Source organism: Kitasatospora cinereorecta (assembly GCF_024172095.1).
GTDB classification, from domain to species: domain Bacteria; phylum Actinomycetota; class Actinomycetes; order Streptomycetales; family Streptomycetaceae; genus Kitasatospora; species Kitasatospora cinereorecta.
Map to the genome: position 1 here is coordinate 627,373 of NZ_JAMZDX010000005.1, position 56,171 is coordinate 683,543.

A 56,171-nucleotide genomic window follows, 5' to 3' on the forward strand; every position below is an offset into this window, starting at 1 on the left:
CTCAAGATGGCCGGCGTGGAGAACGTCATCGGCTCCTCCACCAACCCCACCCTGCCGTTCGGCCGGGACGCGCTCGGCGAGCACTTCGGCATGATCGTCTCCGCGCACGACCTCAAGGTCGACCTGCCCGGCGACGCCGCCATGGCCCGCGACCGGATCCGGGCCGGCACCATGGGTGCCGAGGACGTGCTGCACGACCTCGGGGTCATCGGCATCACCTCCTCCGACGCCCAGGGCATGGGCCGGGCCGGCGAGACCGTCCGTCGCACCTTCGCCATGGCCGGCAAGATGAAGGCCGAACTCGGCCCGATGGACGGCACCGGCTCGTACGGCACCGCCGAGAGCGGCGACGACAACGAGCGCGTCCTGCGCTACATCGCCAAGCTCACCATCAACCCGGCCATCGCCCACGGCCTCGCCCACGAGGTCGGCTCCATCGAGGTCGGCAAGCTCGCCGACATCGTGCTCTGGCGCCCCGACCACTTCGGCGCCAAGCCGCAGCTCGTCCTCAAGGCCGGCTTCCCCGCGTACGGCGTCACCGGCGACCCCAACGCCTCCACCGACCGCTGCGAACCGCTCGTCCTCGGACCGCAGTTCGGCGCGCACGGCGCCACCGCCGCGGACATCTCGGTCGCCTTCGTCTCCCAGGCCGCCGCCGAGGCCTCCTATCTGGACGTCGCCGCCGACCAACTCCCCACCCGCCGCCGCCGGGTGGGCGTCCGCGGCACCCGCGGCATCGGCCCGCGTTCCATGGTACGCAACGCCCGGGTCGGCCACGTCGACGTCTCCGAGACCGGACTGGTCTCCCTCGACGGCTCCCCGCTGCGCTCCGACCCGGCCGACAGCGTCTCGCTCAGCCGCCTCTACTTCCTCTGAACCCTCCCCCACCGCTTAGGACCCGTGACCGCGATGACCACCACCCCCGCCGAGCTCGGCTTCCGCATGCCCGCCGAATGGCACCCGCACGAGCGCACCTGGATGGCGTTCCCCACCGAGAACCCCACCTTCGACAGCCCCGAGCATCTCGACGCCGGCCGCCGGGCCTGGGCCGCCGTGGCCAACACCATCGTGCGGTACGAGCCCGTCGCCCTGGTCGTCAACACCGGCGAGACCGGGACCGCCCGCGGCTACGTCTCCCCCGAGGTCGAGATCGTCGAACGGCCGCTGGACGACGCCTGGATGCGCGACATCGGCCCCACCTTCCTGATCGACGGCAACGGCGCGGTGGCCGCCACCGACTGGATCTTCAACGGCTGGGGCGCCCAGTCCTGGGCCCGCTGGGACAAGGACCAGCACGTCGCCGAGCACATCACCGAACTCACCGGCGTCCGGCGCTTCGCCTCCCGCCTGATCAACGAGGGCGGCGGCATCCACGTCGACGGCGAGGGCACCGTCCTGGTCACCGACACCGTGCAGCTCGGTGAGGGCCGCAACTCCGACTGGACCCGCGAGCAGGTCGAGGCCGAGCTCAACGCCTTCCTCGGCACCACCAAGGTGATCTGGGTGCCGCGCGGACTCACCCGCGACTACGACGAGTTCGGCACCCGCGGCCACATCGACATCGTCGCCTCCTTCGTCCGGCCCGGCACCGTCGTCGCCCACGTCCAGCCCGACCCCGCCCACCCCGACCACGAGGTCTGCCGCGAGATCGTCGACCTCCTGCGCGCCTCCACCGACGCCCGGGGCCGCACCCTCGAGGTGATCGAACTCCCCGCCCCCACCGTCCTCCTCGACGAGGACGGCGAGCCGGTCGACTACTCCTACATCAACCACTACGTCGCCAACGGCGCGGTCGTCCTGTGCGCCTTCAACGACCCGCGCGACGACGAGGCCAAGGCCATCCTGGAGAAGGCCTACCCCGGCCGCACCGTCGAACTCGTGGACGCCACCGAGATCTTCGCCAACGGGGGCGGCATCCACTGCATCACCCAGCAGCAGCCGCGCGCCTGACCCGCCGTCCGGCCGGCCGAGCCGCCCCGCGGAGGTTCCGCGGGGCGGCTGTGGCGTGTGCGTACGATGGGGCCGAGCGGCCGTCAGGGTCGCACACATGAACGAGGGGGATGCGGAAATGCGTGCAGGCGTGCGGGCGATGACGGCCGTGGCGGCGGGGGCGGTGCTGGCCCTGGGGGCGGCCGCGCCGCAGGCGTCGGCAGGGACGCGAGGGCTCGAGGTCGCGGTGCCGGCGTACGTGTACCCGGGGGACGCGATGGTCACGGGGCTGCAGGCGGCGACGCCGGCGGCGTCGATCGTGGTGCTGAACCCGAACAACGGCGACAACCCGTTCGACGCGTCCTGGCAGGCCCAGGCCGACGCGCTGCGGGCCCGGACCACGGCCACCGGGGGGCACACCAAGGTGCTGGGCTACGTGCACACCGAGTGGGCGACCCGCTCGCCCGCCGCGGTGAAGGCGTCGATCGACAACTACCTGAAGACCGCGGACGGCAAGCTGCACGTCGACGGCATCTTCGTCGACACGGTCAGCCGCGACTGCGGCACCGGCAACAGCGCCCGCGACTACTACCTGGACCTGCGCCAGTACGTGCAGGAGACGGTGTCCGCGATCGACCCGTCCGTGCAGGAGCTGGTGGTGGACAACCCGGGCACCGCGATCGCGGACTGCTTCCTGGAGCCGGGCCACCGCACCGCCGACACCTTCGTGACGTTCGAGAACACCTACGCCCAGTACACCGGGGGCGGTTGGCTCGGCGGGAACGTGTTCAACTCGACCGCCGGCTACTACTCGGGCGCCTCGCTGGACCCGAGCGGCACCGCGTTCTGGCACCTGGTGCACGGCGTCCCGGGCGCCACCGAGATGCACACCGCGCTGAACACCGCCTTCACCCGCGGCGCCGGCTACGTGTACGCCACCGACGACACCCTGCCCAACCCGTGGGACAAGGCCCCGAGCTGGGGCTTCTCGGCCGAGACGGGCTACGCCGCCCAGATCGGCTGACAGCGGCCGTACGACTACGTGGTGACGCCCTCGGCCTCGGCTCCGGTGAGCCAGCCGAGGGCGGCCACCTGGATGCCGGCCTGGAAGCGGCTGCGGGCGTCCATCCGCACCATCAGGTCGGCCATCATCCGCCGGACGGTGCGCAGCGAGACGCCGAGCCGCTGCCCGGCGCGTTCGTCGGTGAGGCCCTCGGCGAGCAGGCGTCAAATCGGGATCTGTAGAACACCTTTGGGCGCAGTTCCGTCCGGCGGAGTGGGCGAAATCTGGAGAGCATCGCGGCGCGTGTCATCTTCCTGCCAGGCGTCGATCTGCCACCGGAGCCCGCGTACAGGCGATCTGTCGATCCGTCAGGCTTGAGGAATGTACGCGATCCGGTTGGAGCTCGCAGCACCGGACGGGACGCCTCCGGGCGAGCCCGCGGTGCCGGCCGTCCGGGCCGCGCTGACGGCGCTGCTGCGCGCCCTGGGGGCCCGGCTGGACCATGCGCGGATCCGCACCGACCCGGGGGCGCTCGCCGGGATCTGCTATGTAGAGGCGGACGGCCTGCTGACGGCGGAGCGCCGCCTCGCCGACGCCTGCCGGGCGCTGACCGGCCCGGGCGGCCTGCTGTCCGGCTGGATGCTGCGCCGCTGCGAGGCCGATCCGTGGATCGCACTGGCCCTCTACGAGGCTCCGGCCGAGAGCTGACCTGTACACGGGTGGGTGTCGGCGGGGCCGTCCCTGCTGATGATCGCCGCCTGGCTGGCCGCCACCGCGGTGCTCTCCCGCCGCCTGCTCCGCTGGGAACCCCGGCGCGGCTGAGCCGCCACCGCGTGACCGGGCATGCCGACATCCGGCCGAGCCCGGCGCGCCCCGGCTCCCCGGTCGGGGTGTCATGGGGGCATGACGACACACTGGCTGATCGAGTTCACCGACGAGCTGATGCGGATCACCGACGACCTCGACCAGGAGCGCGCCGCCGCGTTCGTCCGCAAGGTCTACGAGGCGGGCCGCGAGGCCGGCCACCAGGAGACCGAGCAGGGCCGCGACCACAGCGGCTGGTGAGACCCGCCGGGGAGCCGCGGCCGTACGCCGTATCGTGGGGACTTCGTGCGATCGGCGCGATCGGCCACGAGGACCGTCGGCCACGAGAACCGGAGGAAGTGCAGATGGCGCAGGTGCGGGCGCGACGTCCGGCCCGACCGCGCGAGGAGGTGTTCGCGGCCGCGCGGGCGGCGATCGCGGAACACGGCCTCGCCAAGCTGACCATGGCCGGCCTCGGCAAGCAGCTCCAGATGAGCGCCGGGCACCTCCTCTACTACTTCGGAAGCAAGGACCAGCTGCTGCTGGAGACCCTGCGCTGGAGCGAGGAGCAGCTCGGCGAGCGCCGCCGCGAGGCGCTCCGCCGACCCGGCTCCGGCGTCCGGGAGCGGCTCGCCGCGTACATCGGCCTCTACCTGCCGGAGGGCCCCGGCGATCCGCGCTGGATCCTCTGGCTCGAAGTGTGGGGACGCTCCCCGGCCAGCGCGGAGATCCGGCAGGGCCAGCTGGAGATCGAGGCGCCCTGGCAGGCCGACCTGGTCGGACTGATCGAGGAGGGCGTCGCGTCCGGCGTCTTCACGGAGGGCGGCGGTGGGCCGGTCGGCGGCGGTGACCGAGGCGACCTGGGCGGCGGCACGAGCGCGCAGCACCGGGCCACCCAGCTCCGTGCACTGCTCGACGGCTTCGCCGTCCCGGTCGCCATCGGCCTGCCCGGCGCCGACCGCGCCACCGCCACCGCCCAGGTCGCCTCGGTCACCGCCGTCCTGCTCGGTGCCTGAACCGGGACCGCGTCCTCACTCCGTCCAGAGCGCGGCGGCGGTCCGGTCGTCCGCGTAGCCCTTGGCCCGGACCTGGACCTGCCGGAGGAAGTCCACCGTGCCCGGCGGATGCGGGTGGGCCCAGTGGCTGGAGAGGAAGTGCGCCACGGCCGGTTCCTCGGAGACCGGCGTGGCCAGGCCCGGGGTGCACAGCAGCAGGATGTCGCCCGGGGTCGCGGGCACCAGCCGGAACCGGAACGGCCGCGGCACCTGCGCCGACTCCGCCGTCAACGCCGGCTGCCCGTCCGGGTGGTGCAGCAGCCGCGCACCGTACGCGTCGATCCAGTGGCCCGACCTGAGCAGGTAGAGGCCGCCCGGACCGGTGCCGAACGCGGCGCGGTGGGAGGCCGCCGGGTCGAGCGACACCATCAGGCAGTGCAGCGACGCCTGCTCGGCGTCCGGCGACTCGGGGTGGCCGCTGCGGAGCACCACGGCGGCCTGGGTGGCCAGCCGCTGCAGCCCGTACCGCAGCCGGTCCCGGGCGCCCGCCCGCAGATCGGCGGCCAGCTCGGCCCGGCTGCGGCCCACCGCACCGGCCAGCTGGCGCACCGCCTCCGCCGCGGCGGCGGAACCCCAGTGCGCCTCCGCCTCCCGCGCGGGGGCCGCCAGCACCGCGAGCAGCAGCCCGTCCTCGCCGCTGCCGAAGCGCACCGTCAGCAGCGCGTCCCGCCGCGGCTCGCCCCGGAAGCGGGCCGAGTCGCCGCGGACCGACGCCGCCCGCAGGACGGCGTTGCCGTACTGCGCGCCGTCCAGGACCGTGTCCGCCACCGCCGCCGCCAGCCGCTCCGGATCGGCGGCCGGCATCGCCGTCGGCTCCGGCCCGTACGTGGGCGGCCGCTCACCGACGTGCGGCACCGCCTCCTCCACCCGCGAACGCAACAGCTCCGACGGCGGCGCCACCCGGGGCACCGCCGAGGTGTCACCGTCGGCGGGATCCACCGGCGCCTCGGGTACGACGGCCGCCGGGGCGGCGGCTGCTCCGGCGGAAGCCTTGTCGAGCTGGGGCCCGTCCGGCGCACCGGCCCAGCGACCGGCGTGCGAGGCGTCCGGACTCCCCGGGACGGGGTCGGGCTCGGGGTGGGCCGGGGTGACGGGCCAGCGCGGATCGGCGGGGGTGTCGGCGGTCGGCACCCAGGGCCGGGGCACGCGGGTCTCGCCACCCGCGCTCGACGCGGTGTCGGCGGGCTCGTCCGCAGTCGGGGCGGGCGGGGCGGGCGGTACTGGGTCGGCTGCACCGGCCGCCGGATCGGACCATGCCTCGGCGGCCCGGGCCGACCGACCGCTGCGAGCACCGGCGTCGGCCTCCGGGTGCGGGCGGGGCGCAGCGCTCGCCCCGTCGGCCGGGGGACGCGGCGGGCCGATGAGCCCGACGGCGGATTCGAACCGGTCGTCGACGGTGGCGGTGTCCGCGGTGCCCGGCGGGGTCTCGGGGAGGGTGTCGGCGGGGCCCGCGTAGACCGCCTGCCACCAGCCGTCCTCGGGCCGCTGCTGCTGCGGGGGTGCGCCCTGGTCGCTCAACTGGCCGCTCCTCGTCCCTGGGTACCGTGTGCGTGCCGTCCGCCGAGCGGTCGGATTCTTGCCGGACTCGACGTCATTGTCCCCAACGACGAGAGCACTGTCCGGGAATCGCCCACATCACGGAAAGCGGTGGGCACGTGGTTCCGGCCACGGTCACAATCGGCACTCCAGTCCCTCCGAAACCGCCCCGAACAGGGACTTAAGACGTCCGAACATCCCATGGGCAACGGGAAAATGAAGTCCTGTGCGGGGCATCGCATCACCCGTTCGGCTGATTAATATGTGCGCATGACCGCGCCAGGATCGTTCGAGCCCATCCGGGGAAGGTCCGTTGTCGCGGACCGCCGCCCGGCCGTGGTGCTCTGGTCCCTGGTGCTGATCGGCCTGCTGACCGTGCTGCCGTGCGCCGGGACGGCGCGGGCGCTGTCCGGACCGCACCCCACGCCGGCCGCCCACACCGCCGGTCCCGCGGCAGCCACCGCCCACCACCGCACCACCGCCGTGACGGTCGAGAGCCGGGACGGCATCCCGTACGTCTGGTGCGCCGCCGAGGGCGAGCGCCCGATGCCGGGCAACGGCTGTTCCAGTCACGCGTTCTGCGCGCCCGAGTCGCAGCTCCCCAACGCCCCGCCGCAGCCGGCCGCAGCCGTGCTGCCCCGGCTGGTGGCGCCGGCCGCGCTGCCGCAGTGCACGCCGCCGGGCGCGCTCGTCGGCACCGATCACGCCCCGGACATCCACGTCCTGCAGGTCCATCGCTCCTGAGCGGAACCCACCGCCGGGTCCGGCCGTCACGGCCTCCCGCCCGGCGGCTCCGCTGCCCCCGCCACCCCCTCATACCGCCGTGCCAGCCGCACGGCGGGGACAAGGAATGACTCCATGGGTTCCGCCTCGAAGCAGTCCAACAAGGCGTCGAACAAGCCCAACGGCAAGGCCGCCCAGGCCGAGCGCCGGGCCAGGATCGCCGAGCTGCGCGCCGCCGAGGAGCGCCGCGAGAAGCGCAACCGGGCCGTCACCATCGCCGTGGCCTCCGCGGTCGTCGCCGCCATGATCGGCGGTGTCACCTGGATCACCCTCGGCGCCAAGCACAAGCAGGACCAGAAGGACGCCTCCGCCAAGGCCGCCGCGCAGGCGAAGAAGGACGCCGCCAACGTCCCGATCGACGGCGTGCAGACCTTCGACAACCTCTCCCGCAACCACGTCACCACGCCGGTCACCTACCCGCAGACCCCGCCGGTCGGCGGCGACCACAACCCGGTCTGGCTCGGCTGCATGGGCAACGTCTACGACCAGCCGGTGAAGAACGAGAACGCCGTCCACTCCCTGGAGCACGGCGCCGTCTGGGTGACGTACAACGGCAAGGCCACCCCGGAGGACATCAAGGCCCTCTCGGACAAGGTCAAGGCGACCCCGTACTCGCTGATGAGCCCCTACCCGGACGAGAAGGGCACCATCACCCTCTCCGCCTGGGGCACCCAGCTGGTCGTCGACAAGGCGGACGACCCGCGGGTCGAGAAGTTCTTCACCAAGTACGTCCAGGGTCCGCAGACCCAGGAGCCGGGCGCCTCCTGCAGCACGGGCTCGATGTGACCGGCGCCGAGGACGGCGCCGCGGCCGCCGAGCAGGACGTCCAGGACGTCCAGGACGGGACCCCGGCCGCACGGGGCCGGCGGCGGGCGCTGTGGTGGCCGGCCGCCCTGGCGGCCGTGGTCGCGCTGGCGCTCGGCGTACCGGCGCTGGTCGCCGGGGGCGGCAGCGCCTCCGGTACGGCTCCGGCGGCGGCCGCGGTGCCCGCGACGGACTCGGCCGACGCCGGCTTCGCCCGGGACATGGCCGCGCACCACCAGCAGGCGATCGACATGTCGTTCATCGTCCGCGACCGGACCCAGGACCAGGCGGTCCGCACCCTGGCGTTCGACATCATCAACACCCAGGCCAACCAGCGCGGCATGCTGATGGGCTGGCTCGACCAGTGGGGGCTGACCCAGTCCTCGCCGGCCAAGCCGATGGCGTGGATGGGGCACACCTACGAGGCCCACGACGGGTCGCTGATGCCCGGCATGGCGACCAACGCCGACCTCGACAAGCTGCGCGGGCTCAGCGGCCGCGACGCCGAGGTGTTCTACCTGCAGCTGATGATCGAGCACCACAAGGGCGGCGTGGCGATGGCCCAGGGCTACGTCGACGCCGGCTCCAACGCGGTCGAGAAGCACCTCGCCCAGACCATGGTCAACGGGCAGCTCGCCGAGATCGACCTGATCACCGGCATGCTCGCGGAGCGCGGCGCCAAGCCGCTCTCCTGACCGGGCGCCCGTCCGAAGGGCGCCGCCGGACCACTGCGGTCCGGCGGCGCCCTTCGCGCTGCTGCGCTGCTGCGCTGGACATTGGCCGGGACCGATCCCCCGGCTCAGGCCCGGCGGCGTATCCCGACCCCGGTGAGCGCGGCCGCCAGCACCGCCGTACCGGCGAGCAGCACCAGGACGGCGCGCCCGCCGGTGGCGTGCCCGGCCAAGTGCACCGCGAGGACCGGCAGCGCGGTGCCCAGCGCCGTACCGAGGCCGCGCACCATGCTGACCAGCCCGCCGCCGACCGCCGAGCTCTCCGCCGGGACGGCCCGCATCACCAGGGCGTTGTTGGCGGGCAGCAGCAGGCCGAGGCCGTAGCCGACCGCGAGCAGCGGGAGCGCGACGGTCAGCGGACCGACCGGGAGCGCGGCGAGCGCGAGCAGGCCGCCGCCGGCGGTCAGGGCGCCCCAGCGGCAGCGGGTGGCGTCCGCGCAGTCGCCGGGCAGCAGGCCGCCGCCGACCGTGGCGGCGAGGGCGAACGCCCCGGGCAGGGCGGTGATCACCAGTCCGGCGGTGGCGGCGGACACGCCCGCACCGGCCAGCATCACCGGGCCGAGCACCAGCGGACAGAACAGCAGCAGGTAGCCGACCAGGGCGATCAGCAGGCCGGCCCGGATGCCGGGGGTGTTGACCAGGCCGGGCGGGATGATCGGACGGTCCGCGCGCTGCTCCTGCCGGGTCAGCGCGACGCCGAGGCCGGCCGCGGCGAGCAGCAGGCCGGCGACGGCCCAGCCGGGCAGCGGCAGGCCGGAGGCGGCCGAGAGGGCGAGCAGCAGCGCGGTCGAGCAGCCGGCGAGCAGCAGCAGTCCCGGCAGGTCGAAGCGGGCCTCGCGCTCGGCGGGGCGGCGGTCCGGGCGGCCCTCCGGGTGGGTGCGGGGCAGCAGGTACCAGCCGGCCGCGATGCCCAGCACGCCGATCGGTACATTGACCCAGAACGCCCACCGCCACGAGGCGTGGGTGACCAGCAGCCCGCCGAGGGTCGGCCCGAGGGCGAGGCCGAGCGCCTGCGCGGCGGCCTGGATGCCGAGCGCGGTGCGCATCGCCCGCTCCGGTACGCCGCGGGCCACCAGGGCGACGCTGTTGGCCTGCATCATCGCGCCGCCGACCGCCTGGACGGCCCGGCAGGCGATGAGCAGGCCGAGGCTGCCGGACATGCCCGCGCCGAGCGAGGCGAGGGCGAAGACGGCGAAGCCGCCGATGTACATGGTCTTGCGACCGACCAGGTCGGAGAGCCGGCCGACCGGGGCGAGCAGGGCGACGAGGACGAGCAGGTAGGCCAGCGAGACCCACTCGACGGCGGCGAAGTTGGTGTCGAAGCGCTGCTGGAGGGCGGGGAAGACGAGCGAGGTGACGCTCGCCGTCAGCTGGCCGAGGAACGCGCCGAGGCAGACGGTGGCGACCGCCAGCCAGTGGGCGTGGCGCCAGCGCGCCACCACGCGGGGTCGGGGGTGCTCGGCGAGCAGCCGCTCGGCGAGCGAACGGGCGGGGCGGGCGGCTGAGGTGGACACAGGAAGAATATATCTGCTGCCGAGATAATCGCCCAAGGAGCATGTCGCCGAGCGATCATATCGCTCGGGGACAGGTCAGGGAGTCGCAGGCCCGGGCGGAGGCGACGCCCGACCGTTCACTCCCTGGTCAGCGCGTCGCCCACCGGCCGACGCCCGATACGCTGTCGGCCATGCCACCGCAGTCCGACGCCCCGTCCAGCCCGCCCGCGCCGTCCTCGCCCTCGGCGACCGCGCCGGCCTCCCCGGAGTCCGCGGCGGCGAAGTCCCCGGCAGCGGGGCCCGGGGCCGCGGAGTCCGTCCTGGAGGAGAGCGCGGCGATCGCCCGCGCCCAGCACCTGACCGACGTGATCACCCGTCTGCGGCGGGCCCTGCGCAGCAGCATCCGCACCGACTACCCGTGGGAGTCGCTGCCGATGGCCCAGGTCGAGCTGTTGCAGACGCTGGCGGCCGAACCGCTGCGGGTGGGCGAGCTCGCGGCCCGCCAGCGGCTGGCGCCGAACACCGTCAGCGGGCTGATCGGCAAGCTGCTGGACGCCGGCTTCGTCGACCGCCAGCCCGACCCCGGCGACCGCCGGACCGCCCGGATCGCCCTCACCGACGCGGGCCACCAGCAGCTGCGCGACTGGCAGCGCGCCCACGAGCGGCGGCTCGCGGACGCTCTGGAGAGCCTGGCCCCCGGCGACCGGGACGCCGTGATGCGCGCCCTCCCCGGCCTGGAACAGCTCGCCCGGGCGCTGTCCGCCCCGAGCCCCGCTCCGGCGCCGGCCCCGGCTGCGGCCCCGCGCGGCGACCGTCCGGCCTGAACTCCCCCGCCCTCCCGTCCTGCTGACCGCGCTCCTGCCGACCGCGCTCAGAACAGCGCGGCGCCGCTCTCGTGCGCCAGCAGCCAGCGCTTGGCGTCCACCCCGGCGGCGAAGCCGGTCAGCGCGCCGTTCGCACCCAGCACCCGGTGGCAGGGCCGGACGATCAGCAGCGGGTTGGCCCCGACCGCCCCGCCGACCGCCCGCACGGCCCGCGGCGACTGGCCGGCGGCCTCGCCGAGCTCGCCGTAGGTGACGGTGGCGCCGTACGGGATGTCGTCGAGCGCGGACCAGATCCGCTGCCGGAACTCGGTGCCGACCGGCGCCAGCGGCAGGTCGAAGCTCTTGAGGTCGCCGGCGAAGTAGGCGGTCAGCTGCTCGACCGCCGGGGCGAGCGCCTCCGGGTCGTGGACCCAGCCGTCGGCGGGCTCGGCGAGCGCGCCCTTCTGGCCGGGTGCGGTGACCGCGCTCAGGGCGAGCGGGCCGTCGCCTTCGTACACGCCGCTCAGCAGCAGCCGGCCGAGCGGACTGTCGAGGTGGGTGAACGCGGTTGTCATGCCGTCTCCTGCACACGGGTGTCAACGGGGGGAGTCACGAGGGAAGCCTGGGAGGTCACCGGGGTGGCGGCGGCCGCCGTCCAGAGGCGGTGGACGGCGTAGGAGCGCCAGGGCGCCCAGGCCGTTCCGGCCGCCGCGGCGGCCTTGGCGTCGCCCGGCAGGCCGAGCCTGCGCAGGCCATCGCGGACACCGATGTCACCGGGGAGGAACACGTCCGGGTCGGCGAGGGCCCGCATCCGAAGGTAGCCGACCGTCCACGGGCCGATGCCCGGAAGAGCGAGCAGCTCGGCGGCGGCCTCCTCGCGGTCGACGCCGGGGTCGAGCCGGACGGCGCCCTCGGCGAGCGCCGCGCACAGGCCGGTCAGCGCCCGCTTGCGGGCGGCGGGCATGGCCAGGTCGGCCGGGTCGGCGCCGGCCAGCGCGGCGGCGGTGGGGAACAGCAGCCGCAGTCCACCGCTGGGCTCCGGCAGCGCGGCGCCGTACGTCGCGGCGAGCCGGCCGGCCAGCGTCCGCGCGGCGGCCACGGTGACCTGCTGCCCGAGCACGGCGCGGACCGCCAGCTCGTGCGGGTCGACATGGCCCGGCGAGCGCAGCCCGGGGCGGGTGAGCACCTGCGCCGCGAACACCGGGTCGGCGCCGAGCCGGCCGTCCACCGCGTCCGGGTCCGCGTCCAGGTCGAACAGGGCGCGCAGCCGGTGGACGGCGGTGGTCAGGTCGCGCAGGTCGGCGAGGACCAGTCGGCAGTCCAGCCAGCCCCGGGTCGGCCGGTCGGCCGCCCCGAGCCCGTCGACCTCGGCGATGCCGCGGCCGTACGGGAGGGCCAGCGTGCGGCGGTAGGTGCGCACGCCCGGCCGGGTGCCGGGGACGACCTCCTCCACGCCGGGAACGGCACGCAGGGCCAGGAAGTCCAGCAGGTGGTCGCTGTCCAGCGCACCCCGGTAGGCGAGCCGCAGGCTCAGCCCGCCGGCGGGCGCCGCGGGGCGGCGGCCGACGGTGCGCTCGGTCCGCAGCCCGCTCGGCGTGCGGTCGTACACCTCGCGCACGGTGTCGTTGAACTGCCGGACGGAGGCGAAGCCGGCCGCGAAGGCCACCTCGGTGACCGGCAGTTCGGTGGTCTGCAGCAGCAGCCGGGCGGTCTGGGCGCGCTGGGCCCGGGCGAGCGCGAGCGGCCCCGCGCCCAGCTCGGCGGTCAGCTGGCGCTGCAGTTGGCGGGAGCTGTAGCCGAGCCGGGTGGCGAGGCCCGCGACGCCCTCGCGGTCCACCACACCGTCGCCGATCAGCCGCATCGCGCGGCCGACCAGGTCGGCACGGTGGTTCCACTCCGGCGAACCGGGCACCGAGTCCGGTCGGCAGCGCCGGCAGGCGCGGTAGCCGGCGCCCTGGGCAGCGGCGGCGGTCGGGTAGAAGGTGCAGTTGACCCGCTTCGGGGTCACCGCGGGGCAGCTCGGTCGGCAGTAGATGCCGGTGGTGCGGACGGCCGTGAAGAAGACCCCGTCGAAGCGGGCGTCCCGGCTGTCCACCGCCCGGTACCTGGTCTCGTCGTCGATCACGCCCTCCAGTCTGCGTCACCCGGAGAGCATCGACTGGCGGGAATCGGACATGGGCGTCGGGGAGGTGCCGGGGAGGTCCGCCGCCGACGGTTCCCGAACGAAGCGTGAGCCCCCGGCTTGGGCCGAGTTGCTCAGAGAGCGCTCTCATCAGGGCGGACGACCCGATAGGCTCTGGGGCGTGGAGCAGAGTCCGCGCCTGACCGCAGGCCGGCCGAATCGAGGAGAGGAGCCCACGGTGGCCGATCACACCGCGCGACCCGCGCACACCGCGCAGCCCGCCGCCGAACCCGGGGCCGCCCTCCCGCGCCCCACCCTGGAATCGGTCGCCGAACGCGCCGGGGTCTCCCGGGCCACCGCGTCCCGGGTGGTCAACGGCGGCGCCGGCGTCCGCGCGGAACTGCGCGAGAAGGTCCGGCTCGCCGTCGACGAACTCGGCTACGTCCCCAACCTCGCCGCCCGCACCCTGGTCACCCGCCGCAACGGCGCCGTCGCCGTGGTCGTCGCCGAACCCGAGAGCCGCCTGTTCTCCGACCCGTTCTTCGCCCAGCACCTGCGCGGCATCAGCCGCGAACTGTCCGCCGCCGACAACCAGATGCTCCTGCTGCTGATCGAGGACCAACGCGACTACGACCGCGTCGGCCGGTACCTCGCGGGCGGACACGTCGACGGCGTCCTGCTGTTCTCGCTCCACCACGCCGACCCCATGCCGGAGACCGCCCGCCGGGTCGGCCTGCCCTTCGTCGTCGGCGGCCGCCCCGGCTGGCCCGGCGCCGAGTCCGAACGCGACCTGGTCTACGTCGACAGCGACAACCGCGGCGGCGCCCGCCTCGCCGTCCAGCACCTCAGATCGCTCGGCCGCCGCCGGATCGCCACCATCACCGGCCCGCTCGACCAGACCTCCTCGCTCGACCGCCTCGACGGCTACCGCGACCTGCTGCCCGACGGCGACCCCGACCTGATCGCCGAAGGCGACTTCACCCCCGACGGCGGCGGCCGCGCCATGGCCGAACTCCTCGCCCGCTGCCCCGACCTGGACGCGGTCTTCGCCGGCTCCGACGCGATGGCCTCCGGCGCGCTCAAGGTGCTCCGCGAGGCCGGCCGCCGCGTCCCCGAGGACGTCGCCGTGGTCGGCTTCGACGACGTCGAGTCCATCGCCGCCTGGACCGACCCGCCGCTCACCACCGTCCGCCAGGACATCGAGGAGATGGGCCGCCTGATGGCCCGCCTCCTCCTGCGCCGCCTCGCCGACCCCACCACCTCCGCCACCCGCGTCGCCGCCCCCACCTCCGTCATCACCCCCACCCACCTGGTCATCCGCGCCTCCGCCTGACCGGCGGGGAAAGCAGGTACGCATGCGCGACGGCGACCGCAACGGCGTCGACGCGGGACCGGCCGCCGAGAGCGCCCACCGGCTGCCGCAGGCCGCCCGACTCGCGGCCGCGCGGTCGGTCGCCGCCTCGCTCGCCGCCGAGGGCGTCAGCGTCGGCCCGGCCGCGGCCGCCGACACCGAGGCGTACGTGCGTGTCGCCATCGACGCCGACGAACTCGTGGCCCGGGCCGTCGCCCGCCACCGGCGCCGCCCGGAGCCGCACACGACCTGAGCGCGCGGCAGCGGCGGCACGACGGGCTGCCACAGCAAACCCCGCCGGACCCGGAACGCGGGCCGGCCTCCGGGCCCGCCGGGTGGGCGGGGTCGGAGGCCGGCGGTGTCCGGGTGGGGTCAGTCGAAGGGGATGCGGAGGACGGAGGCGTTGCCCTGGGCCTGGGTGGCGCCGGCGCGGAGTTGGGTCGGCCCGGTGCCGATGGCGGACCAGACTTCGAGGCGGACGGTGCCGTTGGTGAGGTTGCTGAGGGCGCCGGTGGCGCTCTGGAGGCCCGCGGTGGCGGCGGAGTAGCGCTCCCAGCCGGTCACCGGGTCGGTGGCGAAGTAGCGGTAGGTCTCGACGCGGTCGAAGACGCCGTCGCCGTTGAGGTCGTAGGAGACCCTGGCCTGCTGGCCGAGGCCGACGGCGCTGCCGGCGTCGACGTAGAGGTCGAAGTCGGTGGTGGCGCCGGCCCGCAGGGTGCCGTTGACGTTGCGGATCTCGTAGACGGTCGGCTGGTAGGGGGTGCCGTCGTGGTTGGTGCCGCCGGCGGAGGCGAGGGTGTCGGCGGTGGCGCCGGTGCCGTACGCGGTGCTGAGGCCGCCGCCGGGCTGGAGGAGGAAGGTGTTGCCGGTGGCGGGCGGCACGGTCGGGGTCGGACTCGGGGTGGGACTCGGCGTGGGCGTCGGGGTCGGGGTGGGCGACGGGTTCGTCCCGCCGGTGCCGCCGTCCTGGAAGGTGCCGCGTTCGCTGGCGGTGGAGCGGGCCGGGACGGTGAGCGTGTAGCCGTCGGAGAACCGGACGGCGCGTGCGGCGGTGGTGTAGTTGTGCGCCACGTGGGTGCGGGTCGTGCCGCTCACGAAGACGGCGGCGGTCGGGGTGTCGGCGGTGGTGGCGGGGTCGAGGGTGCCGAGGGCGGCGAGGTTCTGGATCCAGTGGTAGGTGTGGGCCCTGGACTCACCCTCCTCGGGGGTGTACCCGGCGTTGCCGGCGTCCCAGTCGGCCTTGGCGGCGGCCGGGTCGGTGAGGGCTTCGGCCTCCCAGAGCAGGTCGCGCCAGTCGGTGAAGGCGCCGCCGTTGTCGGCGCGCAGTTCGGCGAGGTTGGCGGCGAGGTCGTCCCGCCGCCGGGCGAGGTAGAGCGAGGCACCGGTGACGGGGAGGAAGTTGATGCCGTGGATCATGCCGGGGGCAGCCGTCCACCAGGTGGAGTAGGCGGCGCCGCTGCCCCAGACCATGCCGGCGGTGCCGTGGTGGAAGCCGGCGGGGAAGACCTGGTGGTCGGCGTCGAACCAGTACTGCTGCACCGCGTTGGCCTCGGTGGTGTACAGGTAGATGCCGAGGTCGCGCAGGGCGGTGTCGCCGGTGGCGGAGCCGAAGAGGATCAGGCCGGAGCTGAAGTTCAGCGACTCGGAGGAGGACTCCTCGTTGTTGCCGGCGGCGAAGCCGGCGTGCCCGGAGGCCCAGCCGTGGCCGGCGTAGGGGTCGAAGTTGCGCAGCAGCGGGAAGCGGTCGTCGGCGCGGTCGGCGTTGGCGGCGTCCTTGGCGAGCAGCTTGACCATGCCGCCCCAGGCGGAGTCGGCGGCCCAGGCGGAGTCGTAGCGGGCGACGGTGGCGGCGGCCTGGACGAAGTAGCCGTAGTGGAAGTGGTGGTCGTTGAGTTCGGCGTCGGTGCCGTAGGAGGCGGGGTAGCCGATCAGGGTCTTCCACACCTGGTCGTAGGCGAAGCCGGGTGAGCCGGTGCCGCGGAACCAGGTCTCCAGCTTGCCCTTGATCAGTCCGAGCAGCTTGTCGCGGACCGCGGTGTCGCCCACCTGGTCGGCGATCGGGACGAGTTGGGCGAGGCGGCCGAGGGCCTTGCCGGTCCAGTAGGTGTCGGTGGCGCCGCTGTACGGGTCGGCGGCGTCGGCGGCCTGGTGGAGGTAGCCGTCGAGGGCGGCGCGGTCGGCGGCGCCGGTGTCGGGGAGCGAGGGGAGCACGCCGGTGACGCTCTGGACGGTGCTGAACGCGGTGCCCTCGCGGACCTTCATGGCGCCGCGCGGGGAGGTGTAGGTCAGCGCGGTCAGCGGGTCGCCGGTGGCCTGCCACTGGTGCGGGTAGAGGGCGAGCAGGGTGCCGGTCTGCGTGCCCTCCTGGGGCGTGGTGGTGGCGGTGTACGTGGTGGTGAGGGTGGCGGCGGAGGCCTGGTAACTCCAGTCGACCCGGGTGTCGGTGACGAAGCTGTACGCGTACGTGCGGTACGTCGCCAGGTCGGCGGGCGAGGGCAGGACGGCGACGGAGTAGTAGTCGCGGCCGCCGAGGTCGGCGGTCAGGGTGGTGCCGTTGACGGTCCAGTCGGTGCCGGTGGGCGCGAACAGGCCGTAGTGGTGGCCGCCGACGGTGATGCCGAGGACGTTGCCCTGGTCGGCGAAGACGGTGGGCGCGGCGGCGGTGGTGACCTGGGCGGCGCCGCCGGTGGCGTGCGCGTAGACGTACGGCAGGCCGTGGCCGATGGTGGCGCTGAAGGTGCGGGCGCCGTCGGACCAGTACGGGGTGACGGTCCAGTCGGACCAGCCGTCGACCTTGGTGTCGGGCGAGTTGAGGCCGGCCACGCCGAGGGTGAGGTCCCGGGCGTGGGTGTAGTCGTACTGGCGGCCGTCGGCGGTCACGGTCGGGGTGGTGGGGTAGCCGACCTCGAGGCCGCCGGCGCCCGCCTTGAAGGTGAAGGGGTGGGCGTAGAGGTTCTCGGAGTACGGGTTGCCCGCGTAGCGCTGGTAGATCAGCGAGGACCACCAGTCGTTGGTGGGTGCGGCGCGGCCGGCCGCGCGCGGGGTGACCTTGGGGGTGACAGGGGCACCGTCGGAGTTGGTGGGGCCGGTGGTGCCGGCCGGGCGGGTGTCGGTGTAGCCGCCGAGTCCGACCGGGACGGTCGCCGCGGCGGCGGTGCCGGCGCCGACGGTCGCGGTCAGGGCCGCCGCGGCCGCCAGGGCCAGCGCGGTGACCGCGGCCGCCGGGCCGCGGAGGGGTCTGGGCTTCATGGGTAGCCACCTCGGGTGGGGGACGGTGGGAACGGAGCAAAGGCTGAGAGCGCTCTCACCGATCGGGACCGTAGAGCGCCCGGGGAGGGGTGTCAACGCCTTCGGCAGCTTCAACCCTCGAACGCGGAAGGCTTGATGACCCGGATGTCACGTTCAGGTTTCGACTCTTGACGCATCGAACAGCGGACGGCAGTCTCCTGGCAGCGCTGAGAGCGCTCTCAGAGAATCAGGAGGCACCACCCATGGCCCCGTTCAGAGCCCGTCGCACCACCGTCGTCCTCGGCTCCACCGCACTCGCCGCATCCCTCCTGCTCACCGCGTGCGGCAGCGGCAGCGGTAGCGGCTCCACGGACTCCGCCGGCGGCAAGGTGACGCTCACCGTGGACCTCTTCGGCACCTTCGGGTTCAAGGAGAGCGGTCTCTACGACGAGTACATGAAGACCCACCCGAACATCACCATCAAGCAGACCGACACCCAGGACGAGGGCCAGTACTGGCAGGCCCTGCAGACCAAGCTGGCCGGCGGCGGCGGACTCGCCGACATCCAGGGCCTGGAGGTCGGCCGGGTCGCCAGCGTGCTGCAGAAGCAGGCCGACCGCTTCACCGACCTGCGCACCCTCGGCCTCGGCGGCGTCAACGACGAGCTGGTGGCGTGGAAGGGCGCCGCGGTGAAGACCGCCGACGGCAAGGTGCTCGGCGCCGGCACCGACATCGGCCCGGAGGCGATCTGCTTCCGCACCGACCTCTTCAAGGCCGCCGGCCTGCCCACCGACCGCACCGAGCTGGCCGCCAAGTGGTCCACCTGGCAGGGCTACCTGGACCTCGGCAAGCAGTACGCGGCCAAGGCCGAGGCGGGCAACGCCTGGACCGACAGCGCGGCGGGCATGTTCACCGCCGAGGTCGGCCAGCAGAAGGTCCGCTACAGCGACGAGGGCGGCAAGCCGGTCTACGACAGCAGCCCCGCGGTGAAGACCGCCTGGACCGACGCCACCGCGCTGGTCGCCGACGGCCTCTCGGCCAAGCTGCCGCAGTGGACCCCGGAGTGGAACAAGGCCTTCACCACCGGCAAGTTCGCCACCCTCAGCTGCCCCGCCTGGATGATCGGCTACATCAAGGGCCAGGCCGGCGACGGCGGTTCGGGCAAGTGGGACATCGCCCCCGGACCCGGCCGGACCGGCAACTGGGGCGGCTCCTACCTGACCATCCCGAAGACCGCCAAGCACCCCAAGGAGGCGGCCGAGCTGGTCAAGTGGCTGACCGCCAAGGAGCAGCAGACCGTGCTGTTCACCAAGCAGGGCTCCTTCCCCTCCTCGACCGGCGCCCAGGCCGCGATCAAGGACGTCGCCGACCCGTACTTCAACAACGCCCCGATCGGCCGGATCTTCAGCGAGTCGGCGGCCGCCATGCCGGCCCAGGTGCTGGGCACCGACGACGGCGTGATCGGCAAGGCCTTCACCGACGCCCTCGGCGAGGTCGAGCGCACCAACACCGCGCCCGACACCGCGTGGAAGCACGCGCTGGACAACGTCAAGAAGGCTTCCGGCAGCTGACATGGCCCTCACCTCCTCGGCCCGCCTCCCGGCCGCCGGCGCCTCCCGGGTGCGCCGGCGCCCGGCCCGGCGGCTCGCCCCGTACGGCTTCGTCGCGCCGTTCTTTGTGCTCTTCGCCGCCTTCGGCCTCTTCCCGCTGCTCTACACCGCCTACGTCTCGCTGCACCGGGTGGAGCTGCAGACCTCCGACCGGATGGACTGGCTGGGGCTGCAGAACTACACCCGGCTGTTCGAGGACCCGTTCTTCTGGAACGCGCTGCGCAACACCTTCACCATCGGCGTGCTGTCCACCGTCCCGCAGCTGCTGATGGCGCTCGGCCTGGCCCACCTGCTCAACTACCGGCTGCGCGGCCGCACCTTCCTGCGGGTCGCGATGCTGATGCCGTACGCCACCTCGGTGGCCGCCGCCACCCTGGTCTTCGCCCAGCTCTTCGGCCGCGACTACGGGCTGATCAACTGGGCGCTGCACGGCATCGGACTCGACCCGGTGGACTGGCAGGCCGACACCTGGGCCTCCCAGATCGGCGTCTCGACCATCGTCACCTGGCGCTGGACCGGCTACAACGCGCTGATCTACCTGGCCGGGATGCAGGCCATCCCCGGCGAGCTGTACGAGTCGGCCGCGGTCGACGGCGCCTCCCGCTGGCAGCAGTTCCGCCACGTCACGATCCCCGGGCTGCGCCCGACCATCGTCTTCACCGTGGTGGTCTCCACCATCGGCGCCACCCAGCTGTTCGGCGAACCGCTGCTGTACGAGGGCAACGCCGGCGGCGGCATCTCGCACCAGTACCAGACCCTCGGCCTGTACCTGTACGAGCAGGGCTGGAGCTTCTTCCACCTCGGCCGCGCCGCGGCCGTGGCCTGGGTGATGTTCCTGCTGATCGTGGTGCTGGCCGGACTCAACGCGGCGCTCGCCGCCCGACGCAACCGGACCGGGGGGTGAACCGCGTGCTCGCAGTGAAGCGCTCCCCGCTGCAGGGCGGCCCGCTCGCCTACACCGTGCTGGCCCTGGCCGCACTGGTGTCGGTGTTCCCGTTCTACTGGACGCTGGTCGCGGCCAGCCGCTCCAACGCCGAACTGAGCTCGCCCACCCCGGCGCTCACCCCGGGGCCCAACCTGTTCCACAACATCGGCGCGGCACTGCAGCAGGCCGACATCGGCACCGCGCTGCTCAACTCGCTGATCGTCTCCGGCACGGTCACCGCCGGTGTGGTGCTCTCCTCCACCCTGGCCGGCTTCGCCTTCGCCAAGCTGCGCTTCCGCGGCCGCAGGGCGCTGCTCGGGGTGACGGTGGGCACCATGATGATCCCGCCGCAGCTCGGGGTGATCCCGCTGTTCATGGTGATCGTCCGGCTGGACCTGCAGAACAAGCTGCCCTCGGTCGTCCTGCCCTCGCTGGTCTCGGCGTTCGGGGTGTTCTTCATGCGCCAATACCTGCTGCAGGCGCTGCCCGACGAGCTGATCGAGGCCGGCCGGGTGGACGGCGCCTCGCTGCTGCGGATCTTCCGCTCGATCGTGCTGCCGGCGGCCCGGCCCGGCATGGCCGTGCTGGGCATGCTCACCTTCATGGCCACCTGGAACGACTTCTTCTGGCCGATCGTGGCACTCAGTTCGCAGAACCCCACGGTGCAGGTCGCGTTGAAGTCACTGGGCCAGGGCTACGTCCCGGACCAGTCGATCATCATGGCCGGCACCCTGCTCGGCACCCTGCCGGTCCTGGTGGTCTTCGGACTGCTCGGACGGCAGATCGTCGGCGGCATCATGCAGGGCGCCGTCAAGGGCTGACCGAACCCCAACCTCCCCACTGGAAGGCGACATGACCGTCGAAGCTCTGCCCTCCCCCGTCCGCACCGGCTTCCCGACCGGATTCGTGTGGGGGGCGGCGACCGCCGCGTACCAGATCGAGGGCGCCGCCGGCGAGGACGGCCGCACCCCGTCGATCTGGGACACCTTCAGCCGCGTCCCGGGCGCCGTCCGCAACGGCGACACCGGCGACATCGCGGCCGACCACTACCACCGCTACCGCGACGACGTCGCGCTGATGGCCGAACTCGGCCTCGGCGCCTACCGGTTCTCGCTCTCCTGGCCGCGGATCCAGCCCGGCGGCCGGGGCCCGGCCAACCCGGCCGGCCTCGACTTCTACGACCGGCTGGTGGACGAGCTGCTGGCACACGGGATCACCCCCGTCGCCACCCTCTACCACTGGGACCTGCCGCAGGAGCTGGAGTCCGCCGGCGGCTGGCCGGTCCGCGACACCGCGTACCGCTTCGCCGAGTACGCGCAGCTGGCCGCCAGCCGGCTCGGCGACCGGATCCCCACCTGGACCACCCTCAACGAGCCCTGGTGCAGCGCCTTCCTCGGCTACGGCAGCGGGGTGCACGCCCCCGGCCGGACCGACCCGGCCGACGCGCTCGCCGCCCACCACCACCTGCTGCTGGCGCACGGCCTAGGCACCGCCGCGCTGCGCGCCGAACTGCCGGCCGCCGCACAGGTCTCGCTCACCCTCAACCTGGCGGCCGTCCGCCCGCTCTCCACCGACCCGGGCGACCTGGACGCCGCCCGCCGGGTCGACGGGCTGGCCAACCGGATCTTCCTCGACCCGGTCTTCCACGGCCGCTACCCGGCCGACGTGCTCGCCGACACCGCCGCGGTCACCGACTGGTCCTTCGTCCACGACGGCGACCTGGCCGAGATCTCCCGGCCGATCGATTCGCTCGGCATCAACTACTACACCCCGACCGTGGTCGCCGCCGACGACCCGGGCGCCCCCGCCCCGCGGCAGGACGGCCACCAGGGCGAGCGCTCGCCCTGGCCCGCCGACGCCGGGATCCGCTTCCTGCCCGCCGAGGGCAACCGCACCGCGATGGGCTGGCCGGTCGACGCGGACGGGCTGTACGAGCTGCTCACCCGGCTGCGCGACGACCTGCCCGGCACCCCGCTGCTGGTCACCGAGAACGGCGCGGCGTACGAGGACTACAGCGACCCGTCCGGCGCGGTGCACGATCCGGAACGGGTGGCCTACCTGCACGGGCACCTGTCCGCGGTGCGGCGGGCGATCGCGGACGGCGCGCCGGTGAACGGCTACTTCCTCTGGTCGCTGCTGGACAACTTCGAGTGGGCGTACGGCTACAGCAAGCGCTTCGGCATCGTGCACGTCGACTTCGCCAGCCAGCGGCGCACGCCCAAGGACAGCGCCCGCTGGTACGCCGAGGTGGTGCGCACCGGCGAGCTGCCGGACTGACCGCACCCGCGGGTCGGCCGACCCGAGCGGCGGAGCGGGCGCCGGGGACCTGACCCCGGGCGCCCGCTCCGTCATGCCTCGCGCCGGTGCCCTCGCACTGGCGCCCTGCGCTGCGGCCGCGTGCTACGGCCGGGGCGGCTTGGCCGACTTGGTGATCATCTTCCAGTGCCGGGTGCGCTCGGCGCGCAGCCGGGCATCCGTCCGGGAGGCGATCCAGGCGTTCTCCCGCTGGAGCTTGAGGAAGCTCTCCCAGCGGCGCTCGGGCAGGGTGCCCTCCTCCAGTGCGGAGCGCACCGCGCAGCCGGGCTCGGTCCGGTGCGAGCAGTCGTCGAACCGGCACTCGGCGGCCAGTTCCTCGATCTCGGCGAACGCCTGGCCCAGGCCCTCGCCGCCGTACAGGCCGACGCCGCGCAGGCCGGGGGTGTCGATCACCACGCCGCCGTCCGGCAGCGGGATGAGCTCGCGGGCGGTGGTGGTGTGCCGGCCCTTCTCGTCGACCGAGCGGGTCTGCTGGACGACCATCACGTCCGCCCCGGCGAGGGCGTTGGTGAGGGTCGACTTGCCCGCGCCGGACTGGCCGATCAGCGCCGCAGACCCGCCGACGCAGGCGCGCAGCACATCCATCCCGTCGCCGGTCTCGGCGCTGACGGCGAGGACGGTCACCCCGGGGGCGATCGCCTCCACGTCGGCGCGGACGAAGTCGGCGTCGTCCACCAGGTCGGCCTTGGTCAGCACGACCAGCGGGTCGGCGCCGGACTCCCAGGCCAGGGCCAGGAAGCGCTCGATCCGGCCCAGGTCGGGCTCGGCCGCCAGCGAGACGGCGATCATGACGGTGTCGATGTTGGCGGCCAGCACCTGGCCGTCGGACCGCTTGTTGGCGGTCTTGCGGACGACCGCGGTGGTGCGCGACAGCAGCGCCGCGACGGTCGGCAGTGGCGCCGCCGCCAGGTCGACGGCGGCCCAGTCGCCGGTGCACGGGCCGACCAGCGGGTCGGCGTCGCCGACCGGCCGGGTGTCGGCGCGGACGGTCCGCAGTTCACCGCTGTCGGGGTCGGCCAGCAGCACGTCGCAGCGGCCGCGGTCGACGCGGGAGATACGGCCCGGAACGAGCCCCGCCTCGGCGAGGGGGGCGAATTCGGCTTCCCGGTCCGCATCCCAGCCGAAGCCGGAGAGCGGGTGGGCAGCAGGGAAAAGCGAGATCAACGGGGAACCCTTCGAGGGGTGGCCCCGGCCGCGCGCCCGACGGCGCGTCAGTGGATGGTCAGGTCAGCCGGAGACCACGGGAGTGGAGAGGATGGGCTTCTGGGCGCGGACAGCGCTCGTCACAACGACAGCCATCACTGACCTCACCTCCCGTTTCTCGTACGGCCGACAGCGGCAGCCCGCACGGGCCGCCCGACGAACAATCACCCTAGCGACCCCCGCCGCGACCCCGCCACCGATTTGTCGGCGGCCCGGCGGGACCGGCCGAGCAGGCACTACGGCCGGTCGCCGTCCGGGGGCGGGGGCTGGCGGCGCTGCTGGCCGCGGTTGCCGATCCGGCCCCGGACGTCGGTGTGGTTGAGGAAGCCGGCCCAGCGCTCCGGGTACTCGGAGGGCGGCAGCCCGTCGTCCTCGTCCTCGTCGTCGAGGTCCTCCTCGACACCCTCACCGAGGCCGAGCTGGCGGGTGCGCAGCGCCCGCTCCACGGCCCGCCGGGCGGCGGCCTCGCGGACCAGGTAGGCGGCGGCCTCCTCCTCGGCGCGCTCGTTCTCGGCGCGGGCGTCGGCGGTCTCCACGGTGGGCCAGCGGCGGTCTATGGCGGCGTTCATGGCGGCGCCGATCAGGACGGCCAGCGCGACCACGCCGATCCAGAGCAGCACCGCGACGGGTGCGGCCAGCGTGCCGTACACCGAGGGGCCCTCGACCGAGCTGATCAGGTAGACCCGCAGGGCCACGCTGCACACCACCAGGACCACCAGGGCGACCAGTGCGCCGGGGATGTCCTCGCGCCAGGGCGTGGAGACGGGGACGGCGACGTGGTAGAGCGTGGTGAGGGAGACGATCAGCAGCAGGATGGCGGTGGGCCAGTACAGGGCGCTGACCACACCGGCGGAGTCGGGCAGGGCGTGCACCACCAGTCCGGGGCCGGCCAGCAGCAGGGGCAGCACCAGGGAGCCGATCACCAGGGCGCCGAGGTAGAGGCCGAGGGACATCAGCCGGGTCTTGACGATGCCGCGCTTGCCGTCGAGGCCGTACATGACGGTGATGGTGTCGATGAAGATGTAGAGGGCCCGCGATCCGGACCACAGGGAGAGCAGGAAGCCGATCGAGATCAGGTCGGGTCGGCCGCCCCGTTTGAAGACTCCGTCGAGGAGCGGGACGACGACCTGCTGGATCGAGCTGGGTGAGAGGACCGTCCCGGATGCCGAGATGATGTCCTGCTCCAGCTTGTCGATGGTGCCGGCGCCGAGGATGTCGTCGAGGTAGCCGAGGGTGCCGGCGAGGCAGAGCAGCAGCGGCGGGATGGACAGCAGGGTGAAGAACGCGGCCTCGGCCGCGAGCCCGGTGACGCGGTACTCGACGCAGGTGTTGGTGGTGTCCTTGAGCAGCGCCCACAGGGTGCGGTGCCAGGTGTTCTGCTTGACGGCGCGGCGGCGTCCGCCGCGGCGGTGGCCGGGCCGCTCGCCGGGCCGGGCCGGCGGGTCCTGCGGGGGCGGGTTGCTGCCTGCTGCTTGCACGCCCCTACGGTACTGGGCACGGATGCCGCCGCTGTCGCGGATCGGCGAGCGGCACCCCCGCTGTGATGGCGGGTCGCTCAGCGGTCTCACAGTCCGAAACCACAGCGTCCAGAATGCGGACGTTAGTGGACCGCGAGTCGCCCCCCGTGCGAATCTCTTGCCATGCCTAGCGCCGGAACCACCCTAGTAGGTCGACTCCACGTCGATCTCCTTCGCGTGTCCAGCGCCATCTGTCCGGTGACCTGAGCCCCACCCCGCCGCCACCACCGCACCCGGCGCCACCTCTCGCCCATCCCCGCCGAAGCGGATGCGCGGGCGCCCTCCGGCCGAGGTCACTGCCATCCGGATCTGCTGCAAACCCGCAGGTCGGAGCAGTCCATGCCCGGGGATGCCAGCCCCCCGCACCAGCCAGCTGCTCTAAGGACGACACCATGGCCACCACTCCCGAAACGGTCGAGCCCCAGGCCGGCGGCGCCCGCGCGCCCCGCCCCGCCGCCGCCCGCAAGGTGACCCGCCATCGCGGCGAGGGCCAGTGGGGCATGGGCCACTACACCCCGCTGAACGCCAACGAGCAGTTCAAGAAGGACGACGACGGTCTCAATGTGCGGACACGCATTGAGACGATCTACGCGCACCGCGGCTTCGACTCGATCGACCCGGCCGACCTGCGCGGCCGGATGCGCTGGTGGGGCCTGTACACCCAGCGCAAGGAGGGCATCGACGGCGGCAAGACCGCGATCCTGGACCCGCACGAGCTCGACGCCGAGTTCTTCATGCTGCGGGTGCGGATCGACGGCGGCCGGCTGACCGTCGCCCAGCTGAAGGCGATCTCCGAGGTCTCCGAGCAGTACGCGCGCGGCACCGCCGACCTGACCGACCGGCAGAACGTCCAGTACCACTGGATCCGGATCGAGGACGTCCCGGCGATCTGGCAGAAGCTGGAGGCCGTCGGCCTGTCCACCACCGAGGCCTGCGGCGACACCCCGCGTGTCATCCTCGGCTCCCCGGTGGCCGGCATCGCCGAGGACGAGATCATCGACGGCACGCCCGCCATCGAGGAGATCCAGCGCCGCTTCATCGGCAACCAGGAGTTCTCCAACCTGCCGCGCAAGTTCAAGTCGGCGGTCTCCGGTTCGCCGCTGCTGGACGTGGCCCACGAGATCAACGACGTCGCCTTCGTCGGCGTCGAGCACCCCGAGCACGGCCCCGGCTTCGACCTCTGGGTCGGCGGCGGCCTGTCGACCAACCCCAAGCTGGGTGTGCGCCTGGGCGCCTGGGTCCCGCTGGACGAGGTGGCCGACGTCTACGGCGGTGTGATCGGCATCTTCCGCGACTACGGCTACCGCCGGCTGCGCAACCGGGCCCGGTTGAAGTTCCTGGTCGCCGACTGGGGCGTGGAGAAGTTCCGCCAGGTGCTGGAGGACGAGTACCTCAAGTACAAGCTGGTGGACGGCCCCGCGCCGAAGGAGCCGAGCGGCCGCTGGCGCGACCACGTCGGTGTCCACCGGCAGAAGGACGGCAACTTCTACGTCGGCTTCGCCCCGCGGGTCGGCCGGGTCTCCGGCAAGACGCTCGGCCTGATCGCCGACCTGGCCGCCGCCCACGGCTCCGACCGGCTGCGCACCACCGCCGAGCAGAAGATGCTGGTGCTGGACGTCGCCGAGGACCAGGTCGAGTCGCTGGTCGCCGGACTGGAGGCGCTGGACCTGCGGGTCACCCCGTCCCCGTTCCGCCGCGGCACGATGGCCTGCACCGGCATCGAGTACTGCAAGCTCGCCATCGTCGAGACCAAGGAGCGCGGCCGCACCCTGATCGACGAGCTGGAGAGCCGTCTGCCGGCGTTCGACGAGCCGCTGACCATCAACATCAACGGCTGCCCGAACGCCTGCGCCCGGATCCAGGTCGCCGACATCGGCCTCAAGGGCCAGCTGGTCACCGACGAGAACGGCGAGCAGGTCGAGGGCTACCAGGTGCACCTGGGCGGCGCGCTGGGCCTGGAGGCCGGCTTCGGCCGCAAGGTCCGCGGCCTCAAGGTCACCAGCGCCGGCCTGCCCGACTACGTCGAGCGCCTGCTGACCCGCTACCAGGCCGACCGCCGGGACGGCGAGCGGTTCGCCCAGTGGGCGGCCCGGGCCAGTGAGGAGCAGCTCTCATGAGTGAGCGGGCCGCACCTTTCCACTGCCCGTACTGCGGGGACGAGGACCTGCGCCCGTCCGAGGCCGGGCACGGCGCCTGGGAGTGCCACGGCTGCCGCCGGGCCTTCCAGCTGAAGTTCCTCGGCCTGCTGTCACCAGGGGGAGCACATGAGCAGCGTGACTGACTACGAGGAGCTGGCCACCACGGCCGGCCGGGAGCTGGAGGAGGCGACCCCGCAGGAGATCCTGCAGTGGGCCGCCGACCACTTCGGCAAGCGCTTCTGCGTCACCTCCTCGATGGAGGACGCGGTCGTCGCCCACCTGGCCTCCTCGGTCCTCCCCGGCGTGGACGTGGTGTTCCTGGACACCGGCTACCACTTCGCGGAGACCATCGGCACCCGGGACGCGGTGGCGGCGACCATGCCGGTCAACGTCATCACGCTCACCCCGAAGCTGACCGTGGCCGAGCAGGACGCCCAGTACGGGCCGCACCTGCACGACCGCGACCCGGACCTGTGCTGCTCGCTGCGCAAGGTGGAGCCGCTGAACCGCGGCCTCGGCGCGTACGACGCCTGGGCGACCGGGCTGCGCCGCGACGAGTCGCCGTCCCGGGCCAACACCCCGGTGGTGGCCTGGGACCCCAAGCGCCGCAAGGTCAAGCTGGCCCCGATCGCCCGCTGGACCCAGGAGGACGTGGACGCCTACGTCCAGGCCAACGGGGTGCTGCTCAACCCGCTGCTGTGGGAGGGCTACACCTCGGTCGGCTGCTCGCCGCTCTCCTGCACCGCCAAGCCGGGCGAGGGCGAGAGCGGCCGGGCCGGCCGCTGGGCCGGCTCGGGCAAGACCGAGTGCGGCATCCACCTCTGACCTGACGCACCGTCACCTACTTTCAGGAGAAACCACCGTGACCACAGCCACCACCCAGGCGACCGGCGCAGCCGCAGAGGCGGCCCCCGCGGCCGCCGCCTGCGAGCGCGGCGCCACCGTGTGGCTGACCGGGCTGCCCAGCGCGGGCAAGACCACCCTCGCCTTCGCCCTCGCCGAGCGCCTGCGCGCCGAGGGCCACAAGGTGGAGGTGCTCGACGGTGACGAGATCCGCGAGTTCCTCTCCAAGGGGCTCGGCTTCAGCCGCGAGGACCGCCACACCAACGTCACCCGGATCGGCTTCGTGGCCGAGAAGCTGGCGTCCAACGGTGTGAAGGTGCTCGCCCCGGTGATCGCCCCGTTCGCCGACTCCCGCACCGCGGTGCGCGAGCGGCACGGCGCCAACGGCACCGAGTTCCTGGAGATCCACGTGGCCACCCCGGTCGAGCTCTGCTCGGAGCGCGACGTGAAGGGCCTGTACGCCAAGCAGGCCGCCGGCGAGCTCTCGGGCCTGACCGGTGTGGACGACCCGTACGAGGCCCCGGAGGACCCGGAGCTCCGCATCCAGACGCAGGGCCGCACGGTGGCCGAGTCCGCTGCCGAACTGCACGCCTTCCTGACCGAGAGGGGCCTCGCATGACCACCGCCACGCGCACGCTGCCGGACACCCTGGAGAACCCCTACGCGCTGTCGCACCTGGACGCCCTGGAGGCGGAGTCGGTGCACATCTTCCGCGAGGTGGCGGGCGAGTTCGAGCGGCCGGTGATCCTGTTCTCCGGCGGCAAGGACTCCATCGTCATGCTGCACCTGGCGCTGAAGGCCTTCCACCCGGCGCCGGTCCCGTTCGCGCTGCTGCACGTGGACACCGGGCACAACTTCCCCGAGGTCATCGAGTACCGGGACCGTACCGCGGCCCGGCACAACCTGCGCCTGCACGTCGCCTCCGTCCAGGACTTCATCGACGACGGCCGGCTGCGCGAGCGCCCGGACGGCACCCGCAACCCGCTGCAGACCGTGCCGCTGCTGGACGCCATCGAGTCGCACAAGTTCGACGCGGTCTTCGGCGGCGGCCGCCGCGACGAGGAGAAGGCCCGCGCCAAGGAGCGCGTCTTCTCCCTGCGCGACGAGTTCGGCGCCTGGGACCCGCGCCGCCAGCGTCCCGAGCTGTGGTCGCTGTACAACGGCCGGCACGCGCCGGGCGAGCACGTGCGCGTCTTCCCCCTCTCCAACTGGACCGAGCTGGACGTGTGGCAGTACATCGAGCGCGAGGGCATCGAGCTCCCGGAGATCTACTACGCCCACGAGCGCGAGGTGTTCAAGCGCGACGGGATGTGGCTGACCGCCGGCGCGTGGGGCGGCCCCAAGGAGCACGAGACGCCCGAGACGCGGCTGATCCGCTACCGCACCGTCGGCGACATGTCCTGCACCGGTGCGGTCGACTCCGACGCCGCCACCAACGCGGACATCATCGCCGAGATCGCCGCCAGCCGCCTCACCGAGCGCGGTGCCACCCGGGCCGACGACAAGCTCTCCGAGGCCGCCATGGAAGACCGCAAGCGCGAGGGGTACTTCTAAGCAATGAGCACCACCACCGAGACCAGCGCCACCTCGCTGCTGCGCTTCGCCACCGCCGGTTCCGTCGACGACGGCAAGTCCACGCTGGTCGGCCGTCTGCTGCACGACTCCAAGTCGGTGCTGGCCGACCAGCTGGAGGCGGTCGAGCACGCCTCACGCAACCGCGGCCAGGACGCCCCCGACCTGGCGCTGCTCACCGACGGCCTGCGCGCCGAGCGCGAGCAGGGCATCACCATCGACGTGGCGTACCGCTACTTCGCCACCGCCCGGCGGCGGTTCATCCTGGCGGACACCCCCGGGCACGTGCAGTACACCCGGAACATGGTGACCGGCGCGTCCACCGCCGAGCTGGCCGTCGTCCTGGTCGACGCCCGCAACGGCGTGGTCGAGCAGACCCGCCGGCACGCCGCGGTGGCCGCGCTGCTGCGCGTGCCGCACGTGGTGCTGGCGGTCAACAAGATGGACCTGGTCGACTACGCCGAGCCGGTGTTCGCGGCGATCGCCGAGGAGTTCACCACCTACGCCGCCTCGCTCGGGGTCAAGGACGTGGTGGCGGTCCCGATCTCCGCGCTGGCCGGCGACAACGTGGTCGAGCCCTCGGCCCACATGGACTGGTACGGCGGCCCGACCCTGCTGGAGCACCTGGAGACCGTGCCGGTCGGCAGCGACCCGAGCGACGAGCCGGCCCGCTTCCCGGTCCAGTACGTGATCCGGCCGCAGAGCGAGGAGTACCGCGACTACCGCGGCTACGCCGGGCAGTTGGCCTCCGGCGTGCTGCGGGTCGGCGACGCCGTCACGGTGCTGCCCTCGGGCCACACCACCACCGTCGCGGGCATCGACGCACTCGGCACGCCGACGGACATCGCCTGGGCCCCCCAGTCGGTCACCGTCCGGCTCGCGGACGACATCGACATCTCCCGCGGCGACCTGATCGCGGCCGCTCCGGCCCCGGTGCCCACCAAGGACATCGAGGCCACCGTCTGCCACCTGAACGAGCGCGCGCTGCTCCCCGGCGCCAAGGTGCTGCTCAAGCACACCACCCGCACGGTGCGCGCGCTGGTCAAGGAGATCTCCTACCGGATCGACATCGACACCCTGGAACAGCGCTCCGGCGCCCAGGGGTTGGAGGTCAACGACATCGGCCACGTGGTGCTGCGCACCGCCGAGCCGCTGGCGCTCGACACCTACACCGACAACCGCCGGACCGGATCGTTCCTGCTGATCGACCCGGCCGACGGCACCACCCTCACCGCCGGCATGGCGGGCGAGGCCTTCGACACCGTACGCGCCACCGAACCCGACGAGGAGGACTGGGTCTGATGCCCAGCGAGGCGTTCTCGGGCATGGACAAGGAAGGCGGCCGCATCGGCAGCGGCGCCCTCGGCAGCGGCCAGGGCGGCCTGACGCGATGTGCAGGTGGGCAGGGGATCTGATTCCCCTGCCCCGGGCCGGCGCCTTCCCACCGCAGCCGCCGGCCCGTGCGGCACCACCGACAGACCGACCGACTTCCTGATCTCCCGCAGAGGACGACTCCCATGGCACCGAGCACCTCAGTCCGCCATACCCTGCTCCGGCCCAACACCGGCCGGATCAGACGCGCCGCCGCGGCGGCCGTCGCCGCGATCGCCGCCGCCGGCCTGCTCTCCGCCTGCGGCTACGGCTCGAAGAGCACCGACAGCAAGGCCGCCGCCCCGGCAGCGTCCGCCGCCTCCGGCGCCAAGCTCTCCGCCGACACCGTCAAGATCGGCTACTTCGCCAACCTGACCCACGGCACCGCGCTGGTCGGCCTGAAGCAGGGCCTGTTCCAGAAGGAACTGGGCGCGACCCAGATCAAGACCCAGGTGTTCAACGCCGGCCCGGCCGAGATCGAGGCGCTCAACGCCGGTTCGATCGACATCGGCTGGCTCGGCCCCTCCCCGGCGATCAACGGCTACACCAAGTCCGAGGGCAAGTCCCTGCGGATCATCGGCGGTTCGGCCTCCGGCGGCGTCAAGCTGGTGGTCAACCCCGACAAGATCCACAGCCTGGACGAGCTCAGGGGCAAGAAGATCGCCACCCCGCAGCTGGGCAACACCCAGGACGTGGCCCTGCTCAACTACCTGGCGGAGAAGGGCCTCAAGGTCGACCCGCAGTCCGGCGCCGGCGACGTCAGCGTGGTCCGCACCGACAACAAGGTCACCCCGGACGCCTACAAGTCCGGCTCGATCGACGCCGCCTGGGTCCCCGAGCCGACCGCCTCCAAGCTGGTCACCCTCGGCGCCAAGGTGCTGCTCAACGAGAAGCAGCTCTGGCCGGACGGCAAGTTCGTCATCACCAACATCATCGTCTCGCAGAAGTTCCTCACGGAGCACCCCGACGTGGTGGAGGCCGTCCTGCGCGGCTCGGTGAACACCAACGCCTTCATCAAGGCCAACCCCGACCAGGCCAAGGCCGCGGCCAACGAGCAGATCAAGACCGACGCCGGCAGCGCCCTGGAGCCCGCCGTCCTCGACCCCGCGTGGTCGGACATCGACTTCCTGGACGACCCGCTGGCGGGCACCCTGCAGAACGAGGCCGACCACGCGGTCACCGCCGGACTGCTCAAGAAGCCCAACCTGGCCGGGATCTACGACCTGACCCTGCTGAACAAGGTGCTCAAGGAGAAGGGTCGGCCCGCCGTCGCCGACGCCGGCCTCGGCAGCAAGTGACCCCCGCCCCGTAGCTCCGCGGTCCGTGCCCCGCCCCGCCCCCTCGATGCCCACTCATCCGGGCGGGGCGGGGCCGGACCCCGGCTCCCAGCCACCCTCCCTCCCGCGCCGCCGACGAGCGGGAGGACCCCAGACCACTCACGCAGGAGGTGCCCGGATGACCACGGCACTGACCACCTCGCCCGCCGCCCCCGGCGTCGAGACCCCGGACGGGGCGTACGCCGTCCGGCTCGCGCACGTCCACAAGACCTTCGGCCGCCCGGGCACCGCCGCCCCGGTGCTCGACGACATCAGCCTCGACGTCGCCCCGGGCGAGTTCGTCACCCTGCTCGGCGCCTCCGGCTGCGGCAAGTCCACCCTGCTCAACCTGGTCGCCGGCCTGGACCGGCCGACCGCCGGCACCATCGAGGTCCCCGGCGCCCGCCCCGCCCTGATGTTCCAGGACCACGCCCTGTTCCCGTGGCTCACCGCCGGCCGCAACATCGAGCTGGCCCTGCGCCTGGCCGGGGTGCCCAAGGCCGAGCGCCGCGCCGAGGCCGAGCGCCTGCTGGAGCTGGTCCGGCTCGGCGGCGCGTACCGCAAGCGCGTGCACGAGCTGTCCGGCGGCATGCGCCAGCGCGTCGCCCTGGCCCGCTCGCTCGCCCAGGGCTCCAACGTGCTGCTGATGGACGAGCCGTTCGCCGCGCTCGACGCCATCACCCGCGACGTGCTGCACGACGAGATCACCCGGATCTGGTCCGAGCGCAAGCTCACCGTCCTGTTCGTGACCCACAACGTGCGCGAGGCCGTCCGCCTCGCCCAGCGGGTCGTCCTGCTCTCCTCGCGGCCCGGCCGGATCGCCAAGGAGTGGCGCATCGACCTGCCGCAGCCGCGCCGCATCGAGTCCGCCGGGGTCGCGGATCTGTCCATCGAGATCACCGAGCACCTGCGTGGGGAGATCCGCCGCCATGTCCAGCAGTCCTGACACCACCACGCTGGTCGAGGACCAGCCGCAGGCCCCCGCGGACACCGCCGCCGACGGGACGACGACCGACTCCGCGAGCGTCGAGGCCGGCCTGGACGCCCTGGAGACCGTCCACGCCCAGCGCATCCCGGTCGGCCAGGTGCTGCGCCAGAAGGCGCTGCCCCCGCTGCTCGGCGTCCTGCTGGTGCTCGCCCTGTGGCAGACCGCCTACAGCCTCCACCTGACCAGCTCGTACAAGCTCCCCAGCCCCGCCGACGTCTGGAACTCGCTCCAGGACCTCTGGTACCAGGGCACGCTGTTCTCCATCATCTGGACCAGCGTCTGGCGCGGCCTGTCCGGCTTCGCCCTCTCCGTCGTCATCGGCACCCCGATCGGCCTGGTCGTCGCCCAGGTCAAGCCGATCCGCGCCGCCGTCGGCCCGGTCCTTTCCGGCCTGCAGTCGCTGCCCTCGGTCGCCTGGGTGCCCGCCGCCGTCATCTGGCTCGGCATCAACGACCAGGCCATGTACGCCGTCATCCTGCTCGGCGCCGTCCCCTCCATCGCCAACGGCCTGATCTCCGGCGTCGACCAGGTGCCCCCGCTGTACCTGCGGGCCGGCAAGACCCTCGGCGCCACCGGCCTGCGCGGCGCCCGGCACGTCCTGCTCCCCGCCGCCCTCCCCGGCTACCTGGCCGGCCTCAAGCAGGGCTGGGCCTTCTCCTGGCGCTCCCTGATGGCCGCCGAACTCATCGCCTCCTCCCCCGACCTGGGCCTCGGCCTCGGCCGCTACCTGGAGAACCAGCGCGAGTTCTCCGACATGTCCGGCGTGCTGCTCGGCATCCTCCTGATCCTCTTCGTGGGCGTCGCCATCGACCTGCTGTTCTTCTCCCCGCTGGAGCGCCGGGTGCTGCGCAGCCGCGGCCTGCTGGTGACCTCGCGATGACCCCGCCCGTCCACGTCCTGCACCGGGACTCGCGCCCGACGGAGGTCCGCCACCCCTCCGCCGGGCGCGGCCCCGCGCTGCTGTTGATCGCCCACGGCAGCCGGGACGCCCGGCACGCCGCCACGGTCGACGCCCTGGTCGCCGAGGTCGGCGCCCAGCGGCCCGGCCTGGACGTGGCCACCGCCTACCTCGACCACTGCGCCCCGCGCATCCCCCAGGTCGTCGCGCGGATCGGCGGCGCCCCGGCCGTCGCCGTCCCGCTGCTGCTGGGCCGGGCCTTCCACGCCAAGCACGACATCCCGGCCGCCCTGCGCGCCGCCGGGGCCGGCCTGCCGGTCGCCGACGTGCTCGGCCCGGACCCGCTGCTGCTCGACACCCTGGACCGCCGCCTCGCCGAGGCCGGACTCGACGTCCACTCCCCCGCCGTCCGCGCCCGCACCGGCGTCGTCCTCGCCTCCGCCGGCTCCTCCGACCCCGCCGCGAACGCCGCCACCCGCGCCGTCGCCGCCACCTGGCAGCGCACCCGCGGCTGGGCCGCCGTCGAGGTCGCCCACGCCTCGGCCGTCCCGCCGCACGTCCCGGACGCCGTCGCCGCCCTGCGCCGCCGCGGCGCTGCCACCGTCGCCGTCGCCCCCTACCTGCTCGCCCCCGGCCTGCTCCCCGACCGCATCATCGCCGCCGCCCGCGCGGCCGGCGCCGACCTCATCGCCGACGTCCTCGGCCCGGCCCCCGAGATCGCCCGCCTGCTGCTGGCCCGCCACGACGCCGTCCGCACGGCCCGGCCCGCCGCCACCGCGCTCTCCGCCTGACACCCGGCCCTCGGTCAGAGGGCCTTCAGCGCGGCGCCGAGGTCCGGACCGACCCGCTCCTCGCACCGGACGTCCCCCAGCCCCGACTCCTGTTCGCCGATGTACCAGTCGCCGTCGCGGCCCCGCACCAGGCAGGAGCCGTCCACCTCGATCGCGTACTCGGCGTCGATCGGCTTCCCCAGCAGGGTGACCTCGCCGAGCAGCGGCATCAGCTCCACCTCGTCGGCCTCGGCCAGCCGCCGGATCTCCGCCAGCGTCCAGCCCTCGGGCAGCAGGTCCTCGGCCCTCGGGGTGGGCAGCAGTTCCACCACCGCGTTCCCGAGCCGCGGCCTGATCCACTCCCCGTCCCGCTCGATGCCCAGCACGCCGGCGAGGAAGGCCATCTCGAAGGTGCCGAGCAGGGTGTGCCAGAGGAACGGCACCTGCGACACGTGCGACGGGAAGTCACCCGCCTCCTCGCTCCCCCAGCCGTCCTCGTCCGGCCCGAAGTCCTCCTTGGGCACCGGACCGTCCTGGGTGTGGCGGTGCGCGAAGAAGGCGTTGATCCAGCCGGTGACCCACGCCCCGCCGGAGCGGGTCCGGTACTTGTACAGCGAGCGCCAGAACTCCTGGTCGACCGGCTCGCCGGCGGCCGTCCCCGCGATCGTCTCCAGCACCGGGTGCAGTGCGGCGAACCACGGCGCCAGCGCGGTGAACCGCCGCGCCAGCTCCCGGACCCGGTCGGCGAGCAGCCGCCAGTCCTCGGCCGTGCCCTCCAGCCTGATCCGCGGGATGCCGCACAGCGTGATCCAGTGGAACCGGTAGTAGGAGCTGACCACATCCATCAGCGCGACCAGGGCGACCGCGGCCTCGACGGGCGTGGTCGTGGAGAACGCCGGCTCGAAGAGCTCCACCTGCTCGGCCCCGATCCGCTTCCGCAGCGGCTCGCGGACCAACCCGATCGACCGCTGCCAGTCACTCGGGGCCGCGTCGTCGTGGACCACGATGTCCTGCACCCGGCCCGGCGTGTCGGTGAACATCCCCTCGTACCGGGCGGGTTGGAGCTTCACATGGGTGGCCACCTCGTGGACCACGGTGTACCAGAGCAGATCGGGCGAGAGGCTGAGCGGCAGGTGGCCCGCGAAGCACAGGTGGACGGCGCGCAGCAGCAGGCTGTCGGTCGACCCGCCGGCCGGGACACCACCGTCCAGGCGCTCGGTGCTGCGGTGGTGGAAGCTCACCGGACGGCGGAGCACCGCCCGCAGGAAGGCCTCGTTGCCGGTGTCGGCCAGTTCGTCGATGTCGACACCCTTGCCGGCGTCCGGGGCGAGCGGGAGGTCGATCTCGATGGCCATGCTGCTCCTCGGGTCGGTGTTCGGAGCATTGTCCCGGACTCCGCGAGGATCCTGGAGCTTCGCCCAACTCCCCTGCCCCGCAACGGTCCGTACGATCGGTCACCGTGAGCAGCTTTCAGCAGGCGTGGCGGGAGCTCGACCCGGCGCCGCGTCGGTGCCTGGAGTTGGCGTACGACGCCCTGCGGTGCGGTGGCCTCGCGGTCGGGGCGGTGGTCACGGACCCGGCGGGGCGGATCGTGGCGGAGGGCCGCAACCGCGCGTACGACCCGCCGGGCGGCTCCGACGTGCTGCAGGGGACGCCGCTCGCGCATGCCGAGCTGAACGCCCTGGCCGCCGTCCGGACCGGCTGGGACCTCGCCGAGCACACCGTGTGGAGCACCCAGGAGCCGTGCCCGATGTGCGCGGCCGCCCTCGCCTTCACCGGAGTCGGCACCGTCCGCTTCCTGGCCCGCGACCCGTGGGCGCTGGCCACCGGTGCGACCGGCTCCGCCCCGGCCGCCGCTCTCGGCCCGGTCGGCGGCGTCTGGGACACCCTCGCGTCCGTACTGTTCCTGCACAGCGTCGCCCTCGCCGGCGGGCCGGACCACCCGACCGTCCGCCGCAACCTGGAACTCGCGCCGGCACCGGCCCGGATCGCCGTCGGTCTCCTGACCGCCGCCGGACCGCGGCCCCCGAGCCTGCCGGACTACGCCGGGCCGCTCTGGGACCGCCTGCTCGGCGCGGGCTGAGCGGCTGTCACAGCCAGCGCTGCGGGTCCGTCAGGTCGATCTCGATCGGGAACGGCAGGTCGAGGGCGAGCTGCTTGCGGTGGATGCCCATCGGTACGTACGTGCCCGTGGTGTCCTCGCGTTCGAAGACGTGGACGGCCAGTTCGCCCTGCTCGTTCTCGACCCGCCAGTAGTGCGGGAAGCCGGCCCCGGCGTACTTGCGCGGCTTGACCTCGCGGTCGCGCTGCTCGGAGTCGGGCGAGACCACCTCGACGGCGAGGACGACGTCCTCGGGCCGGAAGGTGGTCTGCCTGGCTCCACCGACCGAGTCGCGGCGGACCACGGCGAGGTCCGGTTCGGGTCGGTCCCGTCGCCCGATGGTGACCGTCATCTCGCGTACGACGGCCATGTCCGACGGCACCACCCCGAACAGGGCGTACTCGAGCAGGCGGATGGCGTAGAGGTGGAAGAGGGACTGCGGACTCACGAAGACGAGGCTCCCGTCGATCAGCTCCGTGTGCGGAGGCAGATTCGGAAGCCGGTCGAGGTCGTCTGCAGTCCATCCGCCCTCCGGCGGGATGGGCCACGTGGGCTCAGGCGCGACGGTCATCAGTGCTCCCATGGGCCGGATTCTCGTCAGTGGCTCCAGCCTACCCACCGCGATTCCGCGATCACTCACCCGGACGAGCGAACGTGCGCCGCACGCGCCACCACCGCGGTGGGCTCGGGGCGCAGGCCCGCGGTGACGGCGGCGGCCGCGAGGAGCACCAGCAGGCCGAGGACCCGCAGGCCGAGCGAGGTCGCGTCGCCGAATTCGGCGAGCACGGCCGCGTGCCGCTCGGCGCCGAGGCGGGCGGCGGCGGGGATGACCTCGGAGGGGCGGCCGGCGAAGCGCACCGCGAGGACGGTGCCGACCGTGGCAACGCCGAGCGCGGCGCCGAGTTCGCGGGCGGCGGTGTTCAGCCCGGCTCCGAGTCCGGCCTGCTGGGGCGGGAGTTCGGAGACGACGGCGTTGGCGAGGGCCGGGGCGGACAGGCCGAAGCCGATCGACAGCAGGAGCAGCCACCCGGCGTACAGCGGGTACGGGGTCGCGGGTCCGGCGGTGGAGACGCAGAGCAGTCCGGCAGCGATCAGGGCGAGGCCGCCGCCGGCGAGCGGACGCGGCCCGTACCGCACCTGGAGCCGGACGGCGACCCGCGGAACCAGCACCATGCCGATGGCCAGCGGCCCGATCGCGAAGCCGGTCAGGGCCGCCGAGTAGCCCTTGACGTACTGCAGGAACTGGGAGTTGACGTAGAACAGGCCGAACAGTCCGAAGAAGCTCGCGGCCGAGCCGAGCAGCCCGGCCCGCAGCCGCCGGGAGCGGAGCAGTCGCGGGTCGACGAGCGGGCGGGCGGCCCGCAGGCCGTACGCGGTGAAGGCGGCGAGCAGCAGCGCCCCGGCGGCGAAGGCGCCGAGCACCTGGGGCGAGGCCCAGCCGTGGCCGGGGCCCTCGATGATGCCGTAGAGGATCGCGGTGACGCCGCCGATCAGCAGGGCGGAGCCGATCGGGTCGGGCGCGGAGGGGTGGGTGGGCACGACCGGGACGGTGCGCAGGACGGCGAGGGCGAGCAGGGCGGCGAGCGGCGGCATCAGCCCGAACAGGGCCTGCCAGGGCAGGTACTGGGCGACCAGGCCGCCGCCGAGGTTGCCGAGCAGGCCGCCGAGGCCGAGGGAGAGGGTCCAGGAGGCGAGGGCGCGGATCCGGCCCTCGGGTCCGGCGAGGTGGACCAGGATCGACATGGTGGCGGGCATGATCAGGGCCGCGCCGGCCCCGGAGAGCGCCCGGCCGGTGATCAGGATCCCGGGGGTGCCGGCGAGTGCGGCGACGGCGGAGCCGAGGGCGAACAGGGCAAGTCCGGCGAGCAGGGCCCGGCGGCGGCCGAGGCGGTCGCCGAGCGCACCGGCCGGGATCAGCAGGCCGGCGAAGGCGATGACGTACGCGTCGACGGTCCAGAGCAGTTGGCTGGGCGACGGGTGCAGTGCCGACGCGGCGAGCTGGGGGATCATCAGGTTGACGGCGGCGACGACGCTCTGGGCGACCAGGACGCAGGCGCAGATGGCGAGCAGGGCCCATCGGCCGAGGCCGGTGGTGCGGGCAGGTGAGGACAAGGCTCCCCCCGGAGCTGAGTGGTGATCGGGTTCGCGGTCCACGCTAGGGGGGCGGTAGCTTGCACTCCAGTGCAATCTTCACAGGGAAGGAATGCGTCCGGTGCATTCGGGACTGGATCTCAACCTGCTGGTCGCCCTGGACGCGCTGCTGGAGGAGGAGAGCGTCTCCGGCGCCGCCCGCCGGATGCACCTGTCCGAGCCGGCGATGAGCCGCACCCTCGGCCGGATCCGGCGGGCGCTGGGCGACCCGGTGCTGGTCCGGGCAGGGCGGTCGATGGTGCCGACGCCGCACGCGCTGGCCATCCGCGCCGAGGTACGGGCGGTGGTGGAGCGGGCCCAGGGGCTGTTCACCGCCTCCGGCGCGGTCGACCTGCGCACCCTCACCCGGACGTTCACGGTGCTCGCCCACGACGTCTTCGCCGCCACCCACGGCGCCGCGCTCTTCCACCGGGCGGCGGCCGAGGCCCCCGGGGTCCGGCTGCGCTTCCTCTCCGAGAACCACCTCGACGCGCCGGCCCTGCGCGAGGGCATCGCCGACCTGGAACTCGGGGTGATCGACAGCACCTCGCCCGAGATCCGGGTCGAGCACCTCCACCAGGACCGGATGCTCGCCGTCGTCCGGCCGGGCCACCCGCTGCTCGCCGACGGGCCGATCACCCCGGAACGCTTCGCCGCCGCCCGGCACCTGAGCATCTCCCGGCGCGGCCGCCTGCACGGGCCGATCGACACCGCGCTCGCCGATCTCGGGCTGCGGCGTACCGTCACCGGGTCGGTGGCGAGCTTCCCGGCCGGGCTGTTCGTGCTGCTCACCAGCGATCTCGTCGGGCTGGTCACCGCCCGCTCCCGGGCCATCGCCGACGTGCTCGGCCTGATCGCCTTCGAGATCCCGTTGGCGCTGCCCGAACTCCCCTTCGGCATGGCCTGGCACCCCCGCCACGACGCCGACCCCGCCCACGCCTGGCTCCGCGACCGTGTCCGCACCCTCCTCGCCGACCCCGGACCCGGACCCGGACCCGAGCCCGGGCCCTGGCGCTGACCCGGACCCGGGCTGCCGGGTCAGGCCTGCGCGGCGAGCCGCTCCCGCGCCCACGGGTCGGGGCAGTCGGCCAGCGCCCGCCGGCACGCCGCCGCGAAGTCCGCGGCGACGTCGGCGAGTTCCTCGCGTTCGGCCCGGCTGCTCGCGGTCGGGCGGCCGGCCCTGCGGGCCTCCTCGGAGGCGTACCGCAGCGGGGCCTGCGCCCAGTGCCAGACGCCCACCGCGCAGCCCTGGGCGTACGGCGTGCCGTGCTCGACCGCGGCGACCAGGGCCCGCTGCACCTGTCGCCGTCCGATCGCGGGCACGAGGACGCCGGTCAGCCAGTTCGGCGAGCTGGGGTCGTCGTCGGCGAGCAGGGCGCGCAGGACGGCGTCGGCGTGCCGGGCGGTGGTGGCGCGGTCGCCGTCGAGGGTCCGGAGGGCGAGTTGCCGCTTGTGCCCGATCCGGTGGTACCGCTCGTACCCGGGGGCCCGCGCGGCGAGCCGGGCCACCCGCTCGTCCGGTTCGGCGTCGTACGTCACGCCGAGGTCCGCGAGCAGTGCGTCCAGCGCCGCTTCCTGCTCGGCGAGCCGCTCGCCGCGTTCCTTCTCGTCCACGTCCGCCACCCTACGCACCCGCATGGACCGGAGTGCGGGTGTCCTCCCGCTCGGCGGCAGCAGCCGGGCTGCGGCGCTCGATCGCGGCCGACAGGACGGCGAGCGCCAGGGCGGACGCGGCGAGGGCGGCGCCGATCCAGTTGGGGGTGGTGGGGCCGTAGCCGGCGCCGAGGACGAGCCCGCCGAGCCAGGCGGCAAGGGCGTTGCCGAGGTTGAAGGCACCGATGTTGACCGCGGAGGCGAGGGTGGGGGCGTCGCCGGTCTGGTCGAGGACGCGCTTTTGCAGCGGCGGGACGGTCGCGAAGCCGAGGGCGCCGATCAGCGGGATGGTGACGGCGGCGAGCGGCTTGCTGTGGGCGGTGAAGGAGAAGGCGGCGAGGACGGTGGCGAGGCCGGCCAGGGTGACGAAGAGCATCGGCATCAGCCGCCGGTCGGCGTACCGTCCGCCGATCAGGTTGCCGGCCACCATGCCGAGGCCGAACAGGACCAGCAGCCAGGTGACGGAGCCCTCGGCGTAGCCGGCGGCGTCGGTCATCATCGGCGCGATGTAGGTGATCGCGGCGAACACTCCGCCGAAGCCGAGGACGGTCATCAGCATCGCCAGCACCACCTGGACGTTGCGGAAGGCGGCCAGTTCCCGCCGCAGACCGACGGCGCCAGTGCCCCCGGCGGTGCCGCTCCCGGTGCGGTGGGGCCGGGCGGCGGGGACGAGCGCGCCGATCCCGGCGAGTCCGAGCACGCCGAGGGCGGCGACCAGCAGGAAGGTGATCCGCCAGCCGATCTGCTGGCCGATCATCGTGCCGAGCGGGACGCCGACCACGTTGGCGACGGTGAGGCCGGTGAACATCATCGCGATGGCGCCGGCCTTCTTCTGCGGGGCGACCAGGTCGGCGGCGACGATCGAGCCGATGCCGAAGAAGGCACCGTGGGCGAGCGAGGCGGTGATCCGTCCGGCCAGCGCGACGCCGAAGGTGGGGGCGGCGGCGGTGATCAGGTTGCCGACCACGAAGAGGCCCATCAGCAGCATCAGCATCCGCTTGCGCGGGATCCGGGTGCCGAGGACGGCGAGCAGCGGGGCGCCGACCACCACGCCGAGGGCGTAGCCGGTGGTGAGCAGCCCGGCGGTGGGGACGGTGACGTCGAAGGTCCGGGCGACCTGGGGCAGCAGACCCATGATCACGAATTCGGTGGTTCCGATGCCGAAGGCGCCGATGGCGAGCGCCAGGAGTGCGAGTGGCACGGGGATGCCTTCCGGGTGGTGCAGACGGGGTGCAGGCGGGGGTTACAGGCTTCGACATTAATTGCAGACGCGGATACTTGCAAACGCCGACTATTGCATCCGTCACCTATCCTGGGGGTACGACCCGAAGGGAGCGAGTGGTCCGATGACGCGACCGGAACCCGTCCTGGCGCAGGGCTGGTGCGCGCTGTCCGCGCTGCACGGCCGGATCGAGGCGCACCTCGAGCGCGCGCTGCAGGCCGAACACGAGCTGAGCGTCCGCGAGTTCTCCGTCCTGGACGTGCTGAGCGCGCAGCACGACGGCGAGGGCGGCCACTTCCGGATGAACCAGCTCGCCGACGCGGTCGTGCTCAGCCAGAGCGCCACCACCCGGCTGGTCTCCCGGCTGGAGGACCGCGGGCTGCTCTCCCGCTACCTGTGCCCGACCGACCGGCGGGGCATCTACACCGACGTCACCGAGGCGGGCCTCGCCCTGCTGGACAAGGCCCGCCCCACCAACGACACCGCCCTGCGCCAGGCCCTGGACAGCGCCGGGCAGCGGGCCGAACTGGCCCCGCTGGTCGCCGCCGTCCGCGCCACCGGCGCCCGCGACTGACCCGCGGACGCCGACCCCGGACGGCCTGCCCGGACGCCCTGCTCAGCCCACCCGGCGCAGCGTGAAGGTGTCCACCGGCGTGCCGGCGAACAGCAGGTCCAGCCGCCCCGAGAGCTGGTACACCCGGTCGCCCGGGCCCGGGGTGAGCGCGGTCGGCGCCGCGTCCGGCGAGGGGCGGACGGCGGCCAGCCGGGCGGTGCGCCAGCCGTCCGGGGAGTGCAGCTCGACCTCCGCCTCGGCCCCGCTGCCGCCCAGCCGGTTGGTCACACCCGCCACCGTGCCGCCGGGCCGGGCCAGCAGCCCGTCCAGGCCGATCAGCCGGTCGGCCCCGCCCGCCACCGCGACCCGGGTGAAGGTGTCAGGACAGGCGATCGGCACCCGCCACAGCGCGCCGGTCTCGTACGTGCCGATCACCAGCACCCCGCCCTGCCGCACAATCCCGTTCAGCCCGAACCCGCCCGGGGAGACCGCCAGCCGCGCGTCCCGGACCAGCACCGACGCCGCACCGTCCACGCCGACCCGGTAGACGAGCGGCGCGAAGGAGTCGGTGACGTACGCGGTGCCGTCCGGCCCGAACGCCACGTCGTTGCCCAGGTGCTCGCCGCCGTCCCCGGCGACCGCCGCCAGGTCGGTGTAGAACAGCCGCCGCCCGGTGGTCAGGTCGTACGCGCCGAGGCCCGCCGTGCGGCGCGCGGTGGCGGGGGTGGAGCGCAGTCCGGCGCCGGTGTCGCCGTTCACCACCAGCACCCGGTGGTGCGCGGCGTCCACGTGCAGTCCGACCACCGAGACCAGGGCCGGGTCGTCGATCAGTGTCGCGGTGGAGCCGTCGGGGCGGACGGTGGAGACCGTGCCGTGCGGCATCGAGCCGACCAGGAAGCGCCGGTGCACCGGGTCCCAGGTCGCGCCCTCGGGGTGCAGGGTGGGCCCGTGGCCCACCAGCACCGCCGGGTACCGCTGCGGCCCGTCCGCCGCCCCCGCGGGGACGCCGCCCGCCCCGATCACCGCCGCGACCGCCGCAGCCACCACTGCCGCCCGAACCGTACGTGTCGTCATCTGACGCTCCTTCACCTGACTGCCTGTCTGCTGTCCTCCACCCTCGCCGCCCGCCGCCGGGCGCAGCAGTGCGTGCGGATGCTGGTAGTGCGAGTGACAGGCCGGGTCGAGCCCACCGGGGGATACTGGCGGCGGAGAACGGGGGTTCGGGGTGAGTGACGCGGAGTTCCGGCGGCGGGCGCTGTCGAGTTTCCTGCGGGCGCGGCGGGCGGGTGTGACGCCCGAGCAGGTCGGCCTGGCGCCGGGGGTCCGGCGGCGGACGCCGGGGCTGCGGCGGGAGGAACTGGCGCTGCTCGCCGGGGTCGGGGTGACCTGGTACACCTGGCTGGAGCAGGGGCGGGAGATCAACCCGTCCCCGGAGGTGCTGACCAGTCTGGCGCGCACGCTGCGGCTGGACCGGGCGGAGACCGACTACCTGTTCCGGCTGGCCGGCTGCCCGCCCCGGGCGGAGGAGCCGGAGCCGGGCCGGCGGGTGCCGGCGGCACTGGTGCGGCTGGTGCAGGCGCAGGCGCCGTCCCCGGCATTTCTGATCGACGCCGACTGGGACATCCGGACCTGGAACGCGCCGGCCGAGGCACTGCTGGAGTTCTCCCGCTGGGCCCCCGGGGAGCGCAACCTCGGCTGGGTGGTGTTCGCCAACGAGAAGAATCGGCGGCGCACGGTCGACTGGGAGCGCCACGCCCGCCGCACCCTGGCCGAGCTGCGGGCGGCGTACGGCGAGCGCGGCGGCGACAGCTCCCCGGCGGCGCAGCGGCTGGCCGCGCTGATCCACCGGCTGCGCGCGAGCTTCCCGGAGGCCGACCGCTGGCTGGACGAGCACCGGGTCCGGGAGAAGGCCGGCACCGAGAAGGAGTTGGAGCACGAGACGGTCGGCCTGCTGCGGATCGACCAGGTGGTGCTCCGCGCTCCCGGCGGCTTCCAGCTGGTGGTCTTCGCCCCGCGCGACACCGACACCGCCGAGCGGCTGCGCGCACTGGTCCCGGAAGGCGCGGAGCACGTCACGTCCTGAGCCGGCCTCAGGGTCGATGGGCAGCCACGAGTTCGTTCTCGATTGCGCTCTCCGAACGCTCGACGTGGTCGCGGCCGGCCTCGTCCGCCTCGGGCAGCTTGCCGAAGGCGTCCGGCGAACTCCCCCGCCATTCCCTGCCCCGCTCCCCGTTCCCGTCAGCGGCCCACCATTCCAAAGGGAAAGCCACGGCAAGACCATGAACAGGTAATGAACCTGACGCGAGGTCACCTCGCCGCACACCCGCGGGCCGGGAAAGCGGAAAGCAGAACGGGGCGCCGGACCGTCATGGTCCGACGCCCCGTCAGGAGGCGTACGCTCAGTCGGCCTTGCGGCGCTGGCGACCGGTGCCGTAGTTGGAGCCGCTCTTCGCGCCGCTGCCCGGCTTGGCCCGGCCCGAGGTCTTGCCGATGAAGCCCGCGGCCATCTGGCCGCCGCCCGAGCCGGTGCCGGTGCCGGGACGGTGCTTGGGCCGGGGACGGCGCGGGTTGCCGTTGGAGTCGAGGTCCTTGGGCAGCGCCGAGCGCTTCGCCTGCGGCCGGCGGCGCGGCGCGCCGTCGGCGGACCCGGCCCGCTCGCCGCGCTCGCCCTGCTCGATCCGCTCGGCGCGCTGCGCCCGCTCGGTCCGGGCCGCGGCCCGCTCGGCACCGCCGCCGCCCGCGCCGCCGCCGGAGCGTCGGCCGCGCCCGGAGCGGGCGCCCTGCGCCGCCTCGCCGGCGGCCGGAGCCGCACCGGAGCCGCCCGCCGCACCCGCGGCGGCCGGCTGGGCACCGCCGGGGACCGGCAGCGCGACCGGGACGCCGGTGGGCGTCCGGGCGCCGGTGATCCGCTTGAGCTCGGAGTCGTCGGGGCGGGCCTTGGTGACGGTCGGGCGGATGCCGGCCACCGTCATCAGCCGGTTGACCTCGCGGCGCTGGTCGGGCAGCACCAGGGTGACCACGGTGCCGGACTCGCCGGCCCGGGCGGTACGGCCGCCGCGGTGCAGGTAGTCCTTGTGGTCGATCGGCGGGTCGACGTTGACCACCAGGTCCAGGCCGTCGATGTGGATGCCGCGGGCGGCCACGTTGGTGGCGATCAGCGCGGTGACCGCGCCGTCGCGGAACTGGTCCAGCACCCGGTTGCGCTGCGGCTGGGACTTGCCGCCGTGCAGGGCGGCGGCCACCACGCCGTTGGCGCGCAGCTGCTTGGCCAGCCGGTCGGCGCCGTGCTTGGTGTGCACGAACATGATCACCCGGCCCTCGCGGGAGGCGATCCGGGCGGTCGCCTCGGCCTTGTCGGCCGGGTCGAGCTGGATCACGTGGTGGTCCATGGTGGTGACGGCGCCGGCCGAGGGGTCCACCGAGTGGGTCACCGGGTCGGTGAGGAAGCGGTCGACCAGCCGGTCGATGTTCTTGTCGAGGGTGGCGGAGAACAGCATCCGCTGCCCGCCCTCGGCCACCTGCTCCAGCAGCTTGGCCACCTGCGGGAGGAAGCCCATGTCGGCCATCTGGTCGGCCTCGTCGAGCACCGTGACGGCGACCTCGTCCAGGTGGACGTCACCGCGGCCGATCAGGTCGTCCAGTCGGCCCGGGGTCGCGACCAGGACCTCGGTGCCGCGGCGGACCAGGTTGGCCTGCCGGGTGATCGACATGCCGCCGACCACGGTGGCGATCCGCAGGTTCAGCGCGCCCGCGTACGGGGCCAGCGCCTCGGTCACCTGCTGGGCGAGCTCACGGGTGGGGGTCAGGACCAGCGCCAGCGGGCGCCGGGCGGAGGCCCGTCGGCCGGCCGTCCGGGCCAGCAGCGAGAGGCCGAACGCCAGCGTCTTGCCGGACCCGGTGCGGCCGCGGCCGAGCACGTCGCGGCCGGCCAGCGAGTCGGGCAGGGTGGCCGACTGGATCGGGAAGGGCTCGGTGACCCCCTGCGCGGCGAGCGCGCGGAGCAGCGCCGGGGGCATGTCCAGCTCGGCGAAGGTCGCGGCCGGCGGGCGGGCCGGGGTGCCCTGGACGACGGTGAAGTCCTCGGCGGGACGCGCCGCGGCGACCCGGGGGCCGCGGCCGGCGGTACGGGTGCGGGCGGGCCGGTTCACCGGGGTGCCGGCGGCGGCGCCGGACGCGGGGCGGGTGCCACTGCGGGGACGGCCGGATCGGTTTCGCTGCGGGCGTGCCTGGTCGGTCATGCTGCTCCCATTCCTGAGGGCCGGTGGCCGCCGGTCGCACGGCGGCGGTGGGTCGGCCGACGGAAGTGGGTACGCGCGGTGTGCGCGGGCGCCGCCCCGGCCGTTCGGCGGCATGAAGGAGGGCCCGCACCCAGCGGTGCGGGCCCTCCTCGCTACGCGATGTGAGTCAGCTCGGTGAGCAGTCTCAGATGGCGCGGATGTTCTCGGCCTGCGGGCCCTTCTGGCCCTGCGTGACGTCGAACTCGACCTTCTGGCCCTCGACGAGCTCACGGAAGCCGGTGGACTGGATGTTCGAGTAGTGGGCGAACACGTCGGCGCCGCCACCATCCTGCTCGATGAAGCCGTAGCCCTTTTCGCTGTTGAACCACTTCACGGTGCCGGTAGCCATAACCGTCTCCACTTTCACTGGGGCGTCAGGGCCCACACCTCGTGGACCCCAAGTAGCCGCGATCCCCATCCGGAGACAAAACACCGGACAAAACAAATGCGCCTGTTGGTTGGAACCAGCAGGCGCACACACACGTTCATGGGAACCAATACTGCAACTGCCTCCGACTGTAGCACGCCGACCGGGTCGTCCGAGGGGAAAAGTTCCCCTGCTCACACCTGGTTTGTCCGCAACGAAAGGGGGGCACGCGGCGGGATCCGCCGCGTGCCCCCCTCGGTCCACCGGGGTCAGCGCAGGCCGGCCGACTCCGGCTCGCGCTTGCCGAGCTCCACCTCGGCGGGGCCGTGGCCGGCCATCGCGCCGTGGCCCGGCCACCAGGCCGCGCGGCCCAGCAGCGCGGTGAGCGCCGGGGTGAAGAACATCGCCATCACGAAGGCCGCCAGGACGATGCCGAAGGCCAGCGCGAAGCCGAGCTCCATGAAGAGCACGTTGCCCGCGAGCATGAAGGTCGCGAACGACGCCGCCAGGATGAACCCGGCCGCGGCGACGGTCGGACCGCCGTGCTTGACCGCCTCGCGCGCCGCCTCGCGCGGGCTGCGGCCCTCACGGGCCTCCTCCCGCAGGCGGGCGATGATCAGGATGTTGTAGTCGGTGCCGATCGCCACCACGAACAGGTAGATGAAGATCGGCAGCATGAACATCAGACCCGGCTCGTTGCCGAGCTTCTGGAACACCAGCGTGGTGGCGCCGAGCGTGCCGGCGAAGCCGAGGCCGACCGAGGCCATCAGGTACCAGGGGGCGACCACGCTGCGCAGCTGGAGGGCGAGGATCAGCAGGATCAGCGCACCGGCGAGCGGGAAGACCACCTTGTAGTCGTGCGCCATCGCCAGGTTGATGTCCTTGAGGACCGACGACTGCCCGCCGACCAGCGCCTTGGTGCCGCTCGGCACCTCGGCGTGGGCGACCTTGCGCAGCTGGCTGACGGTGTCGATCGCGGCGTTGCTGGAGGGGGAGTCCTTCAGCGTGACGGTGAAGTCGGCCGTCGTGCCGTCGGTGCTGATCTTCGGCTCGGCCGGCGCCTGCGCGACACCGGGGACCTTGCCGAGCTTGTCGGCGTAGCCGGTCAGGGCCGACCGGTCCAGCGCGCCGCCACCGGTGGTGGTCACGAAGACGTGCGAGGGGTCCGCGGCGCCCGCGGAGAAGGCGGTCATCAGCTTGTCCTGGACGACCATCGACTCCTTGTCCTTGGGCATCGAGCTGCCCGCGAGGTCGAAGGTGCCGCTGTAGCCGAGCGCCGCCACCGACAGCACCACCAGCAGACCGCCGGAGACCGCGGCCACCAGGCCGGGGCGCTTCTGGGTCATCCGGCCCAGGGCGGCGAAGCGGGCGGTGGACGGCTCGTTCATCCACGACTTGCCGGGCCAGAAGGTGGCCCGGGCCGGGATCACCGAGAGCACGGCGGGGGCGAGGGTGAGCGAGGCCAGCGCGGCCACGACGACGGCGATGGCCAGGGCCGGGCCGAGCGCGGTGAACATCCCGAGGCTGGAGAGCACCAGGACGGCGAAGGCGACGGCGACCGCGCCGGCCGCCGAGGCGATGGCCTCGCCGACCCGGCCGACGCCGTTGGCCACGGCCTCCTTGTGCGCGTCCCCGGCCCGCAGCCGCTCGCGGTAGCGGAACATCAGGAAGAGGAAGTAGTCGGTGCCGACGCCGAGCAGGACGACGATCAGGATCGCCGAGGTCACCGACGAGGTCTTGAGGTCGAGCAGCTTGGTGGCGTCCGCGATCAGGCCGTTGGCGACCGGCATCGCGACCACCAGCGAGAGCAGCACCGGCAGCAGTCCGGCCAGGATGCTGCGGAAGATGATGCCGACGATCATCATGACCAGGACGATCGAGGCCACGAAGATGATCGCGTCCGCGGAGCCGGAGGACTCCTTCTGGTCCAGGGCCTGCGCGGCCTGGCCGCCGACCTGGAACTTCAGCCCGGTGCCGGAGGCCAGCGCGGTGCCCTCGGTCCGGAGGTCCTTGGCGGCCTGCCCGTACTCGTCGGTCTGCATCTTGGTCTTGTCGATGGAGACCATCGTCAGCGCGTACTTGTGGTCCTGGGACAGCGACTTCTCGCCGACCGGGAGGATCTGCTCGACCAGCGCGATGTGCTTGTCGGTGAGCCCCTGGACGATCTTCGCCATGGAGTCCTGGTCGGCCGCGCCCAGCGCCCCGCCGTCGGTGCGCTCGAACAGCAGCAGCGCGCCCGGGGTGAAGCTGGCCGGGAACTTCTCCGCCTGGAGCTCGGCGGCCTGGATCGACTCGTAGCTCTTGGGCAGGAACGCCGCCTCGTCCGTCTGGGCGGTGATGGTCGGCGCGGTGGCGACGATGGCGAGCATCGCGACCAGCCAGGCCGCGATCACCCACCACGCGCGCTTGACGACGAATTGTCCGATTCGGTGGAACATGCTCGTAGTGCCTCCTGGGCATGGTTCACCGCCGCCGGGGGACGGGGACCGGGCAACGGTAGGACCGGCCGCGAGCCGCGCAGGCAGCACAGCGCTCTTAGCCGGTCGGCAGGTAAGTACGTGGTGGTCATCCTACGGGCCCTTACTTGCCGCCCGGCAAGTGGGTTTCCCCGCGGTCGTCCCCCTAGGGGAGCCGCGCGGGCGCCCCGGACCATCGTCGCCTGCGCACCAACCCCTCCACCTCGTGCTTCGGGTGGAGATCCCTCCCCCTCAGGGTGGACTTCGCTCCACCCTCCAGGAGGAGAAGGCACCCCTACGGGACTGGGGAAAACCCCACCCCGCACCTGGGGAAAAGTGCAGGGGGAACTCGGGCCCCAGCCGGATGTCGCGTCAGCTCCCGTCTCCGTAGCTTCGGTTGCGCAGCCGGACCGCAGCCCGGCGACCGATTCCGGCGGCCAGGGGTGGCCGCCGCTCACCCGTGGGGACAACACCCGTGAAACCAGGCATCGCCGCCACCATGGGCGCGTGGAGCGCCCGACACCGCAAGACCGCGGTCTTCGGCTGGCTGCTGTTCGTCGTGCTCGCCACCTTCCTGGGCGGGGCCCACGGCAGCACCAAGGTCACCGACGCGGAGTCGATGCCGGGCCAGGTCGCCCGCGCCGCCAAGATCCTCGACGAGGCCGGCATCAAGTCCCCGGCCGGCGAGACGGTGCTGGTCCAGAGCGCCGCGCTGACCGCCGACGACCCCGCCTTCCGCCAGGTGGTCGAGCAGACGGCGACCGCGGTCGCCGCCACCGGCAAGGCCGCCGACCTGCGCAGCCCGTACGAGACCGGCGCGGTCTCCGCCGACCGGCACTCGGCGCTGCTGCAGTTCACCGTCGCCGGGGCGGATCGCGAGCAGGCCGTGGCCGCCGTCACCTCGGTGGTCGACGCGGTGGCGAAGGTCCAGGCCCAGCACCGCGAGCTGACCGTCGAGGAGTTCGGCGAGGCCAGCGCCGGCAAGTGGTTCCAGGACCAGTTCACGGACGACTTCGCCCGCGCCGAGTGGACGGCGGTGCCGCTCGCCCTCGGCATCCTGCTGATCGCCTTCGGAGCGGTGGTCGCCGCGGTGCTGCCGGTGGTCCTGGCGGTGACGGCGTTCATCGCGGCCGGCGGCCTGGTCGCGCTCTCCAGCGGCCTGCTGCACACCAGCGACGACGCCGGCTCGGTGATGCTGCTGGTCGGCCTCGCCGTCGGCGTCGACTACTGCCTCTTCTACCTGCGGCGCGAGCGCGAGGAGCGGGCCGCCGGGCGGGACGCCGCCACCGCCCTGCGGGTGGCCGCCGCCACCAGCGGCCGGGCGGTGCTGGTCTCCGGCGTCACCGTGGTGGTCGCCATGGCCGGCATGTTCCTCACCGGCATCGCCGACTTCCAGGCCATGTCCTACGCCACCATCGTGGTCGTGGTCACCGCCGTGCTCGGCTCGCTGACCGTGCTGCCCGCCCTGCTCTCCCTGCTCGGCGACCGGGTCGAGAAGGGCCGGCTGCCCCTTCTCCACCGGCTGCGCGGGGCCGGGAGCGACCGGGCCGGCGGCCGGGTGTGGAACGCGCTGCTCACCCCGGTGCTCAACCGCCCGCTGACCGCCACCCTGCTGGCCGGCGGACTGCTGCTCGCACTGGCCGCCCCGCTGCTCACCCTGCACACCGCCAACCTGACCTTCCAGCAGCAGGTCCCCCGCGGCAATCCGCTGGTCGCCACCTCCCAGCGGATCGAGGCCGCCTTCCCGGGCAGCCCCGCCCCCGCCACCGTGGTGGTCAAGGCCCGCGACATCGCCTCGCCCGAGATGACCGCCGCCCTCGCCGACCTGCGGGCCAAGGCTCTGGCGAGCGGGCGGATGCACGGGCCGATCGACCTGCAACTGCACCGCGAGGCCAACATCGCCGTCCTCGACATCCCGCTCGCCGGCAGCGGCAACGACGCCACCAGCGCCGCCGCCCTCAAGACCCTCCGGGACGACGTGGTCGCCACCACCGTCCTGAAAGTGCCCGGCACCGAAGCCCCGGTCGCGGGCAGCACCGCGGGTTCGTACGACTTCAACCGCCGGATGTCCGACGCGATGATCCCGGTCTTCGGCTTCGTGGTCGCCTTCGCCTTCCTGCTGATGCTGATGTCGTTCCGCTCGCTCGGCATCGCCCTGACCGCCGTGGTGCTCAACCTGCTGTCGGTCGGCGCGGCGTACGGGGTGCTGTCACTGGTCTTCCAGCACGGCGTCGGCGCCTCGCTCTTCGGCACCGCCGGGGTCGGCGCCGTGGAGTCCTGGGTGCCGCTCTTCCTCTTCGTGATCCTCTTCGGCCTGTCCATGGACTACCACGTCTTCGTGGTCTCCCGGATCAAGGAGGCACACGACCGGGGGCTGTCGACCAGGGCGGCGGTGTCGTACGGCATCCGCTCGACGGCGGGCGTGGTGACCAGTGCCGCCGTGATCATGGTCGGGGTGTTCGCGGTCTTCGGGACGCTGTCGATGCAGTCGATGAAGCAGATGGGCGTCGGCCTGGCGGTCGCCGTCCTGCTGGACGCCACGGTGATCCGCGCGGTCCTGCTGCCCGCCTCGATGACCCTGCTCGGCGAGCGGAACTGGTTCCTGCCGCGGTGGCTGCACTGGCTGCCCCGGCTGGAGCACGGCGAACCGGCCGCCGAACCGGCGCCGGACCGCCCGGCCGTCCTGGTCTGAGCCGACCACCCCGCCCCGACCACCTGCCCCTCCTCACCCGCCCGGGCACCCGCCCGGGCACCCGCGAGCCGCCCGTCGCGAGCCGCGCGTGTCCGGGCGGTCACGCGTACGAGAGGATGGCCGGATGATCTCCGGCGACTTCGACGAACACCGCGCCCGCCGGCTCCTCGCCGCCGCCTGCGACGCCGCCGGGCTGCCCAGCTCCGGCGCAGCCCTGCTGGCGCTCGGCGAGAACGCGGTCTTCGACCTCGGCGATCCCGCCGTGGTGGCCAAGGTCGGCCGTTCGGCGGACGGCCGGGCGGCCCGCGAGCTGGCGGTCGCCGGGTGGCTGGCCGGGTCGGGCGTCCCGGTGGTCCGCCCCTACCTGCCGGAGCCGGTCGACGCCCACGGCCACCCGGTCACCTTCTGGCACCGGCTGCCCGCGGCCCACGGCCCCGCCCGTCCGGCCGACCTCGCCCCGCTGCTGCGCGCACTCCACCGACTGCCCACTGCCCCCTTCCCCCTCCCCGCGCGCGACCTGCTCGCTCCGGTGGACCGCTGGCTGGCCGCGGCCGGCGATCACATCGACCCGGCCGACGCCGCGTACCTGCGCGGCCGGAAGGAGAGCTTCGTCACCGCCCTCGGGGACTTGACACCGCACCTCCCCCCGGGGCCGATCCACGGCGACGCCCTCCCCCGCAACGTCCACCTCGGGCCGGACGGCCCCGTCCTGCTCGACCTGGAGAACGTCTCCCTCGACCTGCGCGAGCACGACCTGGTCGTCCTGGCGCTGGCTCAGGACCGTTACGGGGTACCGGCGGAGGAGTACCGGGAGTTCACCGCCGGCTACGGCTGGGACGTCCGCGACTGGCCCGGATTCGCCGTGCTGCGCGGCGCCCGGGAGACCGCGAGCGCCGCCTGGGTGGCGCAGCACACACCCGGACGGCCCGCCGCGGCGGCGGAGTTCCGCCGCCGCGTGAGTTCCCTGCGTCACAACCGCCCCCAAGTACGCTGGTTCGCGTTCTGACCGTTTCCGTGGGACAGCCCGCACTGTGGCGTGGCTCACGTCTTTCACGGAACCATCCCGCTCGTACCCGGCGTCGTATCGGACCAGACGCCCCGCCCAAGGCGACCGGTACGACGTCAGGAGTCGTCTCGATGGTGATCAACCGAACCCTGTCCCGCCACCGCCGCGCGGTGGTCGTCGGCCTGTCCTCCGCCCTGCTCGCGCCGGCCCTGCTGGTCGCCTGCGGACCCGCGAAGCAGACCGGCGCCGCCGGCGACGCCGCGAGCCACCAGGCCGCGTCGGTCACCCCCTCGCCGTCGGCGAGCGCGAGCGCGTCCACGTCCGCATCGAGCTCGCCGTCCCCCGACGACCCGGGCTCCACGGACGGCAGCCCCTCGGCCGGGAAGACCACCCGGGCCGCCAAGCCGGCGACCGGCGATCCCGCCACCCCGTCGCCCTCCGGCGCGGCCACCACCCCGGGCTCCGCCGCCAGCGGCAGCCCGCTGGGCCAGTCCGCCCCCGGCACCCCGCCGGCCAAGCCGGGCCACCCGCCGGCCGGCTCCGTCCTGCACACCACCGCCTCCGGCGGCCGGACCGTCGCCCTCACCTTCGACGACGGCCCCGGCCCGGCCACCAACCAGGTCCTCGACCTGCTCGCGCAGTACGGCGCGCACGCCACCTTCTGCCAGATCGGCAAGAACGTGATCGCCGACCCGGCCGCCACCAAGCGGATCCTGGCCGAGGGCCACCGCCTGTGCGACCACACCGAGGACCACCCCCAGCCCATGCACACCCAGGCGCACGACAAGCAGGTGGCCGAGATAGGCGACGCCCGCGACGCCATCCTGGCGGCGGGCGGCCCCGGCACCAAGATCACCTGGTGGCGCGCCCCCGGCGGCGACTTCACCGCGGAGAACGTCCAGATCGCCTCCCAGCTCGGCATGAAGTCCCTGGGCTGGTCGGTCGACCCGCGCGACTGGTCCCGCCCCGGCGTCCCCGCCATCGTCTCCACCATCGAGCAGAACGTCCGCCCCGGCTCCGTCGTCCTCATGCACGACGGCGGCGGCGACCGCAGCCAGACCGTGGCCGCCCTCAAGCAGCTCCTCCCCTGGCTCGTCGCCCAGGGCTACACCTTCGACTTCCCCGCCGCCTGACCCACCTCGCCCCACCCGACCCACCTGCCCCGGCCGGGCCCCGTCACGACACGACGGGGCTCGGCCGTTGCCGTCGGCACCGCCCCCCTGCCCCGGACTGGGCCCCGGCGTCGGCCTGCGGTCTCCGGCCGGAGCGAGCAGCGGTGCGGTGGCGGCGATGTTCGGGTGGGCCGTGGCGGGGGCCGGCTCCACCCCACCCCACCCACCCGCCCGGCCGGTCCCCGTCACGACACGTGCGTACGGGGCTCGGCCGTTGCCGTCGGCACCGCCCCCTGACCAGAACTCGCCCCAGCCCCCGACTCGCCCCGGCGTCAGCGTGCGGTCTCCGGCCCGGGCACGGCGGGTGGGGAGGTGCGGCGGGCGGCGACGGCTTCCAGGAGCAGGTCCAGCGCGAACGGGTAGCCGCTGCGTCGCATGTCGGCGGCGAGCAGCGGTGCGGTGGCGGCGATGTTGGGGTGGGTCGTGGCGGGGAGCCGGCTGTAGCCGGCGCGCCAGACATCGGAGTCGGCGTCCTGGGCTGGGGCGGGCATAGCGAGCACGGCCGCGTCCAGGGCCGCGAAGGCGAGGGCCTGGTCGACGAAGGAGTGGTAGATCCGGACCGCTTCGGGGTCGGGGAAGCCGGCCGATCGCAGGATGTCGAGGATGGCTTCGACCGCCGCGGTCTCGTGGGCCCGCCCGGTGGTGCGGTGGGCGGCGAGCAGCGCGGCCTGCGGGTGGGCCTGGTAGGCGGCGTGGATCCGCAGGCCCATCTCGCGCAGGTCGGTCCGCCAGTCGCCGGTGGGGCGGAGGCCGTGCTGGGCGCGGCCGATGAGTTCGTCGGCGACAGCGAGCAGCAGGTCGTCGGTGTTGCGGAAGTACCGGTAGATCGCGCTGGGGTCGGCGCCGAGCGCCGCTCCGAGCCGCCGGACGGTGAGGGCCTGGGCGCCGTGCTGGCCGATCAGGCGCAGGGCGGTCTCGACGATGGCGGGTTCGGAGAGCACCGTGCCCTGTTTGGTCGGCCGTCGGCGCCGGCGCTGCGACTCGGGTACCACTCGCTCGGTCATGGCGGCGAGCTTATGACAACGGCATTGACGTGTGAAGAGCGTCACCGCTTTCATGGCTGCTCTCCGGACCCGGCGCCTCTCCCGGGTCCGCGCATCCCCCAACCTCCCCCACGAGCAAGGCGGTGATCCGATGGCGTCCTCGGTGAAGGATCCGGGCAGCGGCCCGAGAAACAGTGCCAATACCCCCGGTACCGGTATGCGCAGAACCCTCGGCGTGGGCGGCGGCGTCGTCCTCGCCGCGTCCAGTACGGCCGCCACCACCAGCGTCGGCATCGGCCTCGGGCTGATGGCCGGCATCGTCGGCCTGCACCTGCCGGCCCTGATGCTGCTGGCCTTCCTGCCGGTCCTCGCCATCGCCGGCGGGTACGGCCGTCTGGGCCGGGTGGAGCCCGACGCGGGCAGCAGCTACCGCTGGGTCGGCCGCATCCT

At 73.7% G+C, this 56,171-nt stretch carries 52 protein-coding genes (2 of these 52 only partly in view); 35 read left to right on the top strand and 17 right to left on the bottom strand.

All coding sequences use genetic code 11. The annotated features are described in order from the left end of the window. The 6 genes from FHR36_RS28470 to FHR36_RS28500 all read left to right on the top strand — a co-directional run. Positions 1-876: the 3' portion of an urease subunit alpha gene (locus tag FHR36_RS28470; protein WP_253801669.1), read on the top strand. It extends 846 nt beyond the left edge of the window; the window shows 876 of its 1,722 coding nt (coding positions 847-1,722); the start codon falls outside the window, past its left edge; it ends in the stop codon at positions 874-876. A 33-nt stretch (positions 877-909) separates the two neighbouring features. Beyond that, a complete protein-coding gene (locus FHR36_RS28475; RefSeq protein ID WP_253801671.1) occupies positions 910-1,950 on the top strand; it encodes an agmatine deiminase family protein in 1,041 nt (346 codons plus the stop codon). A 118-nt stretch (positions 1,951-2,068) separates the two neighbouring features. Beyond that, positions 2,069-2,953: a spherulation-specific family 4 protein gene (locus FHR36_RS28480; RefSeq protein WP_253801673.1), complete on the top strand. Its 885-nt coding sequence runs from the start codon at positions 2,069-2,071 to the stop codon at positions 2,951-2,953. 360 nt (positions 2,954-3,313) lie between these two features. After that, positions 3,314-3,640: a hypothetical protein gene (locus tag FHR36_RS28490; RefSeq protein ID WP_253801675.1), complete on the top strand. Its 327-nt coding sequence runs from the start codon at positions 3,314-3,316 to the stop codon at positions 3,638-3,640. A 195-nt stretch (positions 3,641-3,835) separates the two neighbouring features. Further along, positions 3,836-3,997, top strand: coding sequence for a hypothetical protein (locus tag FHR36_RS28495; protein WP_253801677.1), 162 nt, complete (start codon positions 3,836-3,838; stop codon positions 3,995-3,997). Between the two features lie 104 nt (positions 3,998-4,101). Then, positions 4,102-4,752 carry a TetR/AcrR family transcriptional regulator gene (locus tag FHR36_RS28500; protein WP_253801678.1) on the top strand — a complete coding sequence of 217 codons (651 nt, stop codon included), beginning with the start codon at positions 4,102-4,104 and terminating at the stop codon, positions 4,750-4,752. A gap of 15 nt (positions 4,753-4,767) precedes the next feature. On the opposite strand, the gene FHR36_RS28505 is transcribed toward FHR36_RS28500, so the two are convergent. Beyond that, complete coding sequence (locus FHR36_RS28505; protein WP_253801680.1) at positions 4,768-6,309, bottom strand: protein phosphatase 2C domain-containing protein; 1,542 nt, start codon at positions 6,307-6,309, stop codon at positions 4,768-4,770. A gap of 288 nt (positions 6,310-6,597) precedes the next feature. Between FHR36_RS28505 and FHR36_RS28510 the strand changes: the two genes are divergently transcribed. The 3 genes from FHR36_RS28510 to FHR36_RS28520 all read left to right on the top strand — a co-directional run bounded on the left by FHR36_RS28510 (position 6,598) and on the right by FHR36_RS28520 (position 8,609). Further along, positions 6,598-7,071, top strand: a complete 474-nt coding sequence (locus FHR36_RS28510; protein WP_253801682.1) for a hypothetical protein — start codon at positions 6,598-6,600, stop codon at positions 7,069-7,071. A 114-nt stretch (positions 7,072-7,185) separates the two neighbouring features. Further along, positions 7,186-7,896 (top strand): thioredoxin-like domain-containing protein, encoded by a 711-nt coding sequence (locus tag FHR36_RS28515; RefSeq protein WP_253801684.1) that lies wholly within the window; start codon positions 7,186-7,188, stop codon positions 7,894-7,896. 89 nt (positions 7,897-7,985) lie between these two features. Next, entirely contained in the window at positions 7,986-8,609 is a 624-nt protein-coding gene (locus FHR36_RS28520) for a DUF305 domain-containing protein (protein ID WP_407660865.1), read from the top strand. Between the two features lie 104 nt (positions 8,610-8,713). On the opposite strand, the gene FHR36_RS28525 is transcribed toward FHR36_RS28520, so the two are convergent. After that, entirely contained in the window at positions 8,714-10,159 is a 1,446-nt protein-coding gene (locus tag FHR36_RS28525; RefSeq protein WP_253801686.1) for an MFS transporter, read from the bottom strand. Between the two features lie 170 nt (positions 10,160-10,329). Here FHR36_RS28525 and FHR36_RS28530 point away from each other — a divergent pair, with 170 nt between their 5' ends. Continuing rightward, the gene (locus FHR36_RS28530) at positions 10,330-10,962 is read left to right on the top strand and encodes a MarR family winged helix-turn-helix transcriptional regulator (protein WP_253801688.1); all 633 of its coding nucleotides are present in this window, start codon (positions 10,330-10,332) and stop codon (positions 10,960-10,962) included. A 47-nt stretch (positions 10,963-11,009) separates the two neighbouring features. Here FHR36_RS28530 and FHR36_RS28535 read toward each other — a convergent pair whose 3' ends face one another. Together FHR36_RS28535 and FHR36_RS28540 are read right to left on the bottom strand one after the other, a co-directional pair. After that, positions 11,010-11,516, bottom strand: coding sequence for a methylated-DNA--[protein]-cysteine S-methyltransferase (locus FHR36_RS28535; RefSeq protein WP_253801690.1), 507 nt, complete (start codon positions 11,514-11,516; stop codon positions 11,010-11,012). Continuing rightward, complete coding sequence (locus FHR36_RS28540; protein WP_253801692.1) at positions 11,513-13,066, bottom strand: AlkA N-terminal domain-containing protein; 1,554 nt, start codon at positions 13,064-13,066, stop codon at positions 11,513-11,515. The genes FHR36_RS28535 and FHR36_RS28540 overlap by 4 nt, the downstream gene beginning before the upstream one ends. Before the next feature lie 313 nt (positions 13,067-13,379). Here FHR36_RS28540 and FHR36_RS28545 point away from each other — a divergent pair, with 313 nt between their 5' ends. Both FHR36_RS28545 and FHR36_RS28550 read left to right on the top strand, forming a co-directional pair. Next, on the top strand, positions 13,380-14,396 hold the full coding sequence (locus FHR36_RS28545) for a LacI family DNA-binding transcriptional regulator (protein WP_253801997.1): 1,017 nt from the start codon (positions 13,380-13,382) through the stop codon (positions 14,394-14,396). A 22-nt stretch (positions 14,397-14,418) separates the two neighbouring features. Then, positions 14,419-14,667 (top strand): antitoxin VbhA family protein, encoded by a 249-nt coding sequence (locus tag FHR36_RS28550; RefSeq protein ID WP_253801694.1) that lies wholly within the window; start codon positions 14,419-14,421, stop codon positions 14,665-14,667. A 119-nt stretch (positions 14,668-14,786) separates the two neighbouring features. On the opposite strand, the gene FHR36_RS28555 is transcribed toward FHR36_RS28550, so the two are convergent. After that, positions 14,787-17,663 (bottom strand): glycosyl hydrolase, encoded by a 2,877-nt coding sequence (locus tag FHR36_RS28555; protein ID WP_253801696.1) that lies wholly within the window; start codon positions 17,661-17,663, stop codon positions 14,787-14,789. Positions 17,664-17,905: 242 nt separating this feature from the next. On the opposite strand from FHR36_RS28555, the gene FHR36_RS28560 reads away from it, so the two are divergent. Genes FHR36_RS28560 through FHR36_RS28575 form a run of 4 tightly spaced genes read left to right on the top strand, consistent with a single transcriptional unit; the run spans position 17,906 to position 22,454 of the window. Then, positions 17,906-19,213, top strand: coding sequence for an ABC transporter substrate-binding protein (locus FHR36_RS28560; RefSeq protein ID WP_253801698.1), 1,308 nt, complete (start codon positions 17,906-17,908; stop codon positions 19,211-19,213). A gap of 1 nt (position 19,214) precedes the next feature. Continuing rightward, positions 19,215-20,156, top strand: a complete 942-nt coding sequence (locus FHR36_RS28565; RefSeq protein WP_253801700.1) for a carbohydrate ABC transporter permease — start codon at positions 19,215-19,217, stop codon at positions 20,154-20,156. Continuing rightward, on the top strand, positions 20,075-20,998 hold the full coding sequence (locus tag FHR36_RS28570; RefSeq protein WP_407660866.1) for a carbohydrate ABC transporter permease: 924 nt from the start codon (positions 20,075-20,077) through the stop codon (positions 20,996-20,998). Before FHR36_RS28565 ends, FHR36_RS28570 begins: the two co-directional genes overlap by 82 nt. Before the next feature lie 31 nt (positions 20,999-21,029). After that, the gene (locus tag FHR36_RS28575; RefSeq protein WP_253801704.1) at positions 21,030-22,454 is read left to right on the top strand and encodes a GH1 family beta-glucosidase; all 1,425 of its coding nucleotides are present in this window, start codon (positions 21,030-21,032) and stop codon (positions 22,452-22,454) included. A 123-nt stretch (positions 22,455-22,577) separates the two neighbouring features. On the opposite strand, the gene rsgA is transcribed toward FHR36_RS28575, so the two are convergent. Together rsgA and FHR36_RS28585 are read right to left on the bottom strand one after the other, a co-directional pair. Continuing rightward, positions 22,578-23,657 (bottom strand): ribosome small subunit-dependent GTPase A, encoded by a 1,080-nt coding sequence (rsgA, locus tag FHR36_RS28580; RefSeq protein WP_253801705.1) that lies wholly within the window; start codon positions 23,655-23,657, stop codon positions 22,578-22,580. 275 nt (positions 23,658-23,932) lie between these two features. Next, complete coding sequence (locus FHR36_RS28585) at positions 23,933-25,174, bottom strand: YihY/virulence factor BrkB family protein (RefSeq protein WP_253801706.1); 1,242 nt, start codon at positions 25,172-25,174, stop codon at positions 23,933-23,935. Between the two features lie 162 nt (positions 25,175-25,336). Between FHR36_RS28585 and FHR36_RS40230 the strand changes: the two genes are divergently transcribed. From FHR36_RS40230 to FHR36_RS28635, 11 genes are all read left to right on the top strand, one after another. Further along, positions 25,337-25,420: a putative leader peptide gene (locus FHR36_RS40230; RefSeq protein ID WP_310593185.1), complete on the top strand. Its 84-nt coding sequence runs from the start codon at positions 25,337-25,339 to the stop codon at positions 25,418-25,420. 185 nt (positions 25,421-25,605) lie between these two features. Further along, on the top strand, positions 25,606-27,330 hold the full coding sequence (locus FHR36_RS28590; RefSeq protein WP_253801707.1) for a nitrite/sulfite reductase: 1,725 nt from the start codon (positions 25,606-25,608) through the stop codon (positions 27,328-27,330). Beyond that, positions 27,327-27,494, top strand: coding sequence for a hypothetical protein (locus tag FHR36_RS28595; protein WP_253801708.1), 168 nt, complete (start codon positions 27,327-27,329; stop codon positions 27,492-27,494). Before FHR36_RS28590 ends, FHR36_RS28595 begins: the two co-directional genes overlap by 4 nt. Continuing rightward, positions 27,478-28,176 (top strand): phosphoadenylyl-sulfate reductase, encoded by a 699-nt coding sequence (locus FHR36_RS28600; RefSeq protein ID WP_253801709.1) that lies wholly within the window; start codon positions 27,478-27,480, stop codon positions 28,174-28,176. The genes FHR36_RS28595 and FHR36_RS28600 overlap by 17 nt, the downstream gene beginning before the upstream one ends. Positions 28,177-28,213: 37 nt before the next feature. Continuing rightward, on the top strand, positions 28,214-28,813 hold the full coding sequence (gene cysC, locus FHR36_RS28605; RefSeq protein ID WP_308199664.1) for an adenylyl-sulfate kinase: 600 nt from the start codon (positions 28,214-28,216) through the stop codon (positions 28,811-28,813). Beyond that, entirely contained in the window at positions 28,810-29,748 is a 939-nt protein-coding gene (cysD, locus tag FHR36_RS28610; RefSeq protein ID WP_253801710.1) for a sulfate adenylyltransferase subunit CysD, read from the top strand. The genes cysC and cysD overlap by 4 nt, the downstream gene beginning before the upstream one ends. Before the next feature lie 3 nt (positions 29,749-29,751). Continuing rightward, complete coding sequence (locus FHR36_RS28615; protein ID WP_253801712.1) at positions 29,752-31,068, top strand: sulfate adenylyltransferase subunit 1; 1,317 nt, start codon at positions 29,752-29,754, stop codon at positions 31,066-31,068. Between the two features lie 215 nt (positions 31,069-31,283). Next, on the top strand, positions 31,284-32,435 hold the full coding sequence (locus FHR36_RS28620) for an aliphatic sulfonate ABC transporter substrate-binding protein (protein ID WP_253801714.1): 1,152 nt from the start codon (positions 31,284-31,286) through the stop codon (positions 32,433-32,435). A 157-nt stretch (positions 32,436-32,592) separates the two neighbouring features. After that, positions 32,593-33,399, top strand: coding sequence for an ABC transporter ATP-binding protein (locus FHR36_RS28625; RefSeq protein ID WP_253801716.1), 807 nt, complete (start codon positions 32,593-32,595; stop codon positions 33,397-33,399). Then, positions 33,383-34,321: an ABC transporter permease gene (locus FHR36_RS28630; RefSeq protein ID WP_253801718.1), complete on the top strand. Its 939-nt coding sequence runs from the start codon at positions 33,383-33,385 to the stop codon at positions 34,319-34,321. Before FHR36_RS28625 ends, FHR36_RS28630 begins: the two co-directional genes overlap by 17 nt. Beyond that, on the top strand, positions 34,318-35,130 hold the full coding sequence (locus tag FHR36_RS28635) for a sirohydrochlorin chelatase (RefSeq protein WP_253801720.1): 813 nt from the start codon (positions 34,318-34,320) through the stop codon (positions 35,128-35,130). The genes FHR36_RS28630 and FHR36_RS28635 overlap by 4 nt, the downstream gene beginning before the upstream one ends. A 14-nt stretch (positions 35,131-35,144) precedes the next feature. On the opposite strand, the gene FHR36_RS28640 is transcribed toward FHR36_RS28635, so the two are convergent. Continuing rightward, on the bottom strand, positions 35,145-36,464 hold the full coding sequence (locus FHR36_RS28640; protein WP_253801722.1) for a DUF4419 domain-containing protein: 1,320 nt from the start codon (positions 36,462-36,464) through the stop codon (positions 35,145-35,147). Between the two features lie 104 nt (positions 36,465-36,568). On the opposite strand from FHR36_RS28640, the gene FHR36_RS28645 reads away from it, so the two are divergent. Continuing rightward, positions 36,569-37,192, top strand: a complete 624-nt coding sequence (locus tag FHR36_RS28645; RefSeq protein ID WP_253801724.1) for a nucleoside deaminase — start codon at positions 36,569-36,571, stop codon at positions 37,190-37,192. Between the two features lie 7 nt (positions 37,193-37,199). Here the strand turns inward: FHR36_RS28645 and FHR36_RS28650 are convergent, their stop codons facing one another. Together FHR36_RS28650 and FHR36_RS28655 are read right to left on the bottom strand one after the other, a co-directional pair. Then, positions 37,200-37,781, bottom strand: a complete 582-nt coding sequence (locus tag FHR36_RS28650; protein ID WP_253802001.1) for a Uma2 family endonuclease — start codon at positions 37,779-37,781, stop codon at positions 37,200-37,202. A 65-nt stretch (positions 37,782-37,846) separates the two neighbouring features. Next, a complete protein-coding gene (locus FHR36_RS28655; RefSeq protein WP_253801726.1) occupies positions 37,847-39,322 on the bottom strand; it encodes an MFS transporter in 1,476 nt (491 codons plus the stop codon). Between the two features lie 91 nt (positions 39,323-39,413). On the opposite strand from FHR36_RS28655, the gene FHR36_RS28660 reads away from it, so the two are divergent. Continuing rightward, positions 39,414-40,358: a LysR family transcriptional regulator gene (locus FHR36_RS28660; RefSeq protein ID WP_253801728.1), complete on the top strand. Its 945-nt coding sequence runs from the start codon at positions 39,414-39,416 to the stop codon at positions 40,356-40,358. A gap of 20 nt (positions 40,359-40,378) precedes the next feature. On the opposite strand, the gene FHR36_RS28665 is transcribed toward FHR36_RS28660, so the two are convergent. Both FHR36_RS28665 and FHR36_RS28670 read right to left on the bottom strand, forming a co-directional pair. Then, positions 40,379-40,954: a hypothetical protein gene (locus FHR36_RS28665; protein ID WP_253801730.1), complete on the bottom strand. Its 576-nt coding sequence runs from the start codon at positions 40,952-40,954 to the stop codon at positions 40,379-40,381. A gap of 10 nt (positions 40,955-40,964) precedes the next feature. After that, complete coding sequence (locus FHR36_RS28670) at positions 40,965-42,194, bottom strand: MFS transporter (RefSeq protein ID WP_253801732.1); 1,230 nt, start codon at positions 42,192-42,194, stop codon at positions 40,965-40,967. A gap of 145 nt (positions 42,195-42,339) precedes the next feature. On the opposite strand from FHR36_RS28670, the gene FHR36_RS28675 reads away from it, so the two are divergent. Beyond that, positions 42,340-42,789, top strand: a complete 450-nt coding sequence (locus tag FHR36_RS28675; protein WP_253801734.1) for a MarR family winged helix-turn-helix transcriptional regulator — start codon at positions 42,340-42,342, stop codon at positions 42,787-42,789. 42 nt (positions 42,790-42,831) lie between these two features. On the opposite strand, the gene FHR36_RS28680 is transcribed toward FHR36_RS28675, so the two are convergent. Beyond that, positions 42,832-43,842 (bottom strand): hypothetical protein, encoded by a 1,011-nt coding sequence (locus FHR36_RS28680; RefSeq protein WP_253801736.1) that lies wholly within the window; start codon positions 43,840-43,842, stop codon positions 42,832-42,834. A gap of 151 nt (positions 43,843-43,993) precedes the next feature. On the opposite strand from FHR36_RS28680, the gene FHR36_RS28685 reads away from it, so the two are divergent. Then, entirely contained in the window at positions 43,994-44,851 is an 858-nt protein-coding gene (locus FHR36_RS28685; protein WP_253801738.1) for a helix-turn-helix transcriptional regulator, read from the top strand. Between the two features lie 316 nt (positions 44,852-45,167). Here the strand turns inward: FHR36_RS28685 and FHR36_RS28690 are convergent, their stop codons facing one another. The 3 genes from FHR36_RS28690 to FHR36_RS28700 all read right to left on the bottom strand — a co-directional run bounded on the left by FHR36_RS28690 (position 45,168) and on the right by FHR36_RS28700 (position 49,850). Next, entirely contained in the window at positions 45,168-47,006 is a 1,839-nt protein-coding gene (locus tag FHR36_RS28690; protein ID WP_253801740.1) for a DEAD/DEAH box helicase, read from the bottom strand. 184 nt (positions 47,007-47,190) lie between these two features. Further along, complete coding sequence (locus tag FHR36_RS28695) at positions 47,191-47,394, bottom strand: cold-shock protein (RefSeq protein WP_030460121.1); 204 nt, start codon at positions 47,392-47,394, stop codon at positions 47,191-47,193. 287 nt (positions 47,395-47,681) lie between these two features. Further along, positions 47,682-49,850, bottom strand: a complete 2,169-nt coding sequence (locus tag FHR36_RS28700) for an MMPL family transporter (RefSeq protein WP_253801741.1) — start codon at positions 49,848-49,850, stop codon at positions 47,682-47,684. 517 nt (positions 49,851-50,367) lie between these two features. Here FHR36_RS28700 and FHR36_RS28705 point away from each other — a divergent pair. The 3 genes from FHR36_RS28705 (at position 50,368) to FHR36_RS28715 (ending at position 54,699) form a co-directional block, all read left to right on the top strand. Then, on the top strand, positions 50,368-52,560 hold the full coding sequence (locus FHR36_RS28705; protein WP_253802003.1) for an MMPL family transporter: 2,193 nt from the start codon (positions 50,368-50,370) through the stop codon (positions 52,558-52,560). Between the two features lie 124 nt (positions 52,561-52,684). Continuing rightward, a complete protein-coding gene (locus tag FHR36_RS28710) occupies positions 52,685-53,566 on the top strand; it encodes a phosphotransferase enzyme family protein (protein ID WP_253801743.1) in 882 nt (293 codons plus the stop codon). A gap of 131 nt (positions 53,567-53,697) precedes the next feature. Beyond that, a complete protein-coding gene (locus FHR36_RS28715; RefSeq protein ID WP_253801745.1) occupies positions 53,698-54,699 on the top strand; it encodes a polysaccharide deacetylase family protein in 1,002 nt (333 codons plus the stop codon). A gap of 311 nt (positions 54,700-55,010) precedes the next feature. On the opposite strand, the gene FHR36_RS28720 is transcribed toward FHR36_RS28715, so the two are convergent. Next, on the bottom strand, positions 55,011-55,742 hold the full coding sequence (locus FHR36_RS28720; protein ID WP_253801747.1) for a TetR/AcrR family transcriptional regulator: 732 nt from the start codon (positions 55,740-55,742) through the stop codon (positions 55,011-55,013). A 196-nt stretch (positions 55,743-55,938) separates the two neighbouring features. Here FHR36_RS28720 and FHR36_RS28725 point away from each other — a divergent pair, with 196 nt between their 5' ends. Then, positions 55,939-56,171: the beginning of an APC family permease gene (locus tag FHR36_RS28725; protein ID WP_253801748.1), read on the top strand. It continues 1,231 nt past the right edge of the window; the window shows 233 of its 1,464 coding nt (coding positions 1-233); its start codon is at positions 55,939-55,941; its stop codon lies off the right edge, out of view.

What these genes read in the sequence shown, in the direction of transcription:
- FHR36_RS28490 (WP_253801675.1), top strand. Translation starts at nt 3,314, where the DNA reads ATGTACGCGATCCGGTTGGAGCTCGCAGCACCGGACGGGACGCCTCCG.
- FHR36_RS28705 (WP_253802003.1), top strand. Translation starts at nt 50,368, where the DNA reads ATGGGCGCGTGGAGCGCCCGACACCGCAAGACCGCGGTCTTCGGCTGG.
- FHR36_RS28625 (WP_253801716.1), top strand. Translation starts at nt 32,593, where the DNA reads ATGACCACGGCACTGACCACCTCGCCCGCCGCCCCCGGCGTCGAGACC.
- FHR36_RS28560 (WP_253801698.1), top strand. Translation starts at nt 17,906, where the DNA reads ATGGCCCCGTTCAGAGCCCGTCGCACCACCGTCGTCCTCGGCTCCACC.
- FHR36_RS28480 (WP_253801673.1), top strand. Translation starts at nt 2,069, where the DNA reads ATGCGTGCAGGCGTGCGGGCGATGACGGCCGTGGCGGCGGGGGCGGTG.
- FHR36_RS28590 (WP_253801707.1), top strand. Translation starts at nt 25,606, where the DNA reads ATGGCCACCACTCCCGAAACGGTCGAGCCCCAGGCCGGCGGCGCCCGC.
- FHR36_RS28710 (WP_253801743.1), top strand. Translation starts at nt 52,685, where the DNA reads ATGATCTCCGGCGACTTCGACGAACACCGCGCCCGCCGGCTCCTCGCC.
- FHR36_RS28695 (WP_030460121.1), bottom strand. Translation starts at nt 47,394, where the DNA reads ATGGCTACCGGCACCGTGAAGTGGTTCAACAGCGAAAAGGGCTACGGC.
- FHR36_RS28715 (WP_253801745.1), top strand. Translation starts at nt 53,698, where the DNA reads ATGGTGATCAACCGAACCCTGTCCCGCCACCGCCGCGCGGTGGTCGTC.
- FHR36_RS28675 (WP_253801734.1), top strand. Translation starts at nt 42,340, where the DNA reads ATGACGCGACCGGAACCCGTCCTGGCGCAGGGCTGGTGCGCGCTGTCC.
- FHR36_RS28550 (WP_253801694.1), top strand. Translation starts at nt 14,419, where the DNA reads ATGCGCGACGGCGACCGCAACGGCGTCGACGCGGGACCGGCCGCCGAG.
- FHR36_RS28720 (WP_253801747.1), bottom strand. Translation starts at nt 55,742, where the DNA reads ATGACCGAGCGAGTGGTACCCGAGTCGCAGCGCCGGCGCCGACGGCCG.
- FHR36_RS28690 (WP_253801740.1), bottom strand. Translation starts at nt 47,006, where the DNA reads ATGACCGACCAGGCACGCCCGCAGCGAAACCGATCCGGCCGTCCCCGC.
- FHR36_RS28530 (WP_253801688.1), top strand. Translation starts at nt 10,330, where the DNA reads ATGCCACCGCAGTCCGACGCCCCGTCCAGCCCGCCCGCGCCGTCCTCG.
- FHR36_RS28515 (WP_253801684.1), top strand. Translation starts at nt 7,186, where the DNA reads ATGGGTTCCGCCTCGAAGCAGTCCAACAAGGCGTCGAACAAGCCCAAC.
- FHR36_RS28565 (WP_253801700.1), top strand. Translation starts at nt 19,215, where the DNA reads ATGGCCCTCACCTCCTCGGCCCGCCTCCCGGCCGCCGGCGCCTCCCGG.
- FHR36_RS28680 (WP_253801736.1), bottom strand. Translation starts at nt 43,842, where the DNA reads ATGACGACACGTACGGTTCGGGCGGCAGTGGTGGCTGCGGCGGTCGCG.
- FHR36_RS28595 (WP_253801708.1), top strand. Translation starts at nt 27,327, where the DNA reads ATGAGTGAGCGGGCCGCACCTTTCCACTGCCCGTACTGCGGGGACGAG.
- FHR36_RS28650 (WP_253802001.1), bottom strand. Translation starts at nt 37,781, where the DNA reads ATGACCGTCGCGCCTGAGCCCACGTGGCCCATCCCGCCGGAGGGCGGA.
- FHR36_RS28615 (WP_253801712.1), top strand. Translation starts at nt 29,752, where the DNA reads ATGAGCACCACCACCGAGACCAGCGCCACCTCGCTGCTGCGCTTCGCC.
- FHR36_RS28600 (WP_253801709.1), top strand. Translation starts at nt 27,478, where the DNA reads ATGAGCAGCGTGACTGACTACGAGGAGCTGGCCACCACGGCCGGCCGG.
- FHR36_RS28640 (WP_253801722.1), bottom strand. Translation starts at nt 36,464, where the DNA reads ATGGCCATCGAGATCGACCTCCCGCTCGCCCCGGACGCCGGCAAGGGT.
- FHR36_RS28510 (WP_253801682.1), top strand. Translation starts at nt 6,598, where the DNA reads ATGACCGCGCCAGGATCGTTCGAGCCCATCCGGGGAAGGTCCGTTGTC.
- FHR36_RS28535 (WP_253801690.1), bottom strand. Translation starts at nt 11,516, where the DNA reads ATGACAACCGCGTTCACCCACCTCGACAGTCCGCTCGGCCGGCTGCTG.
- FHR36_RS28700 (WP_253801741.1), bottom strand. Translation starts at nt 49,850, where the DNA reads ATGTTCCACCGAATCGGACAATTCGTCGTCAAGCGCGCGTGGTGGGTG.
- FHR36_RS28660 (WP_253801728.1), top strand. Translation starts at nt 39,414, where the DNA reads ATGCGTCCGGTGCATTCGGGACTGGATCTCAACCTGCTGGTCGCCCTG.
- cysD (WP_253801710.1), top strand. Translation starts at nt 28,810, where the DNA reads ATGACCACCGCCACGCGCACGCTGCCGGACACCCTGGAGAACCCCTAC.
- FHR36_RS28635 (WP_253801720.1), top strand. Translation starts at nt 34,318, where the DNA reads ATGACCCCGCCCGTCCACGTCCTGCACCGGGACTCGCGCCCGACGGAG.
- FHR36_RS28495 (WP_253801677.1), top strand. Translation starts at nt 3,836, where the DNA reads ATGACGACACACTGGCTGATCGAGTTCACCGACGAGCTGATGCGGATC.
- FHR36_RS28575 (WP_253801704.1), top strand. Translation starts at nt 21,030, where the DNA reads ATGACCGTCGAAGCTCTGCCCTCCCCCGTCCGCACCGGCTTCCCGACC.
- FHR36_RS28555 (WP_253801696.1), bottom strand. Translation starts at nt 17,663, where the DNA reads ATGAAGCCCAGACCCCTCCGCGGCCCGGCGGCCGCGGTCACCGCGCTG.
- FHR36_RS28630 (WP_253801718.1), top strand. Translation starts at nt 33,383, where the DNA reads ATGTCCAGCAGTCCTGACACCACCACGCTGGTCGAGGACCAGCCGCAG.
- FHR36_RS28475 (WP_253801671.1), top strand. Translation starts at nt 910, where the DNA reads ATGACCACCACCCCCGCCGAGCTCGGCTTCCGCATGCCCGCCGAATGG.
- FHR36_RS40230 (WP_310593185.1), top strand. Translation starts at nt 25,337, where the DNA reads ATGCCTAGCGCCGGAACCACCCTAGTAGGTCGACTCCACGTCGATCTC.
- FHR36_RS28500 (WP_253801678.1), top strand. Translation starts at nt 4,102, where the DNA reads ATGGCGCAGGTGCGGGCGCGACGTCCGGCCCGACCGCGCGAGGAGGTG.
- FHR36_RS28620 (WP_253801714.1), top strand. Translation starts at nt 31,284, where the DNA reads ATGGCACCGAGCACCTCAGTCCGCCATACCCTGCTCCGGCCCAACACC.